The 55,752-nt window shown below is 71.8% G+C and carries 54 protein-coding genes, 1 tRNA gene and 1 pseudogene (1 of these 56 running past the window's edge); 29 read left to right on the plus strand and 27 right to left on the minus strand.

Features of this window, described 5'->3' with window-relative positions; all coding sequences use genetic code 11:
* Positions 1-1,669, minus strand: partial view of a WD40 repeat domain-containing protein gene (locus ACFZAX_RS28530; RefSeq protein ID WP_390965161.1) — the 5' end (the start) only. It extends 1,898 nt beyond the left edge of the window; the window shows 1,669 of its 3,567 coding nt (coding positions 1-1,669); the start codon lies at positions 1,667-1,669; the stop codon falls past the left edge of the window.
* 436 nt (positions 1,670-2,105) lie between these two features.
* Between ACFZAX_RS28530 and ACFZAX_RS28535 the strand changes: the two genes are divergently transcribed.
* Positions 2,106-2,450 carry a hypothetical protein gene (locus tag ACFZAX_RS28535; protein ID WP_390965162.1) on the plus strand — a complete coding sequence of 115 codons (345 nt, stop codon included), beginning with the start codon at positions 2,106-2,108 and terminating at the stop codon, positions 2,448-2,450.
* A 141-nt stretch (positions 2,451-2,591) separates the two neighbouring features.
* Here ACFZAX_RS28535 and ACFZAX_RS28540 read toward each other — a convergent pair whose 3' ends face one another.
* Positions 2,592-3,224 carry a TetR/AcrR family transcriptional regulator C-terminal domain-containing protein gene (locus ACFZAX_RS28540; protein WP_390965248.1) on the minus strand — a complete coding sequence of 211 codons (633 nt, stop codon included), beginning with the start codon at positions 3,222-3,224 and terminating at the stop codon, positions 2,592-2,594.
* A gap of 78 nt (positions 3,225-3,302) precedes the next feature.
* On the opposite strand from ACFZAX_RS28540, the gene ACFZAX_RS28545 reads away from it, so the two are divergent.
* Positions 3,303-4,553, plus strand: coding sequence for an FAD-dependent monooxygenase (locus tag ACFZAX_RS28545; protein WP_390965163.1), 1,251 nt, complete (start codon positions 3,303-3,305; stop codon positions 4,551-4,553).
* A gap of 86 nt (positions 4,554-4,639) precedes the next feature.
* On the opposite strand, the gene ACFZAX_RS28550 is transcribed toward ACFZAX_RS28545, so the two are convergent.
* From ACFZAX_RS28550 to ACFZAX_RS28560, 3 genes are all read right to left on the minus strand, one after another.
* Positions 4,640-5,455: a methyltransferase domain-containing protein gene (locus tag ACFZAX_RS28550; protein ID WP_390965164.1), complete on the minus strand. Its 816-nt coding sequence runs from the start codon at positions 5,453-5,455 to the stop codon at positions 4,640-4,642.
* A 425-nt stretch (positions 5,456-5,880) separates the two neighbouring features.
* Positions 5,881-6,696, minus strand: coding sequence for a serine hydrolase (locus tag ACFZAX_RS28555; RefSeq protein WP_390965165.1), 816 nt, complete (start codon positions 6,694-6,696; stop codon positions 5,881-5,883).
* A 2-nt stretch (positions 6,697-6,698) separates the two neighbouring features.
* Positions 6,699-7,547: a DUF4118 domain-containing protein gene (locus tag ACFZAX_RS28560; protein WP_390965166.1), complete on the minus strand. Its 849-nt coding sequence runs from the start codon at positions 7,545-7,547 to the stop codon at positions 6,699-6,701.
* A 204-nt stretch (positions 7,548-7,751) separates the two neighbouring features.
* Here ACFZAX_RS28560 and ACFZAX_RS28565 point away from each other — a divergent pair, with 204 nt between their 5' ends.
* Positions 7,752-8,198: a MerR family transcriptional regulator gene (locus tag ACFZAX_RS28565; RefSeq protein ID WP_390965167.1), complete on the plus strand. Its 447-nt coding sequence runs from the start codon at positions 7,752-7,754 to the stop codon at positions 8,196-8,198.
* Positions 8,198-9,214 carry an aldo/keto reductase gene (locus ACFZAX_RS28570; RefSeq protein WP_390965168.1) on the plus strand — a complete coding sequence of 339 codons (1,017 nt, stop codon included), beginning with the start codon at positions 8,198-8,200 and terminating at the stop codon, positions 9,212-9,214. Before ACFZAX_RS28565 ends, ACFZAX_RS28570 begins: the two co-directional genes overlap by 1 nt.
* A gap of 135 nt (positions 9,215-9,349) precedes the next feature.
* On the opposite strand, the gene ACFZAX_RS28575 is transcribed toward ACFZAX_RS28570, so the two are convergent.
* The 3 genes from ACFZAX_RS28575 to cpt all read right to left on the minus strand — a co-directional run bounded on the left by ACFZAX_RS28575 (position 9,350) and on the right by cpt (position 12,457).
* A complete protein-coding gene (locus tag ACFZAX_RS28575) occupies positions 9,350-10,564 on the minus strand; it encodes an acyltransferase family protein (protein WP_390965169.1) in 1,215 nt (404 codons plus the stop codon).
* Complete coding sequence (locus ACFZAX_RS28580; RefSeq protein WP_390965170.1) at positions 10,561-11,688, minus strand: alpha/beta hydrolase; 1,128 nt, start codon at positions 11,686-11,688, stop codon at positions 10,561-10,563. Before ACFZAX_RS28580 ends, ACFZAX_RS28575 begins: the two co-directional genes overlap by 4 nt.
* 229 nt (positions 11,689-11,917) lie before the next feature.
* Positions 11,918-12,457 carry a chloramphenicol phosphotransferase CPT gene (gene cpt, locus ACFZAX_RS28585; RefSeq protein ID WP_390965171.1) on the minus strand — a complete coding sequence of 180 codons (540 nt, stop codon included), beginning with the start codon at positions 12,455-12,457 and terminating at the stop codon, positions 11,918-11,920.
* Positions 12,458-12,653: 196 nt separating this feature from the next.
* On the opposite strand from cpt, the gene ACFZAX_RS28590 reads away from it, so the two are divergent.
* Positions 12,654-12,896, plus strand: coding sequence for a hypothetical protein (locus tag ACFZAX_RS28590; RefSeq protein WP_390965172.1), 243 nt, complete (start codon positions 12,654-12,656; stop codon positions 12,894-12,896).
* Between the two features lie 63 nt (positions 12,897-12,959).
* Here ACFZAX_RS28590 and ACFZAX_RS28595 read toward each other — a convergent pair whose 3' ends face one another.
* The 4 genes from ACFZAX_RS28595 to ACFZAX_RS28610 all read right to left on the minus strand — a co-directional run bounded on the left by ACFZAX_RS28595 (position 12,960) and on the right by ACFZAX_RS28610 (position 16,501).
* Complete coding sequence (locus ACFZAX_RS28595; protein WP_390965173.1) at positions 12,960-13,679, minus strand: hypothetical protein; 720 nt, start codon at positions 13,677-13,679, stop codon at positions 12,960-12,962.
* Between the two features lie 108 nt (positions 13,680-13,787).
* Positions 13,788-14,324, minus strand: coding sequence for a hypothetical protein (locus tag ACFZAX_RS28600; RefSeq protein WP_390965174.1), 537 nt, complete (start codon positions 14,322-14,324; stop codon positions 13,788-13,790).
* An 87-nt stretch (positions 14,325-14,411) separates the two neighbouring features.
* Positions 14,412-15,092, minus strand: coding sequence for a response regulator (locus ACFZAX_RS28605; protein ID WP_390965175.1), 681 nt, complete (start codon positions 15,090-15,092; stop codon positions 14,412-14,414).
* Positions 15,089-16,501, minus strand: coding sequence for a histidine kinase (locus ACFZAX_RS28610; RefSeq protein ID WP_390965176.1), 1,413 nt, complete (start codon positions 16,499-16,501; stop codon positions 15,089-15,091). The genes ACFZAX_RS28605 and ACFZAX_RS28610 overlap by 4 nt, the downstream gene beginning before the upstream one ends.
* Positions 16,502-16,680: 179 nt before the next feature.
* Here ACFZAX_RS28610 and ACFZAX_RS28615 point away from each other — a divergent pair, with 179 nt between their 5' ends.
* Positions 16,681-18,060 (plus strand): SMI1/KNR4 family protein, encoded by a 1,380-nt coding sequence (locus tag ACFZAX_RS28615; RefSeq protein ID WP_390965177.1) that lies wholly within the window; start codon positions 16,681-16,683, stop codon positions 18,058-18,060.
* Between the two features lie 21 nt (positions 18,061-18,081).
* Here the strand turns inward: ACFZAX_RS28615 and ACFZAX_RS28620 are convergent, their stop codons facing one another.
* The 3 genes and pseudogenes from ACFZAX_RS28620 to ACFZAX_RS28630 all read right to left on the minus strand — a co-directional run.
* Entirely contained in the window at positions 18,082-19,035 is a 954-nt protein-coding gene (locus ACFZAX_RS28620; protein ID WP_390965178.1) for a DUF4429 domain-containing protein, read from the minus strand.
* Between the two features lie 85 nt (positions 19,036-19,120).
* Positions 19,121-20,332 carry an alpha/beta hydrolase gene (locus ACFZAX_RS28625; RefSeq protein WP_390965179.1) on the minus strand — a complete coding sequence of 404 codons (1,212 nt, stop codon included), beginning with the start codon at positions 20,330-20,332 and terminating at the stop codon, positions 19,121-19,123.
* Between the two features lie 391 nt (positions 20,333-20,723).
* Positions 20,724-21,365, minus strand: a pseudogene (locus tag ACFZAX_RS28630) (TetR family transcriptional regulator); the annotation flags it as partial.
* A 214-nt stretch (positions 21,366-21,579) separates the two neighbouring features.
* On the opposite strand from ACFZAX_RS28630, the gene ACFZAX_RS28635 reads away from it, so the two are divergent.
* From ACFZAX_RS28635 to ACFZAX_RS28650, 4 genes are all read left to right on the plus strand, one after another.
* Positions 21,580-23,190, plus strand: a complete 1,611-nt coding sequence (locus tag ACFZAX_RS28635) for a DHA2 family efflux MFS transporter permease subunit (protein WP_390965180.1) — start codon at positions 21,580-21,582, stop codon at positions 23,188-23,190.
* A gap of 209 nt (positions 23,191-23,399) precedes the next feature.
* Positions 23,400-23,864, plus strand: a complete 465-nt coding sequence (locus tag ACFZAX_RS28640; RefSeq protein ID WP_390965181.1) for a peptidase inhibitor family I36 protein — start codon at positions 23,400-23,402, stop codon at positions 23,862-23,864.
* A 252-nt stretch (positions 23,865-24,116) separates the two neighbouring features.
* Positions 24,117-24,797, plus strand: a complete 681-nt coding sequence (locus ACFZAX_RS28645; protein WP_390965182.1) for an FCD domain-containing protein — start codon at positions 24,117-24,119, stop codon at positions 24,795-24,797.
* 78 nt (positions 24,798-24,875) lie between these two features.
* A complete protein-coding gene (locus ACFZAX_RS28650; RefSeq protein ID WP_390965183.1) occupies positions 24,876-26,231 on the plus strand; it encodes an extracellular solute-binding protein in 1,356 nt (451 codons plus the stop codon).
* Between the two features lie 106 nt (positions 26,232-26,337).
* Here the strand turns inward: ACFZAX_RS28650 and aceE are convergent, their stop codons facing one another.
* Positions 26,338-29,070, minus strand: a complete 2,733-nt coding sequence (gene aceE, locus ACFZAX_RS28655) for a pyruvate dehydrogenase (acetyl-transferring), homodimeric type (RefSeq protein ID WP_390965184.1) — start codon at positions 29,068-29,070, stop codon at positions 26,338-26,340.
* Between the two features lie 502 nt (positions 29,071-29,572).
* Between aceE and ACFZAX_RS28660 the strand changes: the two genes are divergently transcribed.
* From ACFZAX_RS28660 to ACFZAX_RS28685, 6 genes are all read left to right on the plus strand, one after another.
* Entirely contained in the window at positions 29,573-30,010 is a 438-nt protein-coding gene (locus ACFZAX_RS28660; RefSeq protein ID WP_390965185.1) for a DUF3052 family protein, read from the plus strand.
* Positions 30,011-30,164: 154 nt separating this feature from the next.
* Entirely contained in the window at positions 30,165-30,623 is a 459-nt protein-coding gene (locus ACFZAX_RS28665) for a redoxin domain-containing protein (protein WP_390965186.1), read from the plus strand.
* A 201-nt stretch (positions 30,624-30,824) separates the two neighbouring features.
* Positions 30,825-31,400 carry a TerD family protein gene (locus ACFZAX_RS28670; protein WP_390965187.1) on the plus strand — a complete coding sequence of 192 codons (576 nt, stop codon included), beginning with the start codon at positions 30,825-30,827 and terminating at the stop codon, positions 31,398-31,400.
* A gap of 236 nt (positions 31,401-31,636) precedes the next feature.
* Positions 31,637-32,212 carry a TerD family protein gene (locus ACFZAX_RS28675; RefSeq protein WP_390965188.1) on the plus strand — a complete coding sequence of 192 codons (576 nt, stop codon included), beginning with the start codon at positions 31,637-31,639 and terminating at the stop codon, positions 32,210-32,212.
* Positions 32,213-32,280: 68 nt separating this feature from the next.
* Entirely contained in the window at positions 32,281-33,426 is a 1,146-nt protein-coding gene (locus tag ACFZAX_RS28680; RefSeq protein ID WP_390965189.1) for a DUF475 domain-containing protein, read from the plus strand.
* A gap of 206 nt (positions 33,427-33,632) precedes the next feature.
* Complete coding sequence (locus ACFZAX_RS28685) at positions 33,633-34,367, plus strand: Tellurium resistance (RefSeq protein WP_390965190.1); 735 nt, start codon at positions 33,633-33,635, stop codon at positions 34,365-34,367.
* A gap of 7 nt (positions 34,368-34,374) precedes the next feature.
* Here the strand turns inward: ACFZAX_RS28685 and ACFZAX_RS28690 are convergent, their stop codons facing one another.
* A complete protein-coding gene (locus tag ACFZAX_RS28690) occupies positions 34,375-35,364 on the minus strand; it encodes a TerD family protein (RefSeq protein ID WP_390965191.1) in 990 nt (329 codons plus the stop codon).
* A gap of 210 nt (positions 35,365-35,574) precedes the next feature.
* Between ACFZAX_RS28690 and ACFZAX_RS28695 the strand changes: the two genes are divergently transcribed.
* The 4 genes from ACFZAX_RS28695 to ACFZAX_RS28710 all read left to right on the plus strand — a co-directional run bounded on the left by ACFZAX_RS28695 (position 35,575) and on the right by ACFZAX_RS28710 (position 40,882).
* The gene (locus tag ACFZAX_RS28695) at positions 35,575-36,738 is read left to right on the plus strand and encodes an HpcH/HpaI aldolase/citrate lyase family protein (protein WP_390965192.1); all 1,164 of its coding nucleotides are present in this window, start codon (positions 35,575-35,577) and stop codon (positions 36,736-36,738) included.
* A 10-nt stretch (positions 36,739-36,748) separates the two neighbouring features.
* Positions 36,749-39,304: a phosphoribosyltransferase domain-containing protein gene (locus tag ACFZAX_RS28700; protein ID WP_390965193.1), complete on the plus strand. Its 2,556-nt coding sequence runs from the start codon at positions 36,749-36,751 to the stop codon at positions 39,302-39,304.
* 26 nt (positions 39,305-39,330) lie between these two features.
* On the plus strand, positions 39,331-40,128 hold the full coding sequence (locus ACFZAX_RS28705) for an HAD family hydrolase (protein ID WP_390965249.1): 798 nt from the start codon (positions 39,331-39,333) through the stop codon (positions 40,126-40,128).
* 94 nt (positions 40,129-40,222) lie between these two features.
* Positions 40,223-40,882 (plus strand): class I SAM-dependent methyltransferase, encoded by a 660-nt coding sequence (locus ACFZAX_RS28710; RefSeq protein WP_390965194.1) that lies wholly within the window; start codon positions 40,223-40,225, stop codon positions 40,880-40,882.
* A gap of 120 nt (positions 40,883-41,002) precedes the next feature.
* On the opposite strand, the gene ACFZAX_RS28715 is transcribed toward ACFZAX_RS28710, so the two are convergent.
* From ACFZAX_RS28715 to ACFZAX_RS28730, 4 genes are all read right to left on the minus strand, one after another.
* The gene (locus tag ACFZAX_RS28715; RefSeq protein WP_390965195.1) at positions 41,003-41,221 is read right to left on the minus strand and encodes an FmdB family zinc ribbon protein; all 219 of its coding nucleotides are present in this window, start codon (positions 41,219-41,221) and stop codon (positions 41,003-41,005) included.
* 58 nt (positions 41,222-41,279) lie between these two features.
* Positions 41,280-41,924: a DUF4383 domain-containing protein gene (locus ACFZAX_RS28720; RefSeq protein WP_390965196.1), complete on the minus strand. Its 645-nt coding sequence runs from the start codon at positions 41,922-41,924 to the stop codon at positions 41,280-41,282.
* Between the two features lie 218 nt (positions 41,925-42,142).
* On the minus strand, positions 42,143-43,450 hold the full coding sequence (locus ACFZAX_RS28725) for a hypothetical protein (protein ID WP_390965250.1): 1,308 nt from the start codon (positions 43,448-43,450) through the stop codon (positions 42,143-42,145).
* A 187-nt stretch (positions 43,451-43,637) separates the two neighbouring features.
* A complete protein-coding gene (locus ACFZAX_RS28730) occupies positions 43,638-44,348 on the minus strand; it encodes a DUF4097 family beta strand repeat-containing protein (protein ID WP_390965251.1) in 711 nt (236 codons plus the stop codon).
* 448 nt (positions 44,349-44,796) lie between these two features.
* Here ACFZAX_RS28730 and ACFZAX_RS28735 point away from each other — a divergent pair.
* The 3 genes from ACFZAX_RS28735 to ACFZAX_RS28745 all read left to right on the plus strand — a co-directional run bounded on the left by ACFZAX_RS28735 (position 44,797) and on the right by ACFZAX_RS28745 (position 46,084).
* Positions 44,797-44,871, plus strand: a tRNA-Val gene (locus ACFZAX_RS28735).
* A gap of 237 nt (positions 44,872-45,108) precedes the next feature.
* Positions 45,109-45,657, plus strand: a complete 549-nt coding sequence (locus ACFZAX_RS28740) for a flavoprotein (RefSeq protein ID WP_390965197.1) — start codon at positions 45,109-45,111, stop codon at positions 45,655-45,657.
* A 112-nt stretch (positions 45,658-45,769) separates the two neighbouring features.
* Entirely contained in the window at positions 45,770-46,084 is a 315-nt protein-coding gene (locus ACFZAX_RS28745) for a DUF6980 family protein (RefSeq protein ID WP_390965198.1), read from the plus strand.
* Positions 46,085-47,027: 943 nt separating this feature from the next.
* On the opposite strand, the gene ACFZAX_RS28750 is transcribed toward ACFZAX_RS28745, so the two are convergent.
* Both ACFZAX_RS28750 and ACFZAX_RS28755 read right to left on the minus strand, forming a co-directional pair.
* Positions 47,028-47,249 (minus strand): hypothetical protein, encoded by a 222-nt coding sequence (locus ACFZAX_RS28750; protein ID WP_390965199.1) that lies wholly within the window; start codon positions 47,247-47,249, stop codon positions 47,028-47,030.
* Between the two features lie 163 nt (positions 47,250-47,412).
* Positions 47,413-48,597 carry a helix-turn-helix domain-containing protein gene (locus tag ACFZAX_RS28755; RefSeq protein ID WP_390965200.1) on the minus strand — a complete coding sequence of 395 codons (1,185 nt, stop codon included), beginning with the start codon at positions 48,595-48,597 and terminating at the stop codon, positions 47,413-47,415.
* A 123-nt stretch (positions 48,598-48,720) separates the two neighbouring features.
* On the opposite strand from ACFZAX_RS28755, the gene ACFZAX_RS28760 reads away from it, so the two are divergent.
* The 6 genes from ACFZAX_RS28760 (at position 48,721) to ACFZAX_RS28785 (ending at position 50,916) form a co-directional block, all read left to right on the plus strand.
* Positions 48,721-49,272, plus strand: a complete 552-nt coding sequence (locus tag ACFZAX_RS28760) for a flavoprotein (RefSeq protein ID WP_390965201.1) — start codon at positions 48,721-48,723, stop codon at positions 49,270-49,272.
* 9 nt (positions 49,273-49,281) lie between these two features.
* A complete protein-coding gene (locus tag ACFZAX_RS28765; RefSeq protein ID WP_390965202.1) occupies positions 49,282-49,461 on the plus strand; it encodes a hypothetical protein in 180 nt (59 codons plus the stop codon).
* A 203-nt stretch (positions 49,462-49,664) separates the two neighbouring features.
* Complete coding sequence (locus ACFZAX_RS28770) at positions 49,665-49,880, plus strand: hypothetical protein (protein ID WP_390965203.1); 216 nt, start codon at positions 49,665-49,667, stop codon at positions 49,878-49,880.
* Between the two features lie 4 nt (positions 49,881-49,884).
* The gene (locus ACFZAX_RS28775) at positions 49,885-50,232 is read left to right on the plus strand and encodes a hypothetical protein (RefSeq protein WP_390965204.1); all 348 of its coding nucleotides are present in this window, start codon (positions 49,885-49,887) and stop codon (positions 50,230-50,232) included.
* Positions 50,233-50,396: 164 nt separating this feature from the next.
* On the plus strand, positions 50,397-50,597 hold the full coding sequence (locus tag ACFZAX_RS28780; RefSeq protein ID WP_390965206.1) for a hypothetical protein: 201 nt from the start codon (positions 50,397-50,399) through the stop codon (positions 50,595-50,597).
* 88 nt (positions 50,598-50,685) lie between these two features.
* Positions 50,686-50,916 carry a DUF2277 domain-containing protein gene (locus ACFZAX_RS28785; RefSeq protein WP_327175540.1) on the plus strand — a complete coding sequence of 77 codons (231 nt, stop codon included), beginning with the start codon at positions 50,686-50,688 and terminating at the stop codon, positions 50,914-50,916.
* 97 nt (positions 50,917-51,013) lie between these two features.
* Here ACFZAX_RS28785 and ACFZAX_RS28790 read toward each other — a convergent pair whose 3' ends face one another.
* From ACFZAX_RS28790 to ACFZAX_RS28805, 4 genes are all read right to left on the minus strand, one after another.
* Positions 51,014-51,706, minus strand: coding sequence for a VTT domain-containing protein (locus ACFZAX_RS28790; protein WP_390965207.1), 693 nt, complete (start codon positions 51,704-51,706; stop codon positions 51,014-51,016).
* Positions 51,707-52,021: 315 nt separating this feature from the next.
* The gene (locus ACFZAX_RS28795) at positions 52,022-53,770 is read right to left on the minus strand and encodes an alkaline phosphatase D family protein (protein WP_390965208.1); all 1,749 of its coding nucleotides are present in this window, start codon (positions 53,768-53,770) and stop codon (positions 52,022-52,024) included.
* A gap of 186 nt (positions 53,771-53,956) precedes the next feature.
* On the minus strand, positions 53,957-54,601 hold the full coding sequence (locus ACFZAX_RS28800; protein ID WP_390965209.1) for a DUF1524 domain-containing protein: 645 nt from the start codon (positions 54,599-54,601) through the stop codon (positions 53,957-53,959).
* A 347-nt stretch (positions 54,602-54,948) separates the two neighbouring features.
* Positions 54,949-55,614, minus strand: coding sequence for an HAD-IA family hydrolase (locus tag ACFZAX_RS28805; protein ID WP_390965210.1), 666 nt, complete (start codon positions 55,612-55,614; stop codon positions 54,949-54,951).
* Positions 55,615-55,752: the final 138 nt, after the last annotated feature.

Here is a 55,752-nt window from a genome sequence, read left to right on the forward strand (position 1 = left end):
GACGGGCCGCAGGCGTTGGCGTGCACTCGTCGAGCGCCGCCAGGGAGAGAAGTATCGCCTGTTCGGGATGGCTGTCCGCGGTGCCGAGCGCGTGCCGGCCGATGTTCTCGGAGAGCCGGCCGAGGTAGGCGAGGTCACGCCGCTGGGAGTGCTGGACCAGCGTGCGGACAGGCTGAGAGGCTTGGCCCGCCTCGTCGAGCACCACCAGGCGCCGCTGGGCGAGCGTGAGCCGCTCGCCCGTGAGGAGGTAGTCGTCGCTGCGACCGGACTGCTCCCAGTCCTGGGCCCACCGTTCGAGCTCCACGCGTTCCCGCAACTGCTCGATACGAGACTCGACCTCCTGCCGCAGGGGAGCCCACTGGCGGAACAGCGCTTCGTGCGTCACCTGCGCGTAGGGAAGTTGACCGGAAAGCACGTCACCCTGCGCGGCGGAGACAAGGAGCCGCGCATCGATGAAGGCATCCACCACACGCCGCTCACGGGTGGTGAGATCGGCCAGCTCGACCCGCTCACGGGCCACGTCCTGGCCTTGGACAGTGACGAACCGCAGGAGTACGCGAAGAACGAAGTCGATACCGTCGTCCGGGCCCAGAGCGGCAACCGTCTGGTCCGCCTGTCGCGCGAGAGCACCGGCGACCCCACCGAGGCTGCGGTGGAGCTCCGGGGTGACGGTCTCTCCCGGGCCGGAGGCGAAGTACAACTCCTGCAGGAGATAGGCGAGAAGGGGCAGAGCATCGTCCGTCGCGGCCTCTTCCACGATGGTGTCCACCACGCCCGGAGCGAAGGTGAGACCCACCAGCGCACCTGGTCGCTCCACCACCTGGGCGAACTGGCTTCGGGCCAATGCGCCCAGGGCGATCGGATGCTGAAAGAGATCGGCGTGCCGGGTGGCGAGGATCCGGCCCAGGAAGTCCACCCGGACGGTGACCAGCACATGGACCCCGGGGTCTTGGTCCAGACACGAGCGGAGAAGGTCGAGGAAGTGGGTCTGTTCCCGTTCGCCGGCGAGGGTGAGGATCTCCTCGAACTGGTCGACCACGAGAAGGAGGCGCCGGAACCGGCCGACGCGCAGCCGGGCCAGCTCACTCCTCAGCGCGTCCGGCCCCTGTCGCAGGCGCCGTAGGACCATGCTTGCCGGTTCCTGGTCGCCGTTCGCGGCAGCCAAGGCGGAGGCGAGCGAGCCGAGCGGATTCGGGCCGGGGGAGAACGCGGGCACGAGGGTCCACCGCCGCCCGTGCAGCCGCGGAATCACCCCCGCCCTGACCAACGAGGATTTGCCGCTCCCGGAAGCACCGACGAGTGTCAGGAAGCGATCGGCCGGCCGCTCCGACGAAGCGTGCAGGGTGCGTGCCAGATCGGCTGCCAGAGCCTCACGTCCGAAGAAGACGGCCGCCTCCTCCTCCACGAAGGAATCCAGCCCGGGGTAAGGAACCCGGTCACGTGGCCAATCGACCGATGGAGGGGGAGGGTTCTCCAGCCGGTACACGATGACCTGGCCGACGACCATGGCGACGAGCAGGACGCCGATGGCCGGCACGGACGCGTGCTGGATGACCTTCAGCAGCCAGGGGCTGTCCTCGACATTGGTGGCGTAGTTGGTGACGATGCCGAACAGGCTCGCGACCAGAACCAGCACGATTTGCAGCGCGAGCTGTAAGCGATGCCTCATGCCGCAACGACCGGTGGCAGGTCGGATTTACGCACCATCGCTTGTCCTCCGCTCGGGGCCGCAACCGGCATCATCGAGCCTTGGCTGGTCGGGATCAACAAGGCATGCCGAATCAGGCCAGCGGGCCCCTACGCAGCCGACGAACAAGCCGGCACGACCGGGCTGTGCGGGACCTTGCTGTCGCGGACGGGGATGGAGGAGCAGATGTCGGCCACTTTCGAGGCAGCCGCCGCCCGTATTTCCGCTGTAACTGGAACTGGGCGGACATCATGGCAAAGCTCAAGTCGGCTCTGTGGAAGACCCCTTACGGCCCGCTGCCCTTCTCCTCCAAGATCGGCGACCAGGACCTGGCCAGCCCCTTCGTCAGCGGGTTCGAACTCCCGGCGCGCCTGGCGGCAGGCGACACCGCGAACGCGGAGGAGCTCCTGCACGACGTGTGGGGCCACATGATCGCCCCCCGGCCCCGACCGGACCGGGACCATGTGGGAGAACATCTCCGGCAGCTACGGCACCCCCGGCCTGGGGGGCGGGGGCGAGCCTGTCCCACGGGTGGTCCACGGCCCCGACGTCCGCGCTTCTGACCATCGACGTCCCCAAGGGCACCAGCGGCACCATCGCCGTCCCGGTCGCCGGCCGGGACAGCACCGTCACCGTCAACGGCAATGTGGTGTGGCGCCACGGCACCTTCACCGCAGCGGCCGGGGTCACCGGCGCCGTCTTCGCCTCCAATCACGTCCACCTGAAGGTGAAGCAGCACGGCAGCTACGAGGTCGCCGCGTGAGGTCGCGGCACCCGGGCCGGGGCCGGTCCGGGTGCCGCGACCGCGACCGCGACCGCGCCCTCGGCCGACCGTGGTCCGGGGCGACCGGCGCATCGGCCGCCCGAGGAACTGACCGCCCCGGGGTGCACCGTCCGCCCGTCGTCAGCGGTCGTTCGACGACCGGGGCGCCCCGCGTTCCGGTGCGGTGCGCTGTTTCAGGCCGCCCAGGATCAGGGCGAGACCCGCCTCGAACGCGGACTCGTGACTGATCACCGGCACGTCCGCTTCAGGTGCGTCGGCCCCCGGCACCTCCGCCGCCGTCTCCGCCCCCGATCCGGCTGTGCCCGAGCCGGGGTCCGCCTGCTCCTCCAGGACACTGCCGACCGTGAAGCGGCCGGCGGCCAGCATCGCCATCTGTGCGTCGCGCTCGGGCACGCCGGAGGCGAGGAGGAACTCCATCTTCCGGCGGATCCGGTCGAGATCGCCGGCCGGGGTGGTCCCCGCGTGAAGCCGTGCGCCGTCCCGGCGCATCAGCAGGGTGCGCCGGAAGCTGCGGGTGTTCTCCAGGAACCAGTCGCGCCAGTCGTCCCCGGGTGCCGGCAGCGGCTGCGCGGCGTGGGGCGCCATGGCCGCCTCCGCCATGGCGGCCAGGAGGTCCTTCTTGGTGCGGAAATGCCAGTAGAGCGAAGGCTGCTCGACGCCCAGGCGCTTCGCCAGCCGCCTCGTGCTGACGGCGTCCAGCCCGACTTCGTCGAGCAGACCGAGCGCCTCGGTGATGACGGTCTCGCGGTTCATCTTGGTCACGTTGACAATCTATCGCTGATAGATGACGCTGAAAAGAAACCATTCACTGATAGATTTTGGGGTGAGGCCATGATCACGCGGTCGGGAACACCGTCCTTGCGCGTCCTCGTCGCCGGAGGCGGGGTCGCGGGCCAGGCCGTCGCGTTCTGGCTCACGCGGGGCGGCCACCGGGTGACCGTCGCCGAGCGCTTCCCGGCGCTGCGCGCCACCGGGGCCCAGGTGGACCTGCGGGGGCAGGGCATCGAGGCCGTGGACCGGATGGGCCTCCTCGACGCCGTGCGCGACGCGCTCGTGGACGAGGCAGGTGTCGCCTTCGTCGACGCCCGCGGCAGGGCCAGGGCGACGATCATGGCCAACACGTCCGGAAGAGGCCGGCAGACCCTCACGTCCGCGTACGAGATCATGCGCGGTGACCTGGTGCGCATCCTCCACGACGCGACCAAGGACGATACCGAGTACGTCTTCGGCACGAGCGTGGACGGCTTCGAGCAGGACGAGCACAAGGTCGTCGCCCACTTCTCCGACGGCTCGTCCGGAGAGTTCGACCTTCTGATCGGCGCGGACGGGCAAGGATCACGCATCCGGCGGACACTCCTGCCGCAGGGCTTCGACCCGTACTGGCGCGTCGGCATCCACATGGCCTACTGGTTCGTCCCGCGCATCGCCTCCGACAGCAACATCCGGGACACCTACATGGTCCCGGGAGGCCGCCAGATCATGCGCCGCAGCCACAACGCGACCGAGACCCAGGTGTACTTCGTGCTGCGGGAGGAGTCCGAGGAAGCCTCCGCGGTCCACCGCGCACCCGTCGAGCGCCAACAGGAGTTCTGGGCCGACCGGTTCCGCGACGCGGGCTGGCAGACCGGGCGCTTCGTCGAGTCCATGAGCACCAGCCCGTTCTTCTACTCCCAGGAGATCGCCCAGGTACGTACCGACACCTGGTCCGGGGGCCGCGTGGTGCTGGCCGGGGATGCCGCCCACTGCGCCTCCCCCTACAGCGGCATGGGCGTCTCCGGCGGTCTGGTCGGCGCCCACGTCCTGGCCGGCGAGATCAACCGCCACCCCGGCGACCTGCCGACCGCCTTGGCGGACTACGACAGGACGCTGCGCCCCTTCGTCGACGAGATCCAGGCCGAGGTCAACCCGCGTCTGCTGCGCCTGGGTCTGCCGATGAGCCGGGGTGCGATCGAGGCCTTCCAGGCCACCACCGCACTCGCCTGCTTCCTCCGCGTCCCGGAACTCGCCGCGCGCCTCTCGAACGAAGACCGCGGCGGCGACTGGCGGCTCCCCGCCGACCCGGCACCGGTCGGCGCCGCGTGAAACCCGGCGACCGAAATCCGGCGGCACGAAACCTCGCCGCGTGTATCCCGCAGGGCGGCCGAGCCCGGGGAGTCCCCACCGGGCCACTACGCGGGCTTCCACCCCCACGCCGTGAGCATCCCGGCCGACAGCGCGGCGCACTCGTCGGAGACCAGGTAGCGGACCGCCGCGTCGACGGCCGCGTCGTCCACCAGTCCGGTGGCGAGCATCGCGGGCCTGCTCCGCTCCCACGTGTCGGCCCAGAAGCGGCTGATGGGGCTCCCCGGCCGGAGCGGCGGTACGTGGATTTCGGCGGCGACGGGCTCAAGTCCCGCCCCGCGCAACAGGTGCGGGTACGACGGCACCCAGGAGACGTCGGTGCCGATCGAGTCCCGGAGCCCTTGCCACATCGCCCGCATCGCCGTGGTGTACGGGGTTCCGGGCGTACGGTCGCTCGTCAGGTCCACCGCGTCGCTGAGCACCAACACGCCTCCCGGTGCGACGAGTTCGGTCAACGCGGTGATCAGGTTCTCGTGCTCGGCCAGGTGCATCAGGACGAAGCGCGCGTGGACGAGGTCGTACGTGCCGGAGACGAACCCGCGGGCGGTGATGTCGGCCTCCACGAGGTCGAGCCCGGGGACCGGCCGCTCGCCGAGGAACCGTACGTCGCGGTCGACGGCGAGCACGCTCTCCACCCCGGCCTCGCCCAGCAGTCGGCGGGAGACCGTGCCCGTGCCCGCACCCACGTCGAGGCAGCGCCACCCCGGACCGGCGCCGAGCGCCCGCAGCCGCGCCAGGGTGATGTCGTCGTAGGCGAGGGCTCCGAAGTCGATGCGCTCCCCCTCGCCCGCCTGCTCGGGGCGGAAATACGCCTCGCCGTAACGGCCGCCCTCCGAGGCGCCCCCGATCGGCGCGGCGCTCACGCCGTCACCGGCGTCGGGCAGGGGGCCCCGGGACCGTAGGGACCGACGGGTTCCGGAGACGGACGGCGGGCGGGGGGAGGGGACGACAGGGTGACGGCAAGGTGGGGCATGACCGGGCCTTTCCACGCGGTGGAGGGTGGGGGCGGCCCGTCATCAGGACCACGACTCCGCCCCACCGAATCCTCCACAGGCGCCCGCCCACCCGGCCGAGGCGCGCCGGACCCGAGAGCCTGTCGGGTGACCACGACCGGGCGGCAGCCCTGCCGGTGGGCCCCTGCCCGGCCCCTGCCTCCTGCCCGGCCCCTGCCTCCGGCTGGTCCTGCCTCCGGCCGGTCCTGCCTCCGGCTGGTCCTGCCTCGTGCCGGCCCCTGCCTCCTGCCGGCCCCTGCCTCCGGCCGGTCCTGCCTCCCGCCGGCCCTGCCTCCCTACCGGCCGACCTCGGCCAGCACCGCGTCCGTGAACGGCGTCCACACCTCGGCGGCCCACGGGCCGAAGGCTCGGTCGGTCAGGGCGACGCAGGCGACGCCCGCGACCGGGTCGATCCAGAGGAACGTGCCGGACTGGCCGAAGTGACCGAAGGTCGCCGGGGACGAGGTGGCGCCCGTCCAGTGCGGGGACTTGGAGTCGCGGATCTCGAAGCCGAGGCCCCAGTCGTTGGGGTTCTGGTGGCCGTACCCGGGGAGCACGCCCTTGAGCCCGGGATGCACGACGGTCTGCGCCTCCAGCACCGTGCGCGGGTCGAGCAGCCGGGGCGCCTGCACCTCGGCGACGAAGCGGACCAGGTCGGCCACGGTCGAGACGCCGTCCTTGGCGGGCGAGCCGTCGAGGGCGGTCGACGCCATTCCCAGCGGTTCGAGGACGGCCTCGCGGGCGTAGTCGGCGAAGGGGATGCCGGACGCCTTAGCGATGTGCTCGCCGAGGACCTCGAACCCCGCGTTGGAGTAGAGCCGCCGGGTACCGGCCGGGGCCGTCACCCGGTGCTCGTCGAAGGCGAGGCCGCTGGTGTGGGCGAGCAGATGGCGGACGGTCGAGCCCTCGGGACCGGCCGGTTCGTCCAGCTCCACGGCGCCTTCCTCGTACGCCACGAGCGCCGCGTACGCCGCCAGCGTCTTCGTCACGGAGGCGAGGGGGAAGCGGTGCGCGGTGTCGCCGCGCGTACCGAGGACGGTGCCGTCCGCGCGTACGACGGCGGCTGCCGCGGTGGGGACGGGCCAGTTCTCGATCAACGCCAGGCTCTGCATGGTTACGAGGGTAGAGGCAGCGGACCCGCGTCCCGGAGCGGGGTCGGCGGCGCCGCGGCGGCCTGGGCGGCCAGGCCGACGGCGACGAGGCGCGCCTCCAGGGGCGGCGGTACGGCACCCGGCGGGGGCGTCAGGACGAACCGCCCCAGGCAGCGGTCGAGCACCGTGACCCGGAGCTCGACCTCGCCGTCCGGCCAGCCCTGCCGGTCCACGTCCCAGGGAGAGCCCGGCACCCGCACGCTCCCGTCCGGGGCGAGGACCGACGGCTGACCCACGGGTTCGGTGTGCACGAAATCGTGCGCGAAGTCGTGCGGGAGACCGTGCGCCAGGCCGTGCGCGACCTCGCGTTCGACGGGGCGCTCGGCGCCGTACTCGAAGCGGCACTCGCGCAGCTCCAGGACGTCCACCAGCTCCTGCCGGACGCGGTCCATCACGGCGTCGGCGGACGCGCCGGTCCTGCCCGGCCCCGTCGTACGGTGCCGCCGGTCCAGGTGGGAGGCGCCCGTGAAGGCGAACCGGCGCAGGACGAGGGTCCGCGCGGCACGCCGCGACACGACCGGCCCGACCACCAGGAGCAGCACGGCCGTCCCGATGCCGGCACCGGCGTCGATGCCGAGGCTCTCGAACGGCTCGGCGTGGAAGAAGTCGAACCACGCGGCGGACGACAGCGCGGCCACGGCACCCGCGAGGCGGCTCCCGAGCGCCGCCACGGCCCCGACCACGACGCCGAGGAGCAGCGCCCCGTTCGTGCTGGTGATGTCGGCACGGACGGGGATGAGGACCAGCGCCAGGAGCAGCGGGGCGAACACCCCGGACAGCACGGCGACCACGTCCCGCAGGCCGGACCTCATGACGTGCCTCGCAGAACTCGAAGGAACCCGTGGTCCCGGCTTCGGCCCCGTGCGGCGGGTACGGCATGCGCCGGCGGGGAACGTGACGGACCACTGATACAGCGCTGACGCGGCATCGCCACGGCGGCGCGGCCGGAGCCCGCCGGACGTCACCCGCGGGTTCCACTTGCTTCGAGTGCACTCCAACGTTCTAACGTGGAGGTCATGACGGTGACGCAGAGCACGCCGGTACGGCTCGTACCCCAGCAGGTCTCCCCGCCGGGCCGGACGGCCCGGTACACGATCAGTGAAGTGGCGGCCCGCACCGGGCTGACCGCGCACACCCTGCGCTGGTACGAGCGGATCGGCCTGATGCCGCACGTCGACCGGTCGCAGACCGGTCAGCGGCGGTTCACCGACAAGGACCTCGACTGGCTGGCCTTCGTCGGCAAGCTCCGGCTGACCGGGATGCCGGTGGCCGACATGGTCCGGTACGCGGAACTGCTGCGCGAGGGCGAGCACACCTTCGACCAGAGGCAGGAGCTGCTGGAGGCGACCCGCCGCGACGTACGGGCGCGGATCGCGGAGCTCCACGACACGCTCACCGTGCTCGACTACAAGATCGACTTCTACGCGAGCGCCCGACGGGCGCCGGAAAGGCCGTGTGGCTGATGACGGAGAACACCCTTCCCACCGTGCAGCTCGGGGCGGACGGACCGCAGGTCGGCGTGCAGGGCCTCGGATGCATGGGCATGAGCGAGTTCTACGGCGAGACCGACGAGATGGCCGCCCACGACACCCTGCACACCGCCCTGGACGCGGGCGTCACCCTCTTCGACACCGCCGACATCTACGGACGCGGCGCCAACGAGGAGTTCCTCGCCTCGTTCGTGGGGACCAACCGCGACCGGATCACGCTGGCCACCAAGTTCGCCATCGAGCGGAGCGACGACCCGGAGTACCGGGCCGTGCGCAACGACGCGGCCTACATCAAGCAGGCGGTGGAGGCGAGCCTGCGCCGCCTCGGCACGGACGTGATCGACCTCTACTACATGCACCGCTACGACCCGCGGGTCCCGTTCGCCGAGTCCGTCGGCGCGATGGCCGAGCTGATCAAGGAGGGCAAGGTCAAGCAGCTCGGGCTGAGCGAGGTGACCGGGCCGGAGCTGCGCGAGGCGCACGCGGTGCACCCGATCGCCGCGCTCCAGTCGGAGTGGTCGCTCTTCAGTCGGGACCTGGAGCGCAGCGCGGTGCCGGCCGCGGCCGAGCTGGGCGTCACGCTGGTGCCGTACTCGCCGCTCGGTCGGGGCTTCCTGACCGGGGCGTTCGCGGACGCCGGCAAGGAGCTGGGGAAGGACGACTTCCGGCAGTACCAGCCCCGCTTCACCGGCGACAACGCGAAGAACAACGCGGCCCTGCTGGAGCCGGTCCGCCGGATCGCCGAGGCGCACGGGGCGACCCCCGCGCAGGTGGCGCTCGCCTGGGTGCACCAGCGCGCCCAGGTGCACGGCCTCACCGTCGTGCCGATCCCCGGCACCCGCAAGCCCACCCGGCTGCTGGAGAACGTCGGCGCGGCCCGGATCGTCCTCACCTCCGAGGAGCTGGCCGAGCTGGAGCCGATCGCCGGCAAGGTGGCGGGCGACCGCTACCCGGACATGAGCAGCACGGCGGCGGCGCGGGAGAAGTAGCCCCGCACGTCACGGGCGCCCATACCCCTTCCACAGCAGCCGGGTGCGGGCGCCCGTATCCCTCGCACAGCAGCCGGGTGCGGGCGCCCGTACCCCTTCCACAGCAGCGGGGTACGGGCGCCCGGCCCGCTCGTCTCACGCCGGCCCCAGCGCGAACACCAGGAACCCCGCCGCGAGCACCCCCACCACGGCGTTGCGCGCCCGGGTGGCGCGGGTGCCCCGGCGCCACGGGGCCTCGAAACGGCGGGTGCGGCGGGCGATCAGCACCAGCAGGGCGGCGCACACCGGCAGCCAGAGCACCCGCGCGACGATCCAGCCGACACTGTCGGGAGCCGTGGTCAGGCCCGGTACGACCCCGCCTCCCACCAGGGACGCCGGAACGGCGGCGGCCAGCAGCGCGGTCTGGTGCCAGCACAGGATCGTCATCGCCGACAGGTTGACGACCACCACCGGCGCCCAGAGCGCGGGGCGGCGCAGCAACCGGCCGATCCGGTCGCGCAGCAGGATCGCCGCGCCGCTCTGCGCGGCGGCCAGCGCCAACACCAGCAGCGACGGCGGATGCGAGTTGGTGCGCGCCACGCCCGGCACGCCGACCATCGACGCCGGGTAGTGCCAGACCAGCAGCAGCGTGGCGAACAGCACCGCGCCGCCCACCAGCAGGAACCGTGCGCCGCGCCGCCCGATCCGGCCCACGCCCCAGCTCGCCCCGAGCTGGTACGCGAAGAGCCAGCCCGGCACGATGTTCAGCAGGCTCAGCCAGGACGGCACGGTGTCCGCGTACGGTCCGTACCGCAGGAAGTCCACGACGGCGACCGCCCCCAACAGTGGCGCGGCGGCCCATCCGCCGAGCCGTTCGGCCAGCCGCACGCAGACCGGGGTCAGCGCGGTGACCACCAGGTAGACCCCGACGAACCAGAGCGGCTGGACCACCAGCGTCGCTCCGGTCCGCAGGGTGGTCCACGGCACCCCGAGGAGACGCAGCGCCGGAGCGAGCACCGCCCACACGGCGGTCACCCCGAGGACGGGACGGCCCAGCCGGGCGAGCCGCCCGGCCAGCCAGTCGGGGGCAGTGGACGTGCGGCGCCGGTAGGAGAGGGCGGAGACGTACCCGCCGACCAGGAAGAACACCCCGAGCATCTGGAGCACCCAGCTCGCCGGGGCGAGCGCCCCGAAGGTGGAGAGCGGGCTCGCGTTGTGCAGGGCGCCGTCGCCGTCGCGGGTGAACCCGCCGAGCAGCCAGTGCCCGGTCGGCACGGCGAGCAGCGCGAGCGCCCGCATCCCGTCGATCGCGCGGTCGCGGTGGGCCGGAGTGCGGGACTCGATCCGGGCGGCGAGGGTGGCGAGACTCATCGGAGCGCCCCCTCCGCGGTGGCGGAGCCGGTCGTGTCCGCGGTGGCGAAGTCGGTCGTGTCCGCGGTGGCGAAGTCGCCCGTGGCGAAGTTGCCCGTGGCGATGGCGGCGAAGGCAGTGAGCGAGTCGGTTCCGGGGGCGAAGTAGCCGGTATGGCCCACCGCCCGCCGGGCCGGCACCCGGCGGGCGCCGAACCCCGGGTCGGTCGGGTCGGTGCCGTGGCCGACTCCCGCGAACTCGATGTTCGGCACGTCGTCGATCCAGTCGGTGGGGTCCTTCGCCGCCCACACCCGGGCGGAGGTGCGCAGCCCGGCCACGCTGTCGGCGCGCATCCCGGGGGAGCCGAGCACCACCAGGTCGCCGACGTGCAGCCGGTGCGCGGCGAGCCCGCAGACGACCGAGCCGTAGCTGTGGCAGAACACGGCGGGCGCCGGCAGGCCGTCCGCCGCCAGCCCGGCCGTGAACCGGGCCAGCCGATCGGCGCCGACCTCGGCCAGATCCCCGGTGGCCGCGTCCCACCCGACCCCGACCGGGGTGGTGTACCCGGCCCAGGCGATCACGGCGGTGCCGGGCCCCGTCGCGTCCCGGAGCGACCGGGCCATCCCTGCCGGAGCGCCGTACGGGTCGCTGTCCCGGTCGTACGTCCCCGCGTCGATGTCCGATCCGGGCACCACGACCGCCACGTGCCGGGCCGCCCGCAGATCGCCGAACACCTCGGCCACCAGACCGCGGCCGCGTGGGTCGAACGCGAGGATCCGACGCCCCTGTTCGGCGAGCAGCCGGTACCGGGGGTCGGTACTCGCCTTCAAAGCAAGGGAGTTGGCCCGGTAGCGCAGTTCCAGCGGAACGCCGTCGAGGTTTCCGACGACGGACGGGTGCCGCACCGCCAGAGCTTGGCGCTGCGCGGGGCTCAACGCGGCGAAGAAAGAAGCCACTTGGGCGGGGGAGGCGCTTTCGGGATCGGGCAGCGCGTGTCCCCGTACCTCATCGGCGCGCCAGGACGCGCTTCCCGGCGGCGGCCCGCTCACGGCCCGCTGCGTACTCCCCGACGCCCAGCCGGCGGTCCCCGCCGCCACGGTGGCCGCCAGCGCGACCGCCACCAGGGTCCTCGCGTACCGACGCATCCGCCCCTCCTTCCGCTCCGTCGCCCCGGACGGCGCGACGGAGCAGAAGGTAGGAAGGGGACACCCCGGCGGGCGTCACCCCGGAGAGCCACGTGCGGGGTGCTACCGGGGTAGGGGGTGTACGAGGATCAGGGCCGTCCGGTGCGGGGATCAGGCCGCCCGGTACGGGGAGCAGCGCCGCCCGGTACGGGGAGCAGGCGCCCGGGACCGGGGCCGTCGGTCGCCGGGCTCAGGCCCGTTCCGCGCGGGCGGCGATGGTCCGGGCGCACTCCAGCGACTCCGTACGCGTGGTGTCCACCTCCAGGTCGTACACCACGCCCTCGTGGACCGAATCCGCCTGTGCCGCCGCCATTCCCCGGGTGCGGTCACCACGCGCGATCTCCCGCCCCGAGGCGACCTCGCTCGCGCACCGGACCCCGACCCACAGCACGTCCAGCCCCGCCAAAGCCTTCTGCCAGTGCGCCTGGGACTCCGCGCCCCCGAGGAACACGTCGTCCACGATCACCCGGGCGCCCGCACGGGCCGTCGCGGCGACCCCCTCCATCCAGGCCGCCTCCAGCCGCCGGAACTCCGCACCCACGTTCACCCCGCCGTCCGCGGTGAACTCGATCCCGCCGTCGGCGGTCCGGAGCGACGCGGGCATCGAGTCCACCAGGGTGTCGATGGCGGCGGCGAGCCATGGCTCCGGCAGCACGGCCTGGAGGCACCGGACGATCCCGGACTTGCCGGAGCTGGACCCGCCGTTCAACACGATCACCTGAGTCGTCATCCGGCCACCGTAGAGGGGATCGGCGCGACGGCCACGGTATTTTCCGGGGGCTCGACGGCCGGACCCGAGGCCGTCGCCGGGGGCGGGGGCGCGCACGGAGGGAGTCCTGCGGAGGGTGGTCCAGGAGGGGCCGGAGGGACGCTTTCCCCTGCCCCCGCCGGGCTTCGGTGTCCGCCGACGGGGGCATCGTCCGGAGGTGAGCTTCCACGGATGGTTCGTCCTGGTCATGTCCGCCATGCTGATATGGATACCGGCGGCCCTGTACCTCGCCGTGAAGTGCCTGGACGGCGGGACCAAGGGGGCCGTTGCTCTCCGGACCGCCGCCGCCCTCGTCGTCCTCGGCGCGCTGGCGCTGGGGCTGTGGGAACTGGCCTCCCTGGTGCCGTCGAGCCGCTGCGATCACAGCACGGCCCAGGAATGCGAACTCCATACGCCCTGAGCCCGAGCCCGAAGCCGCCCCGTCCCGCGGCGCCCCGGGCCGAAGCCGCCCCGGCCCGGGGCCTCAGGGCGTCAGCGCGGCCGACACCCGGGCCATCCGGTCGGGCGGCAGCGCGAAGGGGTTGGCGGGGTTGCGGCAGGAGTGCGTGCCGTCGTCGACCCGGACGCCCTCACGGATACTCCAGTTCACCGGGCCGGTCGGCCCCTGGTCGTCCAGGAGCGCCACCGCGAGCGCCTCGGGATCGTCCACCCCGGTGCGGGCCCGCAGGGCCGTCGCCAGCCGGCCGGCGGCGTCCTCGGGTACGTCCTCGTCACCCCACGCGGGCAGCAGGAGTAGCAGTCGGGCGTGCGGGTCGGTGGTGCTGCCGCCGGGCAGCCCGTTGTCGGCCGCCGCCACCAGCTCCGGCCAGGACAGGCCCGGACCCATGAAGTGCCCCTCGTCCGAGGCCAGATGCTCCACGTGCTCCCAGCCCGGGTGGTGGAGGAGGTAGTCGACTCCGGGATCGTCGGCGAAGGTGCGGTGGACGACGTGGATGCGGTGACCGGAGGTGAGCGGGACGGTGAACGTCGGCCAGTCGGCGTACCTCCACAGCTGCTCGGCGTAGGCGCTCGCCGCGTCGTGGTCCGCGCCGAACAGCAACTCCTCCGTCTCCTCGCTCTGCGGACAGGCGTGCAGATGTCCCAGCCAGAACAGGGCGTCGTCGAGGAGGCCGGTGGGATGGGTGAGCGCGTCGCTCTCGTACCCGGGTATCTGGGTGGGACGCGGGTCGTCGGTGCTCGTCACGGGGGCATTCTGCCGCCCGCGCACCGGAGCTCCGAGCGTTGGCGCCCTGCGCGCTCCGGCCCGGTGGGCCGCATCGCGTCGTGGGCCCTCGGCTCACGGTGCCACGGATCAGGACGACCAGCGCGGGGCCTCGTCGTCCGGGACGTGCGGGCTCGCGAAGTGGAAGGGTACGGAGAGGTGCGCGGCCAGGGCTCCGCCGAACCGTTCCGCGGCGGCTGCCGAGGGCTGGGCGTGCCCCTCCCCCAGGAGCCGTACCGCCGCGGGGCGGTGGATGGTGGCCAGCCCGTGGTCACCGGCGGGGTCGGTGGTGATGGCCCGGAGCTCCACGAACCAGCCGTGGACGGTGTCGCCGTTCCACAGGGCCTCGATCGCCACGATCCGCCCGCCGTACCCGGCGGCCAGGGCGGCCAGGGACTCCAGGTCGAGCGGGCTGTCGGGGGTGCGGGCGATACGGTCGCCGTGGTGCCGGAACCGGTCCGAGACCACCGCCCGGGCCTCGTCGAGCCCGAGCCCCCGGGCGCGACCGGACTGCCATACGGCGCGGACCGCTGGCATCGAGGAATCCTGCAGGACGTATCCGTGGACCTGTTCGCGGACACCCGCCGGGAGCAGGTCCCACCACTCGGCCGCCGATCTCCCGGACATGCATGCCTCCCCGCCCCCTGTGCCCGGCCGCCGCCGCGCGACCGGGTACGCCGGACGCCTCACGCCCCGCCCGCACGACGACCCGCCTCAACCGCCCGGCGTCACCAGTCCCGACTCGTACGCGAAGATCACGGCCTGCGCGCGGTCCCGCAGGTCCAGCTTGGCGAGGACCCGCCCGATGTGGGTCTTCACGGTCTGCTCGGCGAGCACCAGCCGGCCCGCGATCTCCTGGTTGGAGAGTCCGCGCGCGATCAGCTCCAGGACCTCGGTCTCCCGGGGCGTCAGCCCGTTCAGCCGGAGTGCCTGGCCGCTGCGGGCGGCGCCGGACGGGCGCTGGGCGGCGAAGTCCGCGATCAGCCGCCGGGTCACCGACGGCGCGAGCAGCGCGTCGCCGGCCGCCACCACCCGCACCGCCGCGATCAGATCGGCCGGGGGCGCGTCCTTCAGGAGGAACCCGGACGCCCCGGCACGCAGCGCCTCGTACACGTAGTCGTCCACGTCGAACGTGGTGAGCATCAGCACCTTCGGCCGGTGCACCACACCGATCGGCGGGTCCAACAGGGCGCGGGCGGCGGCGAGTCCGTCCATCTCGGGCATCCGGACGTCCATCAGGACCACATCGGGACGCCGGCTGCGGCTCACCTCGATGCCCTGGCGGCCGTCCGGTGCCTCGCCCACCACGTCGATGTCGCTCTGCGCCGACAGCAGGGCCGCGAACCCGGCCCGCACCATGGCCTGGTCGTCGACGATGATCACGCGGATGGTCACGGGGAATCCTCCGGGGCGGTGGGCGACTTCGGGTCGGGGCGGACGGCAGGGGGAGGGGAGCCGGGAGGCGGCCCCAGCGGCAGCCGGGCCGCGACCCGGAAGCCGCCGTCCGGCAGCGGGCCGGTGTCCAGGGTGCCGCCCGTCAGCCGCACCCGCTCCCGCATCCCCACCAGTCCGTGTCCCGTGCCGGTCGTCTCCAGCGGCGAACCGGGTCGTGGGGAAAGGGAGTTGACGACGAGCACGGTCAGGTGGCCGCCGTCGGCCCGTACGGACACCCGGGTCGGGGCGCCCGGCGCGTGCCGCACCACGTTGGCCAGCGCCTCCTGCACGATCCGGTACGCGGACAGGTCCACGGCCGGCGGCACCTCGCCCAGGTCCGCCGCCAGCGCCAACTCCACCGGCAGGCCCGTGCGTACGGTCGCCTCCACCAGCTGCTGCAGCCGGTCCAGGCCGGGCTGCGGGGCCCGCTCGCCCGGCGTGCCGTCGCCGCGCAGCACCGTGAGCAGCCGCCGCATCTCCGCCAGCGACTCCCGGGCGCCCGCCGCGATCGAGGCGAACTCCTCGCGTGTCTCCTCCGAGAGACCGGCCACCCGGTACGGCGCGGAGTCCGCCTGCACGGTGATCACGGACATGTGGTGCGCGACCACGTCGTGCAACTCCCGGGCGATACGGGCGCGTTCCTCCAGCAGCGTGCGCCGGGCCCGCTCCTCCGCGCTGATGGTCTCCTGCTCGACCAGCCGCCGCTGCGCGACGCCCCGTTCGCGCACGGCCGCTCCGGCCATCAGCACCACCGCGCCGAGCACGAAGAGCAGCAACGCGCTCGCGTTCCCCCGGTCCGGCGCCAGCGAGTACAGCACCAGACCCGCCGCGCCCGTCGCCAGCCACACCGCCACCAGGGTCCGGCGGGTCTCCCGCAGTCCCAGCGCGAGCAGCACGAAGAGCTGGCCGACGATGACGGCCGGCGGCCACGGCCAGACGGTGTACGGGCCCGGGGGCTCGGACAACAGCGCCAGCGCCCCGGCGACCGAGGCGAGGAAGGTGACCCACCAGACCTGGAGGGGCCGGTGGGCGAGGAGCAGCAGCGGCAGCGTCTGGGCCACCGCGAGGGTGGCCGCCAACGCGCCCGGCAGTCCCCGGTCGTGGGCCAGCACGTTGACGGTGACCGGCAGGAGCGCCGCCGTCAGGGCGAGCACCACGGCGTACGGGATCATGCGCTGCCAGCGCCTCGGCGCGTCCGCCAGCAGCGGGGTGACCGGGTGCGAGGGCGCCGACAGCCGGTCGACGAGCACGCGCAGCCGGTTCCGGGCCGCACGCGACCGGCCCTCGGCGGGCGGCTTCCCGGCGGGCGGTGCCGGGGACGCGGACCCGGGGGAGCGGGGGGATTCGGGAGTTGCGGGGGTCTCGGACATGGCCCGGTCAGCGTAGGCAGCGGACCGCCCCGCAGGCGTCATACCGGGGTGTGGAGTACGCCGGGCCGTGTCGTACCGGGGTAGGGGGTGGAGCGCCCCGGGGCGGGGCCGCGCGGACGCCGACGCTATCGTCCTCGCCACGGGCGCGGAACCCGCGCCGGACGAATGGAGGCCAACGAGTGTCCCCGATACACGACTTCGCCACCTGGGTGCCGGTCCTGCGGCTGCTGTGGGAGAGCAACGCGGAGACCCTCGCCGAGGGCGGCCGGGTGGCCGGTCGGATCGGGAGCGGCAGCTGGAGCCTCCCCCTGCGGCGCCGGTCCCCGCGGACCGGCCGGCCGGCCCGGGCCGAGGACATGCGGGCGGAGTTCGACGCCGTGGACCGGGTACGGGACGCGCTCGCCGAATCCGGCGCGGACGGTGTCGCGTTCGCGTTGCGGGTCGACCCGGCCGGGCGGGCGACGCTCGACCTGTTCGGGCCCGGTGGAGCCGCCGAGCCCGGCATCGGCGGGCCCTACCCGGGCGACCTGCTCCTGGTGGAGGGCGCCCTGGCCGCACCCTGGCGCAAGCCGCCCGACCCGGTGCCGGACGCCGTACCCGCCCCGACCGCCGATCCCGGCCTCCTGGAGCGCACGCTCCGCGCGGCGCTGCCCGACACACCCGGCGCCACGGAGGAGGAGATCGCTGCGGCCGAGGCGCGTCTCGGGACCGTGCTGCCCGACGAACTCAAGGCGGTCTACCGGGTGACGCGGGCGTGCTGGGACGACTGGAAGGACGACCCCGAGACGGCTGACCGTGTCTTCGAAGCGGTCGACTGCGAGCTCCTCGCCCTGGACCACCTCTACCTGGCCGATGCGACGTCCCGCCCCGCCCGCTGGGAGTTCGCCGCCATGGAAGCGGCTGTCACCGGGCCCGACGACCGGGTCCAGGGCGTCGTGGGCTCGCCCGGCTGGATCGTGTTCGGCGACAACGGCGGCGGCGACCGGATCGCGGTGGACCTCACCCCCGGACCGCGCGGGTACGCCGGTCAGATCATCATGATCGGCCACGAGGAGAACATCGGGGCGGAGCTGCTCGCCGACTCCCTCACCGACTGGGTGGGCGGACGGCGCCGGGAGGAACGGCGCAACCGCCGCGACCGCGCGACACCGGCCGTCGCGTACGTCAACCGGTCCGCCCTCCCGGACGTCGAGACCGCCGCCGACCCCCTGCTGGAGGTCCTGAGCATCGGAGTGCGGGACGACGAGCCGGTCTCGCTCGCCCCCGTCGTCGGGCTGCCCCGGCTCCGGACCCTCAGCGCCTACGCCGGTACGCTCGCCGACCCGCTGGAGATCGCCGGGCTGACCGCACTGGAGTTCCTGGAGCTGGGACCGGAGGACTGGCGCACCCTGCTCGACGCCGGAGCCGTACCGCGCGGCCTCCTCGCCGCCGCGATCATGGTGCGGTACCAGCCGGACCTGCCGCCTGTCGTGGACCTGGCCAACGAGATCCTCGGCCTCTTCGGGCGGCCCCCGATCCCCCGGACCGTACGGGAGGGCGACCTCGGGGCGGAGGCGTGACCGCACCCCGAGGCTCCACCCCTACAACTCCGCCAGCAGCTCCGCCTTCTTGGCACTGAACTCCACGTCCGTCACCAGCCCGGCCTGATGCAGCTCGCCCAGGTGCCGGATGCGCTCCGCGATGTCCGCCGGATCGCTCCGCACCGCGCCGACCGGCACCAACGAGGTCGGTACGGGGACGGAGGGCCTGCGGCGCGCCCACTCCAGGACCGCCGCCGCGAACGGCAGCGACTCGTGCACCGGGCCGTACCCCAGGCCGAAGAGCACGGCCGCCGGGTCCTGGTCCGCCTGCGTGGGACGCCCCGGGACCGCGCCGCCGGGCACCACCTCGCCGATTCCGGCGCAGCCGGGGGAGGTGACGCACGGCTGTGCCGGGACGGCCGCCGCCGCGTCGGACGGACGCGTCAGCAGACGCAGATAGCCCTCGAAGGCCTCCGGGGAACGCCATTCCACCCCGGCCACCCGCTCCACCGGGAACGTCTGGTCCCCCGCCCGCCACTTGGCGCTGGACGCACCCGTCCACGACCAGCGGAAAGAGACCCGCTCCCCGTCGAAGCTGGCCCGCCCGTCGTACGCCTTGAACTGCAGCGGCCCCTGGGGCGCCGCGACCAGGAAGCGGTCCGCCGGCTCCCCGGCGTCGGGGCCGAGCAGGGCACGCATCTCGTCCCGGTAGTACTCCGCGAGGGTCTCCCGGTCGGCGGGCAGGACCAGGCGGTACGGATCGCAGCCGTCCTTCAACTGCCCGGCCGCCGCCTCCATCAACGGGTCGGCCCCCGGTCTCGGCGAGGCGTGCAGAACCACCGTGCCCCGCTTGCCCGGAGACAGACCGACCGCCGACAGCGCCGCATACGGAATGCGTCGCTCCCGCAGGCTCTGGAAGAGCCTCGGCGTACGGATGCCCCGTTCGAAGCGGATGAGCACGGAGTCGGTGTCGAACTCCCAGGTGGCATGAATTCCGGCCAGCACATCACCCATGCGCCTCATCGTATGCGGCCCTCGCCCGTACGTCGCCCCTTTGTGTCAGCCCCGGTTCACCGAGCTTCCGCATGATCTACGCGCGTCAGACATCTGTTCCACCGGAAATACCGCTGAGACAGGCGCGATCCGCCGATGCGCAGCCGACCGTCGTATATGAGCCGACTCCGATCGCCGCGAAGTTGCGCAGACTCTCCGTACCCGGCTCGAAGTAGCCGCTGTGGCCCACCGCGTCGCCCGCCGAGACGATCCGCGCCCCGAACTCCGGGTCCACCGGATCGGCACCGTGTCCCAACCCGCCGACCTCCAGGTTCGGCACGTCCGCGATCCAGTCGTCCTCGTCGCGCATCGCCCACACCCGGGCCCGCGTGCCCAGCGCCGCCGCGCTCGCGGACCGCATACCGGGACTCCCGGCCACGGCGATGTCGGTGACCCGGGACGGCAGACGGCGCGCCGCGACCCCGCACACCACGGAACCGTAGCTGTGGCAGACCAGCGAGACGGTCGCCTTCCCCGGCAGGGCGCTCACCAGCGCGTTCAGCCGCAGCGCGCCCTGGGTGGCGAGCCCGCCGAGGACGGCGTCCATGCCGATCCCTGCCGGGGCGGTGTAGTCGGCCCAGGCGATGACCGCCGTACGCGCGCCGGGCCGGGCGTCCCGCTCCGCGGCGTACAGGGACTTGGCCATACCGACGGGCGCGCTGTTCGGACGGTTCTCCCTCTCCAGCGTGAGCAGCTGGGTGTCCACGCCCGGGACCACGACGGAGACCCGCCCGGCCCGGTCGAGATCGCCGAAGACCTCGGCCGCCCGGCCCCGCCCCGAGGGGTCGAAGGAGAGGATCTGCCGGTCGCCGGAGAGCATCGCGCGGAAGCGTTCCAGCCGCAGCCGCGCTTCGGTGCGCCCGTCGAAGGAGAGCCCGGGATCGTGTGTCCGGCGCTGCTCCACCGCCTCGGCGTCCCGCAGCGCGTGCCGGTTCGCCTGGTAACGCAGAGCGACCGGTACGCCGTTGAGATTGCCGACCACCAGGGGATGGTGATCGGCCAGCGAGAGCTGGTCCGCGGCGGTCAGCGACGCGAAGAAACGGGCGATCACCGCCACCGGCGCGTCCAGCGCCGGAACCGGCCGCCCCCGTGCCCGGGCATGCGCCCAGGCGGCCAGCGCCCGCTCGCGTGGCTCGTCGGAGGGCTGATGGCGTACGGCGGTCCACCCGGTGGTCGCCAGCATCACGAACACGACGGCTATGGCGAGCAGCGCGCGCCATGCGGTCAGAGTGGGGGAGGTGTCGAAGGAGGGATTCACTGCGGGACACCCTAGGAGACGGGTACCGGGCAGCGGAGCCCGGGTGACATACCTCACCCGAGGGAGGGGTTTGTCGGCCGAATTCCTTACGTTCCGTAGTCACGGAGGGCGCGCAGCGTGGACCGGGCGCCGGGGTCGTGCGCCCGGGTGGCATGCCGGATCGGTGCGCGCGGTGGTGCGCCCCGGTGGTGCGCCCGGTGGTGCGCGGGGGTGGGTTCTGCCGGGCAGTCGTCCGGCGGGGAGGTCCGTGTCACCGGCCGCCCACGCGCCGCCCCGGCGAGGTCGCACCGGCGCCCGCGAGGGGAACCTGGGTCGCGAGTCTCTCAAGGGGCACGGGGGGTACGGGAGTGGCGGGCGGACCGGCGGGCGGGCTGCCGGCCCCCGGACCTGGCTCGCGCCAGCCGGCGGCGAGCGTCGGACCGAGCATGTCCAGATGGCGTTCGGCCAGGGCGCGCAGCGAGGCCAGGGTGCCGTCGCCGGAGCGGCCCCACAGCTGCCCGGTGACCCGCATCGTCCCGGAGAACGCGGCGACCGCCACCCGGGGGCGCGGGTCGGCGTCGACGTCCAGGCACTCCCGTCCGGCGATCACCGCGGCGACCTCCTCCTCCATGGCGATGCACCGGCGCATGTGCGTGGCCAGCAGCGTCGGCTGGGACTCGATCATCCGGAACGTGCGCACGTGCAGCTCCACCGTGGCCTCGGGCGGGTCGGACCGCTCCAGCGCGTCCCAGGCGCGGAACACGGCCTGCCGCATCGCTTCGAGTGGCGGCTCCTGGGCCGGACGCTGCCGCAACTCCGCGAGGAAGCGCGCCTCCACCAGGTCCTGGGTGGCGAAGACGACGTCCTCCTTGCTCGCGAAGTACCGGAAGAACGTGCGCTGGGAGACCTTGACCGCCTCCACGATCCCGTCCACCGTGGTCCGTTCGTACCCCTGGGTGGTGAAGAGTTCGAGGGCGGCGTGGAGCAGCGCGTCCCGGGTGCGCTGCTTCTTGCGCTCCCGCAACCCGACCGCGCACTCCGGGCGCCGGAGCAACCCCGCCGCCCTGCTGAGCTGTTCGCGCGCGACCGCCGTGGGCTGCGCGTTCCCGCGCGGCGCCCCGACCCGTCGGCGCTTCGCCGGACCTTCTGTCACGTGCTGTCCCTCTCCCGTGGCCCCGCGCGTACCGGCTCCGTTGTGAGCCACCTGACAGTTACCGGTTGGTGAATTGGTTGGTCAACTGTCAGTCGCTGTCACTATTCTGCCGGGCATGACTAGTCAGACCTCCGTCGAGAAGGCTTCGCGGGAGCCCGCGGACATATCAGTTCCCGCGCCCACCAAGGGACTTCGTGGCCATCCATGGCTGACGCTGTTCGCCGTGGCCATCGGGGTGATGATGGTCGCGCTCGACGGCACGATCGTCGCCATCGCCAACCCCGCCATCCAGAAGGACCTCAACGCCTCCCTCGCGGACGTCCAGTGGATCACGAACGGCTACATGCTGGCGCTCGCGGTCTCGCTGATCACCGCGGGCAAGCTCGGTGACCGCTTCGGCCACCGTCAGACGTTCCTCATCGGCGTCGTCGGCTTCGCCGCCGCCTCCGGGGCCATCGGCCTCTCCTCCAGCGTCACGTTCGTGATCGTCTTCCGGGTGCTCCAGGGCCTCTTCGGCGCCCTGCTGATGCCCGCGGCGCTCGGCCTGCTGCGCGCCACCTTCCCCGCCGAGAAGCTCAACATGGCCATCGGTATCTGGGGCATGGTCATCGGCGCCTCCACCGCGGGCGGCCCGATCCTCGGCGGCGTGCTCGTCGAGCACGTCAGCTGGCAGTCCGTCTTCTTCATCAACGTGCCGGTCGGCGTGATCGCCCTCGTGCTCGGCGTGGTGATCCTCAAGGACCACCGTGCGGAGAACGCGCCCCGCTCCTTCGACATCGGCGGCATCGTCCTGCTCTCGCTGGCGATGTTCAGTCTCATCTGGGCGCTCATCAAGGGTGCCGCGTGGGGCTGGGGCGACGTCAGGACGATCGGCTTCCTCGTGGCGGCGGTCGTCCTCTTCGTGGCCTTCGCGCTCGTCCAGACGCGCGTCCGCGAGCCGCTGATCCCGCTCGCGATGTTCAGGTCCATCCCGCTGTCGGCGGGCGCGATCCTGATGGTGCTGATGGCCTTCGCCTTCATGGGCGGCCTGTTCTTCGTCACGTTCTACCTCCAGAACGTGCACGGCATGAGCCCCGTCGACAGCGGTCTCCACCTGCTCCCGCTGACCGCCATGATGATCGTCGCCTCGCCGCTCGCCGGCGCCCTGATCACCAAGTTCGGCCCGCGGGTCCCGCTGGTCGGCGGCATGGTGTGCACCGCCGTCGCCTGTTTCGGAATGTCGCAGCTGACCATCGGTACGGGCACGCTGACCATGTCGATCTGGTTCGCGCTGCTCGGCCTCGGACTCGCCCCCGTCATGGTGGGCGCCACCGAGGTCATCGTCGGCAACGCCCCGATGGAGCTGTCCGGAGTCGCCGGTGGCCTCCAGCAGGCGGGCATGCAGGTCGGCGGCAGCCTCGGCACGGCCGTCCTCGGCGCCGTGATGGCGGCCAGGGTCGACTCCCTGCTGCCGGGCAACTGGGCGGACGCCGGTCTCCCGAAGACCTCCGCGGAGCAGCTTTCGCAGGCGTCGTCGGCCATCGAGGTCGGTATGCCGCCCATCGCCCCGAACACCCCGCCGGAGATCGCCGCGAAGATCACCGCGGTCGCGCATGACACCTTCGTGTCAGGCATGAGCACCGCGTTCCTGGTGGCCGGCTGCGTCGCGGTGGTCGCCGCGGTGGTCGCCCTCTTCACCAAGCGCGGCGACAACGCCGAAGCCGGTGCCGGAGTCGGCCACATCTGACCCCGCCCGCCCCCGGAGAAACCGCGTCAACCCGCGTCCACGCAGCCCCGTCGGTCCGAACCGGCGGGGCTGTCGCGCAGGTGGTGTCCGGCGGATCACGGCCGGACACCACCTATCCGGGTGGTCCCGCTCCGAACCCCTTCCCCGGGCAGGTTGCGGCAGGTCAAGGTCAGGCCAAGAGAACCGCACGACCACGGGGTTGATCCACCATGCGCAAGACCGTCATCGCGGCCGTCCTGGCCGCCACCGCTGTCGTTCCCGCCGCCTCGGCCGTCGCTCCGGCCGCCACACCCGCCGCGTCCAGGGGTACGTACACCACCGTGACGGCCACCGGCGTCGCCGCGACCACCAGGACCGTCGCGGTCGCGCCCGGCCGGGCCTCGGGCGTCCGGCTCGGGGAGTGTGCGGCCGGCCAGCTCTGCCTCTGGAAGAAGCCGGACTTCACCGGCGGGCGGCTGAACCGGGACCTGTCCGCCGTCGACATCGAGAGCTGCGTCCCGCTGCCCGCCGGAAGCGACGCGCAGTCCTTCGCCAACCGCACCGGCCGCAACGTCACCCTCTACCAGTCGGCCGAATGCGGTGAGACAGGGGAGTTCGAGACCTACCCCGGACCGGGCACCTGGGTCCCGCGCTCCCCCTACCAGGTGCGGGCGTTCAAGATCTGGGAGGGCTGACCGCGCGGGGCGGTCGCCCGGCCGGAGGGTGGGGGCACACGCTGCCGCCGCCCTCCGGAGCCCGTGCGTGACGTACGGTCACCAGGGCCGGGGCTCCGCCCGAGGCCCCGGCGATCCGCCCGTCGGCCCGGTAGCTCTGCGAAGTTGTTCTGTCAGATGCGTTGACGAAATCTTCGGCATACATCTAGCTTCATCGCGTCGTACTTCGTACGTCATATATGAGACGCGATACGCGAGATGCGAGAGCCCTTCATGACGTTTGCGCCCACCCCGATCCCGTCCAGAACGCAGTTCGTGCTGGAAGCGATCAAACACGCGATCCTGACGGCCCGGTTGCGGCCGGGGCAGGCGCTCGTCGAGACCGAACTCGCCGCACAGTTCGGGGTGTCGAAGACGCCGGTACGCGAAGCCCTGAAAACCCTCGCCGGTACCGGGCTCGTCGTGATGAGCCAGTACAAGGGCGCCACCGTCCGGCTCGTGGACGCCGGGATGGCGCGCGAGGTCTACGACGTACGGCTGCTCCTGGAGCCGGAGGCGCTGCGCCGGACGATCACCTGCCGGGCCTCCCTGGGCGCGGCCCAGGAGGCCCTGGAGCGAGCCGACTCGGCGCCCGACAAGGCCGAACGCTCGCTGGCCAACCGGGACTTCCACCGCGCCCTCTACCTCTCCTGCGGCAACCCGCTGCTGGGCCGGCTGCTCGACGAGGTGCGCGACCAGGCGGCGCTCGTCTCCACCGTGGCCTGGGCGGCCGACCCGTCCTGGGAGCGCGAGGCGGCCGAGCACCGGGAGATCCTGCGGCTCGCGCTGGCCGCCGACGCGGCCGGGGCCGCCGCGGCCCTCCACGACCACATCGCGTCCTTCGTCCGCCGTGCCTTCCCGGCGGACGAACCCGCCGACACCCACACCGTCCCGAGCCCCGTGACCACGGGCTGACCCCCTTTCCTGATTTTCCAGCCTTCTCCGCACGCCCAGCCACACCGCTACCGAAGTACCGAGAGAGTGGAGCCGACGATGAAGATCTCGAAGACGCACCGGGCACGCGCGGCGGCCGCGACGTCCCTCACGGCCGTCCTCGCCCTGACCGTCACCGGCTGCGGTGACGACGGCAGCGGCTTCGCCGGCGGCGGGGGCGCCGAGGGCGACGGCAAGGGAAAAATCGTCTTCTGGGACAACAACGGCGGCGTGCGCACGGACATATGGAAGGCGATCATCGCCGACTTCGAGAAGGAGAACCCGGGCATCCAGGTCCAGTACGTCGGGGTGGCGGCCACCGAGATCCAGACCAAGTACGACAACGCCATCCAGGGCGGAGGACTGCCGGACGTCGGCGGGGTCGGCGCGGCGATGCTCGCCGGGCTCGCCGCCCAGGGCTCGCTGGAGCCCCTGGAAGGCCGGAGCGCGGACTCCTCGCTGGACGGCGAGCTCAACCCGGGCATGGTCGAGGCGATGAAGGCGGCAGGCGGCTCGGAGCAGCACACCTACAACGTCCCGATCTCCGCCAACAACGGAGTGCTCTACTACCGCACCGACCTCTTCAAGAAAGCCGGCCTGGCCGCCCCGGTCACCTGGGACGACTTCTACACGGCGGCCGAGAAGCTGAGCGACCCCAAGAAGAATCGTTTCGGCTACACCATCCGCGGCGGCGCCGGCTCCATCGCCCAGGCCATGGACGCCATGTACGGGCAGTCCGGCATCACGTCCTTCTGGGACGCCAAGGGCGAGAAGACCACCCTCAACGACCCCCGGAACGTGGCCGCCCTGGAGAAGTACGCGGCCCTCTACAAGAAGGTCACGCCCTCCGCCGACCTCAACAACGACTTCATCAAGATGGTCGCCCAGTACGACTCCGGCACCATCGGCATGGTCAACCACAACCTCGGCTCGTACCAGGACCACGTGACCGCCCTCGGCACGGACAAGTTCCGGGGCATCCCGCAGCCGATCGGCGCGGGCGGCAAGCGGGTCCAGGTCTCCAACCCCGTCGACGGACTCGGCCTCTTCAAGACCTCCGAACACAAGGCCGCCGCGTGGAAGTTCATCGAGTACGCCGCCTCCCACGCGGCCAACTCGAAGTTCAACGAGCAGGCGGGACTGATCCCGGCCAACAACGAGGCCGCCGAGGACCCCTGGGTCTCCCGCGCCGAGCCCACCGCGCTCGCGGCCAAGGCCCTCTCCGACGGCTCGACCGTCACCGTGCAGCTGCCGTACTACCTGCCGGACTGGAACGGCATCAGCAAGGCCGACAACGAGCCCGAACTGCAGAAGGTCCTGCTCGGCCGGACCTCCGCCAAGGCGTTCCTCGACAAGATGGCCGGTGAGCTGAACGACGCCCAGGCGGAGTGGAAGGAGCAGCAGCCCGCCGTCTGAGCGGCCGGCCCGGAAGACACCAGGGCCTGCGGGCCCGACCCCGCGAACACCGCCGGCCGGCCCCGGGCGAACCCGGGACCGGCCGGCACAGGGGTGCGGAGCCGCCTCAGGCGTCGCCGCCCGCCGCGCCCGGGTCGGCCGCCGCCACGTCCAGCAACTCGTACCGGTCGACCGCCGTCTTCAGCGCCGAACGGTCGATCCGCCCCTCCTTCGCCAGCTCCGTGAGGACCGCCAGCACGATCGACTGCGCGTCGATGTGGAAGAACCGGCGGGCGGCCCCCCGGGTGTCCGCGAAACCGAAACCGTCCGCGCCCAGCGACTGGTACGCGCCCGGCACCCAGCGGGAAATCTGATCCGGAACCGATCGCATCCAGTCCGAAACAGCGACGAACGGTCCCTCGGAACCGGAGAGCTTCCGCGTCACGTACGGGACGCGCTGTTCCTCCTCCGGGTGGAGCAGGTTGTACCGCTCCGTCTCCACGGCCTCGCGGCGCAGCTCGTTCCAGCTGGTCGCCGACCAGACGTCCGCCCGGACGTTCCACTCCTCGGCGAGGACGCGCTGCGCCTCCAGCGCCCACGGGACCGCCACACCGGACGCCAGGATCTGCGCCGGGATCTGCCCCTGCTCACCGCGCCGGAAGCGGTGGACACCCGCGAGGATGCCCTCCACGTCCACGTCGGCGGGCTCGGCCGGGTGCTGGATCGGCTCGTTGTAGACGGTGAGGTAGTAGAAGACGTCCTCGCTGTTCTCGCCGTACATCCGGCGCAGCCCGTCCCTGACGATGTGGGCGATCTCGAACCCGTACGCCGGGTCGTAGGCCACGCACGCCGGGTTGGTCGAGGCGAGCAGCTGCGAGTGGCCGTCCGCGTGCTGGAGCCCCTCGCCGGTCAGGGTCGTGCGCCCTGCGGTCGCACCCAGGACGAAACCGCGCGCGAGCTGGTCGGCCATCTGCCAGAACTGGTCACCGGTGCGCTGGAACCCGAACATCGAGTAGAAGACGTAGACCGGGATCAGCGGCTCGCCGTGCGTGGCGTAGGACGAGCCCGCCGCGATCAGCGAGGCCGTGCAGCCCGCCTCGGAGATGCCGTCGTGCAGCATCTGCCCGGTCGGCGACTCCTTGTACGCGAGCAGGAGTTCACGGTCCACCGCCTCGTACTGCTGCCCCAGCGGGTTGTAGATCTTCGCGCTCGGGAAGAACGCGTCCATGCCGAAGGTGCGGTACTCGTCGGGCGCGATCAGCACGAAACGCCTGCCGATCTCCTTGTCCCGCATGAGGTCCTTCAGGATGCGGACGAACGCCATCGTGGTGGCGATCGACTGCTGGCCCGAGCCCTTCTTCGCAGCCGCGTAGGTCTTCTCCTCCGGCAGGGCCAACGGCTTGGCGCGGACCACCCGGGTCGGCACGTACCCGCCCAGGCTCTCCCGCCGGTCGTGCATGTACTGGATCTCCTCGGAGTCCCGGCCCGGGTGGTAGTAGGGCGGGTACCCCTCGTCCAGCTGCTTGTCCGTGATCGGGATGTGCAGCCGGTCGCGGAACCGCTTCAGGTCCTCGGTGGTGAGCTTCTTCATCTGGTGGGTCGCGTTGCGGCCCTCGAAGTTCGGCCCCAGCGTCCAGCCCTTGACCGTCTGCGCCAGGATCACCGTCGGCTGGCCCTGGTGCGCCTTGGCCGCCGCGTACGCCGCGTAGACCTTCCGGTGGTCGTGTCCGCCGCGCCCCAGGTGCAGGATCTGTTCGTCGGACATGTCCTTGACCATGTCCCGCAGACGCTGGTCGCCGCCGAAGAAGTGCTCGCGGATGTACGCGCCCGTCTCGGTGGCGTACGTCTGGAACTGGCCGTCCGGCGTGGTGTTCAGCTTGTTGACCAGGATGCCCGTGCGGTCCTGCGCGAGCAGCGGGTCCCAGGTGCGGTCCCAGACCAGCTTGATCACGTTCCAGCCGGCCCCCCGGAACTGGGACTCCAGCTCCTGGATGATCTTGCCGTTGCCGCGCACCGGGCCGTCGAGCCGCTGCAGGTTGCAGTTGACGACGAAGGTGAGGTTGTCCAGACCCTCGCGGGCGGCGATGGAGAGCTGGCCGAGCGACTCCGGCTCGTCCATCTCGCCGTCGCCGAGATACGCCCAGACGTGCGACTTCGAGGTGTCGGCGATGCCGCGCGCCTCCAGGTAGCGGTTCATCCGCGCCTGGTAGATCGCGCCGAGCGGGCCGAGCCCCATCGACACCGTCGGGAACTCCCAGAAGTCCGGCATGAGCCGCGGGTGCGGGTAGCTGGAGAGCCCGTTCGGCGCCTTCGACTTCTCCTGGCGGAACCCGTCCAGCTGCGCCTCGCTCAGCCGGTCCAGCAGGAACGCGCGGGCGTAGATGCCCGGTGAGGCGTGCCCCTGGAAGAAGATCTGGTCGCCGCCGTCGCCTTCGTCCTTGCCCCGGAAGAAGTGGTTGAAGCCCACGTCGTAGAGCGAGGCGGAGGAGGCGAACGTGGCGATGTGACCACCGACACCGATCCCGGGGCGCTGGGCCCGCGAGACCATCACGGCCGCGTTCCAGCGGGTCGCGTTGAGAACCTTGCGCTCGATCTCCTCGTCGCCGGGGAAGAAGGGTTCGTCCTTCGTGGCGATCGTGTTGACGTAGTCGGTACTGCGCATCTCCGGAACGGCCACACGCTTCTCGCGTGCCCGTTCGATGAGGCGGAGCATCAGATAGCGGGCCCGCTCATGGCCGCGCTCGTCCACGGCGGCGTCGAGCGAGTCCAGCCACTCCTGGGTCTCCTCGGGATCGAAATCCGGGACCTGGCTGGGAAGGCCGCCAATGATGATCGGGTTGCGATCGGATCCGGAAGCCACACTGTTCCTTCGCTGTTCGGTGCTGCTACGGGGTCTGCTGCGAGGCCGATCCGTCGGGGCGCGCAACCTCGCGGCGTCTCCGACGTCCGCGGAATCGCCACCCTCCATCGTGTACCGCCGGGACCCGTACGTCACCTCTACCGCACGGTAACCAGCGGGTTACCGGACACCCGTCCGGGGCAGTAGCCGTAAGGCGGAACAAGGGCGCCGGACCAAATCGCAACCATACGCCCAAGCCGTCCAAGCGTTCCCAAACGCTGTACGGCGGCGAATGCCGGAGCGAAACGGCATAAGCTGAGGAAGGACGTACACGGACCGGTGCTCGCGGCACCCCGGCGCGGACCGGCCGGAAGTTGCGGCGACGTGGCAGGGAACGTCACCGTTTAGGCGGTCCGGAGCGCCGGGTACTTGCGCGATTCGCCGAGCCCGTGTGGACTACGGCCAGCGCCGCGCGTACGCGCGTGGCTGAAGCATTTTCCGAAACATGATCAGGAGGCAACCCGTGAGCGCGACCGCGGACCACGCGGAGGAGCGGACCAACCTGGCTGAACGGCTGGGGTTCGAACCCGGTCAGGTGGTCCAGGAGATCGGCTACGACGACGACGTCGAGCTGGAGCTCCGTAAGGGTATTGAGGCCACCATCGGTGGGGAACTCGTCGACGAGGACTACGACGACGTCGCAGACGTCGTCGTGCTGTGGTTCCGTGACGAGGACGGCGACCTTACGGACGCGCTGGTGGATGCCATCGGCCTGATCGAGGACGGCGGTACGGTCTGGCTGATGACGCCGAAGACCGGCCGTGACGGATACGTCGAACCCAGCGACATCAGTGATGCCGCTCAGACCGCCGGTCTCTCCCAGACCAAGAGCATCAGCGCGGGCAAGGACTGGACGGGCAGCCGTCTCGTCTCGCCCAAGGCCGCCAAGGCCAAGCGCTGAGATCCTCCCGCACCACCCCGTAGCACCCTGAAGGCCCCCGACGGCATCGCGCCGCCGGGGGCCTTCGTACGTCCTGCGCGGGGTGCTGCGTAGGCTGGGCCACGGCCCCCGGCGGACCGGTCCGGGGGCGGTGACGCAAGCGAAGGGACACCCCATGGCGATCGAGGTCGGCTCCCAGGCCCCCGCGTTCGAGCTCAAGGACAACCACGGCCGGACGGTCACGCTGTCCGAGTTCCGCGGCGAGAAGAACGTGGTGCTGCTCTTCTACCCGTTCGCCTTCACCGGCGTCTGCACCGGCGAGCTCTGCGCGCTCCGCGACGAGCTGCCGCGCTTCGAGAACGCCGACACCCAGCTCCTCGCCGTCTCCAACGACTCCATCCACACCCTGCGGGTCTTCGCCGAGCAGGAGGGGCTGGAGTACCCGCTGCTCTCCGACTTCTGGCCGCACGGCGAGGTCTCGCGCGCGTACGGCGTCTTCGACGAGGACAAGGGCTGCGCGGTGCGCGGCACCTTCATCATCGACAAGGAGGGCGTGGTGCGCTGGAGCGTCGTCAACGGGCTGCCCGACGCGCGGGACCTGAAGGAGTACGTCAAGGCGCTCGAAGCCCTCTGAGCCCCTGCCGGAGGGCGGCGCGGCCGGGCTCCCGGCCCCGGCCGCCCTCCGGCCGTCCTCCGCTTGCGGAGAACTCCCGCCCCACCCGCCCAAAAGCCTTCTTTGGCCGGGAACCGGTCACTAGGATCCGTTCGTTGATCCGGTACGTGCACGACGGGGAAGCTGGTGTCTGCCGGCCCCTACATACCTATGGGAGGACTCGTGGGAGTCAGCCTCAGCAAGGGCGGCAACGTCTCGCTGACCAAGGCCGCGCCCAACCTGACCGCTGTCATCGTCGGCCTGGGCTGGGACGCCCGGACGACCACCGGCGGCGACTTCGACCTCGACGCCAGCGCGCTGCTGGCGAACACCGAGGGCAAGGTCGGCAGTGACGGCAATTTCGTCTTCTTCAACAACCTCAAGAGCCCCGACGGCTCCGTCGAGCACACCGGTGACAACCTCACCGGTGAGGGCGAGGGCGACGACGAGGTCATCAAGGTCAACCTCGCCGCCGTCCCGGCCGATGTCGACAAGATCGTCTTCCCGGTCTCGATCTACGAGGCCGAGAGCCGGCAGCAGAGCTTCGGCCAGGTCCGCAACGCGTACATCCGCGTGGTCAACCAGGCCGACAACTCCGAGCTGGCCCGCTACGACCTCAGCGAGGACGCCTCCACCGAGACCGCCATGGTCTTCGGCGAGCTCTACCGCAACGGCGGCGAGTGGAAGTTCCGCGCCATCGGCCAGGGGTACGCCTCCGGTCTGCGGGGCATCGCGCAGGACTTCGGCGTCAACGTCTGACGTCAACCCCCGACGTCAACGTCCCAAGCCGACGCGCGACCCCGCGGAGGCCGGCCGGAGGCGTCCGGACCAGCAGCAGAGCGCCCGGCGCCGCACCTCTCGTGCGGCGCCGGGCGTGCTTCGCCCACCGCACGGCCGAGCCCGGGCCGCGTACGGGCACGGCCCGCACCGGACGGTTCGTACCGCACGGACGGGACAGAATCCGCACACGCATCACGAATCGGGGAGGACACATCATGGGCGTCACGCTCGCCAAGGGAGGCAATGTCTCCCTCTCCAAGGCCGCACCCAACCTCACCCAGGTGCTCGTCGGCCTCGGCTGGGACGCGCGGTCCACCACCGGCGCCGACTTCGACCTGGACGCCAGCGCGCTGCTCTGCCAGTCCGGCCGGGTGCTCGGGGACGACTGGTTCATCTTCTACAACAACCTCACCAGCCCCGACGGCTCGGTCGAACACACCGGGGACAACCTCACCGGCGCGGGTGACGGTGACGACGAGTCCGTCATCGTCCACCTGGACCAGGTGCCGGCGCACTGCGACAAGATCGTCTTTCCCGTCTCGATTCATGAAGCGGACAATCGTGGGCAGGCTTTCGGCCAGGTCAGCAATGCGTTCATCCGGGTCGTGAACCAGGCCGACGGCCAGGAGCTCGCCCGCTACGACCTCAGCGAGGACGCCTCGTCCGAGACGGCGATGATCTTCGGTGAGCTCTACCGCTACAACGGTGAATGGAAGTTCCGCGCTGTGGGACAGGGGTACGCGTCAGGACTGCGCGGCATCGCTCTAGACTTCGGGGTCAACGTTTCGTAAAGCCGCGCTCGGCGCGGGGGAGCCCCGTACTACGGGGGAGACCCGTTACTTACACGATGGGGTAGCCAGTGCTTCTGAAAACCTTCGGCTGGTCGTTCGCGATTACCGCGCTCGGCCTGGTCGCAGCGGTGTTCTACGGGGGGTGGCAGGCTCTCGGCGTCGTCGCGATCCTGACGGTCCTGGAGATCTCGCTGTCCTTCGACAACGCGGTGATCAACGCCGGAATCCTCAAGAAGATGAACGCCTTCTGGCAGAAGATCTTCCTCACGGTCGGCGTGCTCATCGCGGTATTCGGTATGCGGCTGGTCTTCCCCGTCGTGATCGTGGCGATCAGCGCCAAACTCGGGCCCATCGAGGCCATCGACCTCTCGTTCAACGACCCGGACCGGTACCAGCAGCTGGTCACCGACGCGCACCCGTCGATCGCGGCCTTCGGTGGCATGTTCCTGCTCATGATCTTCCTCGACTTCATCTTCGAGGACCGGGACATCCAGTGGCTCCGGTGGATCGAGCGCCCTCTCGCCAAGCTCGGCAAGGTCGACATGCTGTCGGTCTGCGTCGCACTGATCGTCCTGCTCGTCTCCGCCCTGACCTTCGCGACCCACGCCCACCAGCACGGCGGTGCGCACGCGGACAAGACGTCCACCGTGCTGCTCGCCGGTGTCGCGGGCCTGATCACCTACCTCGTCGTCGGCGGGCTCTCGGGCTTCTTCGAGAACAAGCTCGAAGAGGAGGAGGAGCGCGAGCACGAGGCCGAGGAAGAGGCCAAGAGGAGCGGCAAGGCCGTCGCGCCGGTCGTGCTGGCCGGCAAGGCCGCCTTCTTCATGTTCCTCTACCTGGAGGTCCTGGACGCGTCCTTCTCGTTCGACGGTGTCATCGGCGCCTTCGCCATCACCAACGAGATCGTGCTGATGGCCCTCGGCCTCGGTATCGGCGCCATGTACGTCCGTTCGCTCACGGTCTACCTGGTCCGCCAGGGCACCCTGGACGACTACGTCTACCTGGAGCACGGCGCCCACTACGCCATCGGCGCCCTCTCCGTCATCCTCCTCGTGACCATCCAGTACCAGATCAACGAGATCATCACCGGCCTGGTCGGCGTGGTTCTGATCGCCTGGTCGTTCTGGTCGTCGGTCCGGCGGAACAAGGCCCTCGCCGAGGCGGGCGACGGCGGCAGCACGCTGGTCGACGCGGGCGACGGCGGAATCCGCTGAAGTTCTGGCCAGAAGTCTCCTCCGCCGGGTGTGTGACCCGGTAAGCAAAGAGGGAACGCTCTCAGCGGGGCGGTCCGCGCGGTACGGCTCCGGATGGACCCCGGGCCGGTCCGCCGGCCGCCCCGCACTGGTGTGCGGGACGCGCGAGAGCGGGCCGGAACCCCGGTCCCGCGAGGGCGCGCAGACAGATTGGGTGGGGTGGGGGGATGGGCTTCTTCGACGGCCTGTGGCCGGCACGTGCGGCACAGTTCGAGTCGGGCAACGCGGCGTCGAACTCGATTCAGCTCTCACGGCGGAACGCGACGGTCTCGCTGACCAAACAGGGAGCGCTCACCGGGAATCTCCGGGTCAACCTCTCCTGGCGGATGCGGAGCTCCGACATAGAGGGCCGATCGTCGCAGGGCAGCCTGCTCCGGAACCCGCTGAAGCTCTTCCAGCCCGAGGTCGTGCAGGCCCACACCCAGGGCATGGTCAACGTCGACCTCGACCTCGGGTGCATGTACGAGCTCATGGACGGCACCAAGGGCGTGGTGCAGCCCCTCGGCAACCTCATCGGGGACCTGAACGAACCGCCGTACATCCGCCTCAGCGGCGACGACCGCTTCGGTGCCCCCTCGGGGGAGACGGTCTACGTCAACATGGACCATCGCGACAAGATCAAACGACTGCTCTTCTTCGTCTACATCTACGACCAGACGCCGGCGTTCGACCGCACGCACGCCATGGTCACGCTGTACCCGGGCAACGGCCCGCGGATCGAGATCGAGCTGGACGAGCGCGCACCCGAAGCCCGCTCCTGCGCCGTGTTCACCGTGGAGAACGTCAAGGAGGAGCTCATCGTGCGCCGAGAGGTCAAGTTCGTCTACGGGTTCCAGTCCGAGCTCGACCGGCTCTACGGCTTCGGCATGCAGTGGGGCCGCGGCTACAAGTCGCGTGCCTGAGCGCTCGTCACCGGACGAACTGCGGGCCCTGCGGAGGCAGGACGAAATGCGGATCCGGCGCGGGCGCGGCGGCTGCGGCGGGCTGCGGATACCCGTACGCGGGCGCGCTGGTCTCGGGCTGCGGGTAGCCGTAGGCGGGTGGGGCCGCGGCGGGCTGCGGGTAGCCGTACGCGGGCACGGTGGTGGCGGGCTGGGGATAGCCGTACGCCGGTGCGGTGGTGGCGGGCTGCGGGTAGCCGTACCCGCCCTCCGGTACCGGAGGGGCGGCGGGCGGCTGCGGGTAGCCGTACCCGGACTGCGGCTGGGGGATGGTGAGGTCCCAGGCGTGGTCCGGCGCGGGACCGCCGGGCGCGGGTGCCTGGGCGCTTGCCGGCTTACCGTCGGTCCCGGACTGTTCGGACAGCGCCTCGGGCAGCTCTTCGGAAGACGGCCCGGGCGGCTGCTCCCCGTCGTCCACCGAGATGCCGAAGGCCGTCGCGAGCCCGATCAGCCCGGTCGGATAGCCCTGGCCGACCGCACGGAACTTCCAGCCGTCGCCGCGCCGGTAGAGCTCGCCGCAGATGATGGCGGTCTCCTCACCGGTCTCGGGCCGGACCTCGAACACGGCCAGCGGGGCGCCGTCCGGGGCCGCCGCGTCGTACAGCGATATCCGCAGGTCGTGGACGCTCCCGAAGCTCGCACCGTCGGAGGAGGCGGCGATCACCACCTGGTCCACCGAGGAGTCGAGCGCCGCCAGGTCCGCCTCGACCGTGTCCGTCAGCCCGTCGCCGGCGCTCCGCTTCGGCAGCCGGCGCACATGGCCGGAGGGATGCCGGGGCTGGTTGTAGAAGACGAAGTCCTCGTCGAAGCGCACCCGGCCCGAGGAACCGAGCAGCAGGGCGGAGGCGTCCACGTCCGGGACGCCCGTCCCAGGAGTCCAGCGCAGCACGGCCCTTACGGCCGTGGCGTCGAGGGGGACGTTCGAACCCTTCAGCATCCCTTGCGTCATGCCCGTCATCCTGCCTGTTGTCGGCTTCCCCGGACAACGCGGGGGCCTTGAACCGGTATCCGGGGGTAGAGCTGAGCTGCAGCACCTTACCGTGCCGGGGTCCTCGGACACGGGCGAGTTACCCGAAGTTCACATATGCGGGGAACTGCGGACACCTGTCCATACGTACTATTACCGGCCATGCGTTGTTCGATCGATCAGGCGGTACGGGGGAAAATCATGCGTCATTTCGGGCACATCTCGCCTGCTGCCCGGCAGGGACTGTTCTTCCAGGAACCATGCGAATTCGACGCGAACGCTCCTGCCCGCGTGCTCTCGGCCGCGCTGGGCGCCACGCTCTACGCTCCGGCCACCCGTCCCCGGCTCGCGGACGACGTCGTCAAGCAGGCCGGGCGCGGCGTCGTCTCCATGGTCCTCTGCCTGGAGGACTCGATCGCCGACGCCGAGGTGGAAGGCGCCGAGAAGAACCTGGTCAAACAGTTCGCGGACCTCGCCGCACGCGAAGCGGCGACTCCGCTCCTCTTCATCCGGGTGCGTGAGCCCGGGCAGATCACCGACCTGGTCGACCGCCTCGGCGCCACGGTCCGGCTGCTCTCCGGCTTCGTCCTGCCGAAATTCACCGAACAGCGCGGAGAGCTTTTCCTGGCGGCCCTGAACCGTGCGGAATCCGCCTGCGGACACCGGCTGTTCGCCATGCCGGTGCTCGAATCGCCGGAACTCCTCCACCTGGAAACCCGGACCGAAACGCTTCAGGGGATCGCGCGTGTCGTCGCGATCCACCGCGAGCACATTCTCGCGCTGCGGCTCGGCGTCACCGACTTCTGCTCCGCCTACGGGCTGCGGAGATCCTCCGACATGACCGCGTACGACGTGCAGATCGTCAGCGCCGTCATCGCCGACGTCGTCAACGTCCTCGGCCGCGCCGACGGCACCGGATTCACGATCACCGGCCCCGTCTGGGAGTACTTCCGCAACCAGGAACGCATGTTCAAGCCGCAGCTGCGCCGCAGCCCCTTCCAGGAGGGACGGGCGGAGAAACTGCGCACCGCGCTCATCGAGCACGACCTGGACGGGCTGCTCCGCGAGATCGAACTCGACCGGGCCAACGGTCTCCTCGGGAAGACCTGCATCCACCCCTCGCACGTGGACCCCGTGCACGCGCTGTCCGTCGTCAGCCACGAGGAATTCAGCGACGCTCAGGACATCCTGCGCCCCGAGCGCGGCGGTGGCGGAGTGCTGCGCTCCGCGTATACCAACAAGATGAATGAAGTGAAACCGCACCGGGCGTGGGCCGAACGGACCCTCCTGCGTGCCGAGGTCTTCGGCGTCGCGCGCGAGGACATCGGCTTCGTGGACCTGCTGGCCGCAGCCGGAGCGGAATGAGCGCGTACCGATGAGCGGGCGGGCGACGGAGAAAGAGACGGTGGACGTGGTGTGGTCGGGCAGCTGGGTGGCCGAGCGGCTGGGAGTCGCTCTCGCCGGTGACCAGGAGGTCAGGGACATGCTGGGGCTCGCCCTGCGGCGCAACCCCCGGCGGGCCCATCTGCTGGTCTCCCACGTCCTCGGCAAGCACGTGCCCCAGCTCCCCTCCGTCGTCCACGGCGCCGGGGTCGACCTCGGCCGCGCGGTTCGCGACCTGCTCGGGCCCGAGGCCGACCGGGCGATCGTCCTGGGATACGCCGAGACCGCCACCGGACTCGGCCACTCGGTCGCCGACGGCATCGGCTCGGCGCCCTACCTCCACTCCACCCGCCGCCCGGTCCCCGGGGTGGTCCGCGCCGGCGGCTTCGAGGAATCCCACTCCCACGCCACCTCCCACCTGCTGCTCCCCGAGGACCCGGCCCTGCTCGCCCGCCCCGGGACGCTGGTCCTCGTCGACGACGAGTTCTCCACGGGCAACACCGTCCTCAACACCATCCGCGCGCTGCACGACCTCTACCCCCGCGAGCGGTACGTCATCGTGGCCCTGGCCGACATGCGGTCGGCCGAGGACCGGGGCCGCCTCACCGGGTTCGCCGCCGAGATCGGCGCCCGCGTCGACCTGGTCGCCCGCGGCACCGGCACGGTCGTCCTGCCCGAAGGGGTACTGGAACGGGGACAGGCCCTCGTGGCCGAGCAGGAGGCCGCCGAGGCCGCGAAGGCCGCCGAGGCCGCAGAAGCCGCCGGGGCCGCAGAAGCTTCCGGGGCCGCAGAGCCCGATGTGGCCGGCGCGGTCGCCGCTCAGGCCGTCCGGGTCGACCTCGGCTGGCCCGAGGGGCTGCCCGACGGTGGCCGGCACGGCTTCACCCCCGCCCACCGCGCCACTCTGGAACGCGCCCTCCCCGCCATGGCCGCCCGGATCGCGGCGGCCCTCCAGGGCCCGTACGGCGGTACCGCCTCCGGCTCCGGCGACCCCGGAAGCGGTGCCGGCCCCCGCCGTGTTCTCGTCCTCGGCTTCGAGGAACTCATGTACGCCCCGCTGCGCCTCGGCACCGCCCTGGAACAGCTCCACGACGTGACGGACACCGAGGTCCGCTACTCCACCACCACCCGTTCACCCGTCCTCGCCGTCGACGACCCCGGCTACGCGATACGCAGCCGACTGGCCTTCCCGGCCCACGACGCCCCGGCGGACGGCCCCGGCGACCGGTACACGTACAACGTCGCCGGAGCCGGCTTCGACGCCGTCGTCGTGGTGGTCGACTCGCACGCCGACACACCCGAACTCCATGCCCCCGAAGGGCTGCTGGCCCGCCTCGCCGCCCACACCGGCCGGGTGCTCCTCGCGGTCATTCCCTCGTACACCCCCGAACGGCAGGAATTCACGATGCTGCCCGAGCCACTCAGAGGCCCCGCATTCTCCTCGTACGCCGCCGAGGACGTCGGCTGGCTGCTCCAGGACCTCTCGGACACCGAGCTGGAGGCTCCCACGGAGGAACGCGAGGAGGCGATACAGAGCGGTGGCGCGCACTACGCCGAATCGCTCCCCGTGGAGTACCAGCCCAGCCCCGCCTACCAGGCACTCTTCCAGGCAGCCCTGGAGACCTCGGCCGCCCGCATCGCCCGCGCCGTCGGGACCGTCACCGAGACGGTCCTCGAAGAGCGCGGACCCCGGCCCGTACTGGTCTCGCTCGCCCGCGCCGGAACCCCCGTCGGCGTCCTGATGCGCCGCTGGGCCCAGCACCGCCACGGACTCGACCTGCCGCACTACGCCGTCTCCATCGTGCGCGGCCGGGGCATCGACGCCAACGCCCTGCGCTGGCTGGCCGCCCACCACGACCCCGCCGACGTCGTGTTCGTCGACGGCTGGACCGGCAAGGGCGCCATCACCCGCGAACTCGCGGTCGCCCTGGAGGAGTTCGAAGGGTTCAACCCCGAGATCGCGGTCCTGGCCGACCCCGGCGGCTGCGTCCGCACCTACGGCACCCGCGAGGACTTCCTCATCCCCTCCGCCTGCCTCAACTCCACCGTGTCCGGGCTGATCTCCCGCACCGTGCTCCGCGCCGACCTGGTCGGCCCGGACGACTTCCACGGCGCCAAGTTCTACCGGGAGCTGGCCGGTTCGGACGTCTCCCTCGACTTCCTGGAGACCGTCGCCGCCCGCTTCGACGAGGTCGCCGACGAGGTGGACGAGGAGGCCAAGGCACTGCTCGCCGCCGACCGCGCCCCCACCTGGGAGGGCTGGGCCGCCGTCGAGCGCATCAGCGAGGAGTACGGCATCCACGACGTCAACCTCGTGAAGCCCGGCGTCGGCGAGACCACCCGCGTGCTGCTCCGCCGCGTCCCCTGGAAGATCCTCGCCGACCGCGGCGCCGGCGCCGACCTCGACCACGTACGGCTCCTCGCGGAGCAACGCGGGGTGCCCGTCGAGGAGGTCGACGGACTCCCGTACAGCTGTGTCGGACTGATCCACCCGAAGTACACCCGGGGCGCGACCGGTGCCGACGGCAAGGCGGTGACGGAACAGTGACCGCACCGGGGACGAACCCCGTGGCGCTGGTCGCCAGCGACCTCGACCGCACCCTCATCTACTCGACCGGCGCCCTCCAGCTCGCCATGCCGGACGCCGACGCACCCCGGCTGCTCTGCGTCGAGGTGTACGGCAACAAGCCGCTCTCCTACGTCACCGAGACGGCCGCCGGACTGCTGGACGAGCTGGGCCGCACCACGGTCTTCGTACCGACCACGACCCGCACCCGCGAGCAGTACCACCGCATCAGCCTCCCCGGCCCGGCACCCGCCTACGCCGTCGTCGCCAACGGCGGGCACATCCTCGTGGACGGGGAGTCCGACCCCGACTGGCACGCGGGGGTCCTGGACCGCATCGCCGGCGAGTGCGCCCCGCTCGCCGAGGTCCGCGCCCACCTCTCCGCCGTCTCCGACCCCGCCTGGCTGCTGAAGGACCGGGTCGCCGAGGACCTCTTCGCCTACCTCGTCGTCGAACGCTCCCAGCTCCCCGACGGCTGGGTGAAGGAGCTCGTCGACTGGGCCGACCCGCGCGGCTGGACCGTCTCCCTCCAGGGCCGCAAGATCTACGCCGTACCCCGGCCGCTCACCAAGAGCGCGGCCGTCCGCGAGGTCGCCCGCCGCGCCGGGGCCGCACTCACCCTCTCCGCGGGCGACTCCCTCCTCGACGCCGACCTGCTGCTCAGCACCGACCTCGCCTGGCGCCCCGGCCACGGCGAACTCGCCGACACCGGCTGGCACACCGGCGGCGTCGTCGCCCTCCACGAGCAGGGCGTCCTCGCCGGGGAGGAGATCCTGCGCAGGTTCCTGGCAGCGACGCGCGGCTGACGAGAAGGGTCGTGGGCAACCAGGAGGCCATTGGGCAGGCTGGGTCCGAACGGCACACCGCCGCACCACCGACCAGCCCCAGGAGTTGCGCACGATGACCAAGGGCAACGAAACCCGTATGACGGACGAGCTGTACGCGTACGTACTCGCGCACAACCCGCCGCTCGACCCCGTCCAACGGGAGCTCGTCGCGACCACGTACGCCGAACTCCCGGACCGCGCGGGCATGCAGTCGGCCCGGGAACAGGGCCCGCTGCTCGCCTTCCTGGTCCGGCTGACCGAAGCCCGGCTCGTGGTGGAGGTCGGCACCTTCACCGGCTTCGGGGCGCTGTCGATGGCGCAGGCGCTGGCGCCGGGCGGGCGGCTGATCGCCTGCGACGTCTCGGAGGAGTGGACGGCGTACGGCAGGGCCGCCTGGGAGAAGGCGGGGGTCGCGGACCGCATCGACCTGCGCATCGCACCCGCGCTCGACACCCTTCGTACCCTGCCCGAGGAGCCGCACATCGACTTCGCCTACCTGGACGCGGACAAGGGCGGCTACGTCGCGTACTGGGAGGAGCTGGTCCCCCGGTTGCGGCCCGGCGGCCTGATCGCCACCGACAACACCCTCTTCCACGGCGGGGTCGTGGACCCGCACGCCACCGGGGGAGCGGCGTCCATCAGGGAGTTCAACGACCACGTGCTCGCCGACGACCGCATGGACAGTGTGCTGCTGACGGTCGCGGACGGGCTGACGCTGTCGCGCAAACGGTGAACGGGAGCGGGACCGGAGCAGCCGCCCCGGCCGCTCCGGTCGCTCCGGTTCCGCGAGGCCCGGCCGGTTCCGCGAGGGGGTTCCGCGAGGCCCGGCCGGTTCTGCGAGGCCCGACCGGCCTCAGCCGCAGCAGCCCCCGCCGCAGCAGCCGCCCCCGCCCCCGCCCGCCGGTGCGGGCGCGGAGCCGGAGGAGGTACCGCCCACGGCGACGGCGGAGAGCAGCTTGACGGTGTCGTCGTGGCCGACGGGGCACGTGGCGGGATCGGAGGACTCGGCCATCGGGCGGCTGAGCTCGAAGGTGTCTCCGCAGGTGCGGCAGCGGTACTCGTAACGAGGCATGGACCAAGAGTAGGGCGCCTCGTCCGGCATCGGCCGGACAAGGCGCCGGTTCACCCCGTCACCCGTGCGGCTGGGGCCGGGTGCCCGGCATCATCGGGGGCCGGTTGGCCCGGGTGCGGTCCTCGCGGGCGGCCTCCTCGGGATGGCGGGCCCGCCAGTACGGGTTGTCGTGCGGAAGCCCGCCGCTGACCCGTCCGTACATCCCGAAGAACATCAGCATCAGCCCGACGATGAAGCTGAACAGCACGTTCGGCATTTCGAACGCGAGGAAGTTTAGCCCGGTGTCGAGCAGGGCCAGGTTCACGAACCCGCTGGCGATGAAGAGGACGCCGACCGTCATGTTCAGCGTGGACGCCTTGTTGCCGCCCACCACCATGCCGCCGAAGAGCAGCACCCCCACACAGATGGAGAGGATGCTGAGCGCGCCGTTGGTGTTGAGGCCGGCGACGGTGTCGCCACCGGTGTCGAAGATGCCGATCTTGTCGATCAGACCGAGGATGCCGAAGACCAGGAGCACCAGCCCCATCAGCCCGGCGCCGACCCGGTAGACCTGACTGAGCCGGTGGTCGACGGGCAACTCCTCGTTGAGACGGGCGTGCAAGGGCTTGGCCTGCACGGCCTCGGCCCGGTCGGGCGCGGCCTTCACCGGATCCGCCTGCTCGTACCCGGTCTTCACGGGTTCGGCCTTGCCTGGCTTCTTCATGGCGACCTCCTCGGAGGTACGTACCGGCGCGCGGGCCTCCACGGAGGTACCGGTCCCCCTCCCTGGCGGAGGTCCGCACCGGCGCACGGATCACCTCCAGCATCTGCCAGGTAGCGGGACGGGACAACCGGGGGCCGCTGGGCTACGGGACAGCCGGGGACCGCTGGGCTACGGGACAGCCGGGGACCGCTGGGCCACGGGACCGCGGGGCCGCTCGGCTAGGTGGCGGTCGAGCCCGTGCCGAGCCCCTCCCGGATGGCCGAGACGACCTGGGCCGCCGTCTGCCGGACGCCCTCCGCCTCGGTCAGGAAGTGCCAGTAGTCGGGGTGGCGGACGTCCAGGGCGGCGATCGCACGGTCCAGCCGCGCCACCGCGTTGTCCAGCGGACCGGCGTGACGAGGATCGGGCGTGTTGCGGCCGGCCATCGCGAGCCGCTGAGCGTCGCGGACGGCGAACCGGGTCCGCTCGATCTCCTTCTTCGGGTCCTTCGCCACCGCGTCCAGCAGGCGCAGCCGCTCCCCGGCCGCCGACACCGCCTCGTCCGCGTGGTTGAGCAGCGCGCGGACCGTGCCGAGCCGCGCGGTGGCGTCGGCCCAGCTCTGGTCCTTGCGGGCCGTGGCGGCCTCGGCGAGCTTCTCCTCGGCCCGGCGGACATCCTCGGCCGCCTGCTCCGGAACGTGCTGGAGGTCCTGCCAGCACTCCTCGGAGAACCGCCGCCGCAACTCGCTGAGGATCGGCTCCACCCCGCCCGCCCGGGTGGTCAGGGCCTGCGCGCGAGTACGCAGCGACACCAGCCTGCGGTCGATCTCGGCAGCCCGCTCCGGCAGCCGCTCGGCCTCGGTGCGTATGGCCTGCGCCTCGCGGAGCACCTGATCGGCGCGTTCCAGCGTCCCGGCGACACCGTGGCGCCCCGCGCCCTGGTTGAGCCTGGTCAGCTCGGGGGCGAGGGCGGCGAGCCGGGCCGCGAGGTCGTCGGCCTTCAAGCCGGAGGCGCGGACGCCGTCCAGCGCGCCGGTGGCCCCGATCAGCGCCTGCCGCGCCCGCTCCACAGCCGGTGCCAGCCGGGCGAGCTGCGTCTCGGCGCTGCCGAGGAGGGGCCCGAGCCCCTGCGCGTACCGGTCGAGCTCGCCCTTCACCCGTACCAGAGCGTCCTTCGCCTGAGTCAGCTCCGTCGTGGCACGCGCCGCGACGGACGGCTCAAGACCGTCCCGGTCCAAATCGTGCGCGTCGACCGCGGTGATGTAGGTGTGGCTGACCTCGTCGATACGGCGCCCCAGCGCGGCGAACTCCTCGACGGCCTGCCGGGCGCGCGGAGAACTGTCGACGGCCGTGATCGTCTCGATCGAGATCTCGAGATCGCGCTGCGCGCTGTCCAGCTCGTAGAAGGCTTCCGCGGCGGCGTCCTTCGCCGCCTGGGCGTCCGCCCGTCGGCTGCCCCCGTCCCGCCCGCCGAACCAGCGGCGCGTACCGCCCCCGGCGAAGGCGGCGGGCAGCGCGGCGGCGAGCAGCGGGAGCGGCAGCAGCACCAGTGCCACGACGTCCCGGAACGCCCGCGGAGCCCCGTTCGCCGACGACGGGACGGCGCCGGCAGGGCCCCCGGGGGCGTGCGCTCTCACCTGCGGCCGCGCGTCTGTCGCCGTCACATGCCTCTCCCGTGCCATTCGCTCCTGCCCGGTCCATTCTCCCACCAGACATGACGAACACCCGGGCCGGTTAGTTCGCGGTTCGGAGGCTGACTTCCCCGTTGTCGCTGCGGACCTTCACCACGTGCGGGCTGCCGTCGCTGCGCGGTACGTCCACGGAGACGTGCCCGTTGTCCGCCTTGGCGTCCACCGCGTACGCGGTCCCGTCCCCGGGCAGCTCGATGCGGGCACCGCCGTTGTCCGTGTCCACGTCCAGCAGGTCCGGCGCCGTGTCGAACCCGAGCCGGATCGTCCCGTTGTCCGAACCGACCACCACGGACGGGCCCGAGAGCCCCTTGGCGTCGATCGAACCGTTGTCGCTCGACAACGTGAGCTCGCCCCCGGCGTCCCGCACCACCACCCCGCCGTTGTCGGAGGACAGCTCCAGCCGGGTGTCGAACCCGGTCGCGGTCACCTTTCCGTTGCTCCCCGACGCCTTCACGGCGACCCCGCGCGGCACCTTCACCCGATGCCGGCCCGAGCAGTTGTTGACCACGCCCGTGCACTTCACCTTCAGCGTGAGAGTGCCGTCCTCCATCTTCCAGACCGGATCGGGCCCGGACCCGAAGACCACCCACCCGTCCGTCTGCCGCTCCACCTCCACCTGGTCCACGTCGGCCGGTACGAGCTCCAGCGAGGTGTTCGACGAGTCGATCGCCAACGTCTTCCCCTGGAGCGCGAACGACTTGTGCTCGACGGGCGCCCCATCCACGTCCGAGCCCGCGCAGCCGCTGACCGCCACCGCTACGAGGAGCGCCCCGGCGGAGGCGAGGAGGGCGGTGCGGGTGCTGCGGACGGTGTGGGCGGTACGGGTGGTGCCTGCACCGCCCCCGTCGCGTCGACGGGTGGTGCGGTCCGTGTGAGGGCGGGCGTGCGGCGTCTCGGTGCTGCCGGTGGTGCTGTCCACGGGATCGGTCCCCCAGAGGTGCGCGGTGCGGTGACATGCTCACCGGGGCAGTTCCCCCGGTCACCTTCACGTTATGCACTCGCGCCGTCACCCACGATGAGGCCGTCCACCCGCTCCGGGGTGGGGGTAACCCCCGTATCCGACGGCCTCGGACGGCCTTGGGCGGCGACCCGGGGTCGGCTCGGTCGCGGCGCGGTGACGGCTTCGAGGCCCGGACCTGCGGCTGAGGGCAATCGGAGTGTGAGCGGGGGCCCGACGCCATGTACGCTGTTCCTTCGTCCACGGGTGCGTAGCTCAGGGGTAGAGCGCTGCTCTTACAAAGCAGATGTCGGCGGTTCGAAACCGTCCGCGCCCACCAGCACGAAGGCCCCCGACCGATCATGGTCGGGGGCCTTCTCGCGTGCGCTGCCCACCACGAGTCCTCAATGGCCTCAATCGGGAAGGGCTGGTGCTGCGCGCCGGGAGAACAGCGCGATGTACAACGGCGTCGACACGGAAGAAGGAGGCCGGCGCAGGGTCGCTCGTTGCGGCCTCCCGGCTGGCGTCCTTCACCAGGGCCAGGGTGCTCGGCCTGCCCTTGATGAGGACTCCCTGCATGTCGGAGCAGGTTCTGTACCTCATTGCCTGCGCTGCCGGCCCCGCCGAGTTCGTCGACGAGGGGGTGCGGCAGGCGCAGGCCCGCGGCTGGGACGTGCGCTTGATCCTGAACCCGTCGGCGGCCCGCTGGTGGGAACCGCGCCTCGCCGAACTCGAAGCCCTGACCGGTCATTGGGTCCGATCGCAGCACAGACTTCCGGGCGAGAGAGATGCGTTGCCGAAGGCGAGCGCCATGCTCGTAGCTGCCCTGTCGTGTACCAGCCTCAACAAGTGGGGGGCGGGCATCGCCGACACCGTCGCTTTGGGCCTGGTCTCCGAGGGCGTGCACCTTGGCGTGCCGGTTGCCGCGATGCCGTACTTCAACCGCGCGCAGGGGGCCCGGCCGGCTGGTGCCCGGAACGTTGCGGATCTCCGCGCCCAGGGCGTGGTCTTCCTCGACGGCCCCGACGGGTACGAGTCGCACCCGCCGAAGCAGGGAGCTCCGGCGTCGTTCCCGTGGCACCGGGCCCTGGACGTGGTCGGCGACCTTGTCAGCCCCACCCCGTGATTCCCCACAGCCGTAGACTCGCACCCATGTCCCCTTTGTCACCTGGTCTCGCGCGCTTGCGCGTGCTCCGCTTCTGCCTCGCGTGCCAACTCGTCGAGGTCGAACGGGCGTCATGACCCACCACTGCTGCGAGGAGATGGACCGCCGCGCGAACGCGCGTTGCGATCAGCACGACGACCGTTACGCCTGTCCGGACGCGCTGGTCGAATTCCGCGCCGAGTTCCAGGAGTACGGGCTGATCATTCATGACGGCGGCACGTCGAGCGTCACCATCGACTTCTGCCCCTGGTGCGGACGGCGTCTCCCCGCGTCACAGCGGGACCGCTGGTTCGACGAACTGGAACGCCGGGGGATCGACCCGGGGGAGGACGACGTCCCTGCCGAGTTCCAGGACGGCCGCTGGCTCACCCCGTCGTCCCGGGACTGACGGGCCGACCGCCTCCGTGCGAGCCCGCGACGCGATGGTCAACGCGCCCAGCGGACAGATCACATGGTCGGCGACGACCATCACCGTGCGCCGGTGAGGCGTACGGGTCTGGCGCCCGCCAACTGGTGGGAGCCGGAGGGGAGTTCCTCGTACAGTGCGGCGTGCAGGCCGTGACCGTGCGCCTCCTAGGTCTGGGTATGGACGCCCTCGTGCCCGTTGCGGGCTGCGTCGCCGAACGTCGCACGCGCCCGCGTACTCGCCGAACCCACCAGGTATCCCCACTCTGTCGAGCGCCGGAGCGCCGGGGAGTAACACGTGAACCGTGCGCGGTCCGGGCGAGGCACACAGGATGACAGCAGCGCACGGCGGGGCGCACGCCCTCGACGCCACTCGGAGAGCGGTGCGGCTGCCGCCGTACCGAGCCACGCCACTCGGGGGCGCGTACTCCGCATCCCGCCCGCGCACCCCACTGCGCCCCCGGTGCACCGGGAGTGAGCGGGCGCGCCTCTGCCGGTGGCATGTGCGCCTGCCGTCGGGCAGTTGCCTCGGGCACCGTTGGGGGCGCGGGGAGCCCGAGCCTGGGGCGGCAAGGAGTGCGACGGCAAGCGGGGGTGACGGTGATCGTGGGACGACGAAAGGGTGGATACGGATGGCGCGGATCAGATGCGGGGCCCTGACGCAGCGCAGGACCCGGTGTGCGAAGGAAGCGATGACAGGGACCTCGCGGTGTCACCTGCACCAGGGGGCCTGGTCGCCGTACGGGGTGGCGCGGCGCAAGCAGGCTGAGGCGAGGGCGGCGTTGCGGAGGTTGCGCAAGCAGAGGTGAGGGGCGGATCGCGGGGAGGCGACGGTACGAGGGGGAGGGTCTGGCCGAGGGAGGCGAGGGCCGGCCCGAGGGGGAGGGCCGGGGCGAGGGGGGCGTCCCGGCCCGTGCGGGGGCCGCTCAGCGGCGGTCGCCGGTGACCTCGCGTTTCGCGCAGGCGCGGGCGTCGGGGCAGGCGCGGGGGAACCACCAGTACGGCGAGCCGAAGGCGGGTTCGTGGCGCTGTTCGCCGAGGTTGATGGCGGTCCCCGTCGACAAGGGGGCCGCGCACCAGACGCACGACCAGCCCCGCTGTTGTTGTTCGGTCAGTTCGGATACCGGCGGCAGGTTCCTCACAGTCATGGCATCCCCGTGTCGTCATGGATCAGGTGTCGTCAGCATGCCGGGGCGCGGGGGCCGCAACGCTCACAGTTCTGTGAGCGTGCACATACGAGCAGTGACCATCAAGGTGGACCAGCAAGGCGGAGACCGGAGGGAGCCGGGGCCGCAAGGCCCCGGCGGGCGCTCAGAGGCCGATCCAGGTGGCCATGTGGCCCAGGGAATCAGGGGTGCGGCGCGAGAGGTGCACCAGCCCCTTGATCGTCTCACGGGCACCCGGGTGGTACCGGGTCTGCTCCGGGGCGGCGTGCCGGGCATCGGCGAGGGAGCCGAGGGCCGCCTCGGTGTGGCCGGTCTCCATCTCGCAGCGCGCACGGTCGATGAGGAAGTGCGCGCGCCGCGAAGTGGCGAGCCCGGCCGGCAGCTTGATGCCCTGGGCCTGGACCAGGGCGTCGTCGTACTGCCGCATCTCGATCGCCGCCGACATGCGGTGCATCGACACGTTGGTCGGGCCGAAGGAGAGCCAGTGGATCCGGGTCGCCTCGCCCGTGACCTCCGCGCAGCGGGTGGCCTCCGCGATGTGGTCGTCCACCAGGGTCTGTTGCTCCGCGCGCGCGGCGATCACCGAGGCGCCGAGGTGGAGTTGGCCGCGTACGGCCAGGGCCTCCCGGTCCTCCCCGGCGGCGGACACGATCTCGTGGCCCGAGGTGATGAGCCGCTGCCCGATCCGGTACTCGCCCTCCCGGAAGTACACCAGCGCCCGCATGTACTGGCGGATCGCCGACAGGCACGGGTCCGAGGCGCGCCGGGCCGCCCAGTCCATCCGGTCCAGTGCCACCGCGGACAGGTCGTAGTAGCCGAGCTTCACACTCACGTCGTGCGCCGTACGGTAGGTGGAGGCGAGCGCCCGCCACAGTTCCGATGAGCCCGAACGCCAGGCCGCGGTGGTCAGTTCGGTGATGACGGACGGCAGCATCCGTGCCGCGTTGCGCAGATGCGTGGCCCGCACCAGTACGCAGAGGTGCTGCGCGGCCTCGACCAGCTGCCCGGGGGAACGTTCCGGAATCGTGTCGTCGCCGCCCAGGTCGTACAGGTCGAGCGCCTCGCGGATGGGCCTTATCAATTCGGTCAGCCGGTCCTGCTGGAGCTCGGTGACGTACGGCTGCCCCGTCAGTACCGACACGTCGATCCGCAACACCTGTGCCACCGCCGCCACGAAGTCGAGGTTCGCCGGTTTGGCACCGCACTCGACCTGGTTCAGCAGGCTGTACGAGTAGGGCAGGCGGGCAGCTAGTTGACGTTGTGTCAATCTGGCCAGCCTGCGCTGTTCCTTGATGCGGGTGCCGGTGTGCTCGCCGACCTGGCTGGGCATGCGTTCTCCGTTTCTACACGAGTCACCGGGAAGGTACCCGCGCTCACTGGGGGCGCGGGCGCCATCGGTAGCGATACCACCCGTTCCGGGGGCGGTTGCATCCGGGGAGGAGCGCGGGGTGGTATGGCCTGCATGACGACTCTGTACGTGTTCTGTTCTGCGGCCCCTCCGGTGTTCGACGTATTACGTGTAGTGAGAGATGCGCAGGCGCGCGGCTGGGACGTCTGTCTGGGCCTCACGCCGACGGCCGCGCGGTGGCTGGCGCCCCAACTGCCCGCGCTGGAGGAGGCGACCGGCCACCCGGTGCGATCCGAGTACAAGATGCCCGGTGATCCGGACGTCTGGCCCCCGGCGGATGTGATTCTCGTCGCGCCGGCCACCTTCAACACGCTCAACCAATGGGCGCTCGGCATCACTTCGACCTTCGTCGTCGGCGTGGTCGCCGAGGGCACCGGCAAGGACATACCGATCGTGGCCATGCCCTGCGCAAACGCCGCCTACGTGCGACATCCGCAGTTCAGAAGGTCTTTGGAGACACTCCGCGAGGCGGGCGTGAACGTGCTCTTCGGGCCCGGCGGATTCGAGCCCAACCGGCCGGGCGAGGGGAGACCCGAGGAGTTTCCGTGGACATTGGCGCTCGATGCCGTGGACACCGTTGTCAGTTCGGCGCCGTAATCTGTACGCATGTCCACTTTTCCTCCGGCGCCTGCTCCCGTGCGCTCACCTGACGCGGTGAACGCGGAAATCCGCGCACTGTGGCAGTGTTCGGGCGGACGACTGTCGCCGGAGGGCGAAGCGACGTATCAGCGTCTGCTGGTCGAATGGGCGTCCGCGATGCACACCGACATGGCGGAGGCGGCCTGACCGACGGTGCCCCGCCGTCCCGGTGCCGCCGCCTCCGCGCCGAAGATTGCTGTCGGCGGTGCTGTCGGCGTCGGGGTCGCCACCGCACCGCCACCGTCCGCCGGCCGTGACCGACCCGGCGGACGGACGGACGAGTTCGACGCGTTCCGCGCGTCCGTCGCCCCCGGGATGCGCGCTCGGCGCGCGCGGGGCACCGTGGACGCATGGCTGTACACCCGCCCGTGATCGTCTTCCCGCCGTCGTCGAACGGCGCGCGGAGAGTGACGGTCCACGGGCGGATCGTGGGGCTGGCCCACGGTCGGGGAGAGGTGGCCACCCTTCTCCGTACGGCAGGACTCGTACCGGACGGGGAAGGCGCCGACCTCGACCAGCCCGACCTGATCGAGTGGCGAGGCGGAGACCTCGACACCTGGAGGTGAGCCCGTGAAGTTCCACCGCACTCCACGGGCGAGGGCGTCGATCGAACCGCCGCCCGGCTACTACACCCCGCATGCCGCCCCGCCGGACGACACCCAGCGCAGCCTCATCCTCGACTGGGCCGTCGCCCAGCGGATCGCCGATGGATGGCGGGTGGAATCCCGGTCGGGCGCGCAGGCCGTCCTCGTGCACGGGCAGCCGGTCAACCACGTACTGCACGCCTTTCTGACGGTGTTCACCTGTTTCCTCTGGGGCCCGGTATGGCTGGTCCTGGCCCTGGTCGGCAAGGTCGAACGGGCCGTACTGACCGTGGACGCGCAGGGGCACGTCGTCACTGTCGTGGCCGCGCCCTGACCGGGGCGTCACGGGTCCCGGCCGCCCGGTCGGCCCGCTCGCCGATGCCGTACCGCGTGCACCGTCCGTACCGCGTGCACCGTCCGTACCGCGAATGCGGCTTCCGTGCCGCGTAGGGCTTCCCGCTTCCACCCCGATCCTGCCGGATCCACCTGGTCCTCGGAGTGATCCTCGTCGTCGGCGGCTGGAGCATTCTCACGGGCGCCGGCGGGGCGCGCGGAGCGGGTGTGGCGCTCGCCGCCGTCAACCTGATCGCGAACTTCCTCCGGCCGTCCTACGCGCCGATCACCGCCGTCATCTCCATCGGCATCGACGCGGTGGTCGTCCGGGCCCCGTGCACGGACCGCCGGGGCGCGGTGATGTGAGGGGCGCATGCCCGGCGGCGTCGTCGCGGTACCGGTGCGCGGTGCCCGGTCCGGGCCGGTTGTCAGTGGTGGGGGTCACACTGGACTCATGTGCCGCAGTATCAAGACGCTCCGACCGCCGGCCCTCCCCGAGGAGGCCACCGAAGAGGACATGAGAGCCGCCGCCCTGCAGTTCGTCCGCAAGGTGTCCGGCTTCCGTGCCCCCGCCGCGCACAACCAGGAGGTGTTCGACCGTGCCGTGGAAGAGATCACGGCAGCCACGCACCGGCTTCTCGACGGCTTGGAGGTGCGGGGCGCCCACACGGCCGCCCACGGCTGAGGGTGCGTACGGCTGTGCCCGCGTACGGCTGTGCCCGCGTACGGCTGTGCGTGTACGTACGTCGGAGGAAGCGCCGATCGAGCGGTGTGCGGGGCGCTCAGGGGGACGGGGTGAGACCGGCCGGAGCCGGTGCGGCCGAGGCAGCCGCCTCGGCCAGTGCCTGCTGGGCCGCAGCCGCCGGGCGGCGCATCACGAACGCCGCCAGGCCGCCCGCGACGAAGAGCGCGAGTACGGAAATGGCCGTGCCGAACCAGGTCGCGCCCAGCCACTGGCCGCCGAAGTAGCCCAGCCCGACGCTGTAACCGGCCCAGGCGACACCCGCCACGGCCGACCAGGGCAGGAACTCCTTCACCTTGCGGTGAGCCGCGCCCGCGCCCAGCGAGACCACGGACCGGCCCGCCGGGGCGAACCGCGCGATCACGACGAGCGCGCCGCCGCCGCGGTTGAGCGCCGCGCCCAGGCGCTCCTGCGCCGAGGTGAGGCGCCGGGACCGGGCGATGGCGCGGTCCAGCCGTTCGCCGCCGCGCCAGGCGAGGCGGTACGCGACGAGGTCGCCGAGGACCGAGGCGGCCGCAGCGCTCAACGCGAGGAAGAGCAGGGACGGCGCCGCGTGGGCCGCCGCACCGGGAGCACCCGCAACCGTGGTCGAACCCGCGGCGGCGGCGGTGGCCGCGGTGATCACCAGCACACCGCTGGGGAGGACGGGGAGGAACACGTCCAGGAGCACCGAGAGGCCCACCACGAGGTAGACCCATGGGCTGCTTGTCAGCGCACCCACACTCTCAAACACGTCCTACTCCCCGGTTCGTATCAACGCCGCGACGTCGCAGGGGAGCGGCAGGAGCGGCAGGGCCAGCTGTACAGCGTACGCCTGTGGTTCACCCGTACGTAGTCGGGGGGAGCGCGGTGTTGTACAGCTCACGTGCACCGTCGGGAGGGTAGCGGCCGGGCGCCGGGCGGGCCCCCCGCGCGGGGGCCCGGGACACGGGGGACACGGCGGACCCGGGCCCGGGGGCGGTCCGGAAGGGTGCCCGGTCAGGGGGGTACGGCGGTGGACCGGCCGCCGGGCTCCGGAGCAGGAGATCCCGAGGACGACGAAAAGGGGTCACAACTCCTCGGTGAGCGAGCGTTCCATGATCGTGTCCAGTCGGACGCCGTCGGTGGGGGGTCCGGATTTCCTCGATCGCCCGGCCTTCCCCGCCTTCCTCGCCCGCACCAGATCCAGCCGCGCGCTCCGGCCGGTCAGGGTGAGCGTCATCAGCTGGTTCCCGAACCAGGGGCCGCCGGTCCGCCGCCACCGCACCGGCGGCTCGGCGGTGCGCCCGTGGCGGGCCAGCAGCGAACCCAGCCACGTCCCGGCCCGGCTCCAGCCGAACCGGAAGCCCACTCTCATCAGGGCAGGAATCGAGTTGTGGACGGGCGAGCAGGTCAGCTGGAACACCCTGGCCTCCGGCCCACCCGTGGCCCACCGGGGCTCGGCGACGTACGCATGGTGGACATCGCCGGAGAGCACACACACGGTTGCCGGGCCCCCCGGACCGCCGCCCGCCTCCCGCACCAGGTCCGCCAGCTCCCGGAACGAATCGGGGAACGCCGCCCAGTGCTCCAGGTCGGCCGCGCGGCGCAGCTTCTCGCCGAACCGGGCCCAGCGGCCGTCCGGCCCACCCCGCACGCCCCGGCAGAGCGCCGCGTCCCACGCCTCCGCGTCGTGGATCAGCGGCGGGAGCAGCCACGGCAGCGAGGTCCCTATCAGGAGGTGGTCGTACGAACCCGGCGCGTCCAGCGCCGCTTCGCGCACCCATCGCGCCTCCCCGGGGTCGAGCATCGCCCTCTGCTGCTCGCCGAGGACCCGGGCGGCGCGGCTGTCCACCACGAGGACGCGCACCCGGCCGAAGTCGCGCCGATAGCTCCAGCGCACCCCGGAGGGGTCCGCGTCGGCAGCCGCCGCGAACCGGCGCAGCGCCTCGGTGCCGTCCGCGGCGGAACGTATCTCCGCGTACAGGGGGTCGGCCTCCAGCTCGGCGGGGGAGAGGTTTCCGAGGTGCTGGTACACCCAGTACGACATCAGCCCGCTGACGATCCGCTCGTGCCACCAGGAAGTGGCCCGCATGTCCGTCTGCCACGATTCGCTGGTGTTCCAATCGTCGACGACGTCATGGTCGTCGAAGATCATGCAGCTGGGGACGGTGGAGAGCAGCCAGCGCACCTCGGGGTCCCGCCAGGACTCGTCGTAGAGGTGGGTGTACTCCTCGTAGTCCGCGACCTCGGGCCCCGGGGGCTCCCGCAGGTCGCGCCGCCGTGCGATCCACCGCTGGGTGGCCCCGGAGGTCTCGTCCGCGTAGACCTGGTCGCCGAGGAGCAGCAGGACGTCCGGGCGTGCGGCGGTGGGGTCGGACGCCAGCCGGGTGGCGAGGGCGTCGAGCGCGTCCGGGCCGACGGGGTCGTCGCCCGGCGGGCGCAGCGGGGAACCCGGTGAGAAGGGGCTGCCGCCACCGGGCGGAGCCGCCCACCGGCAGGAGCCGAAGGCGACGCGCAACGGTGCCCTCGGGGCCCCGTCGGCGGTCGCCGGGGCGGTGATCGTACTGGGTGGGAACGGTGAGTCGGCCGGCGGCCACACGCTCCGGTCGCCGATCAGTACCTCGTACGGGGTGGTCGTGCCCGGGGTCAGCCCGCCCACGACCACGAGGGCGTAGTGGTGGCCGGCCACGGCGAAGGTCGGTGAGGTCCCGGACGCCCCGTCCTGGCAGCGCACCGCGACCGTGCACGGCCGGTCGGCCTCCACCCAGATCGTGGCGGTGGTCCCGGACGAGTGGTCCACGTACCGAAGCAGTGGTCCCAGGCGGAGCCCGGTCATCTGTGCCCTCCTCGCTCCGTGGCCGTCGTGTACGGATCTTCTCCGTACCGTACGGAACGGAGTGCCGGTACGGAACGGGGCGGCGGTACGGAACGGGGCTGCGGTCGGGAACGGGGCGGCACGGAACGGGGCGGCGCGGAACGGGCGTGGGCCGACCGGTCCGGGGTGGCGGCCGGCCCGCGGGGGTCAGCAGCCGTTGAGGGTCGTCGTCAGCGCGGTCTTCTCCGCGGAGTCGACGGTCAGGTTGTAGTAGTGCTTCACCTGCACCCAGGCGCGCACGTAGGTGCAGACGTAAGCGGCGCGGGACGGGAGCCAGCCGGCGGGGTCCTTGTCGCCCTTGGACTGGTTGACGTTGTCCGTCACGGCGATCAGCTGAGGGCGCGTCAGGTCGTTGGCGAACGCCTGGCGCTGGGCGGTCGTCCAGGCGCTGGCGCCCGAACGCCAGGCCTCGGCCAGCGGGACCATGTGGTCGATGTCGAGGTCGGAGGCGGCGGTCCAGGTCGCGCCGTCGTACTGCGAGTACCAACTGCCGCTCGTGGCCGAGCAGCTGGTGTTGGTGACGACTCCGCTTCCGTCGCGCTTCAGCACGGTCTCGCGGGTGTCGCAGGCGCCGGACTGGGTGATCCAGTGCGGGAACAGGTCGCGGCTGTAACCGCTCGTGGAGCCCGCCGCCGCGACCGTCAACTGGCCCAGATACGTACGGGCGGTGGCGGCGCTGACCGGAGTCGGCATCGCGGCCTGGGCGGACGGAGCGGTGAGCAGCCCGGTGGTGGCGGCGAGCGCGGCGGAGGCGGCGACGACGGCTATGCGACGCGCGTAGAACCTTGACATGCGAACTCCTCTGATGTGGGGGTGCGTTGACCGGGCTGCTTGGGGTGGAGCCCGGTCATCGTCGCGGTGCCAGGTTTCTGTGGGGTGGGCACCAGGTAACAGCGTGACGACATGAGCACGTCACATCAAGGGGTCGAACAAGGGGCTCTGGCGTTCGATCGGACGCTCGTGAGGGTGAGTTGGTCCGGGGTGGTGGGCTGATGGGCCTTCGTCCGGGTGGGTCCGTCCGTCCGGACATGCCGAAGCCCGCCGGAGGCCATGGGCGCCCCGGCGGGCTTCGGACGTGTCGTGCGGCTGGGGCGTACGTGCCCCCGTGGGCGGTGGCCTTCGGGGCGTACCCCGGCGGGTCAGTGGCCTTCGCGGATGTGCAGCTTCAACGAGCCGTCGGCCAGGGCCTCCACGCGAACCTGGGTCAGGTCGTCGACGTGGGCGTCCGGGGAGAGGGCCGCCGCGCGCGGGCCCACGCCCACGACGCGCATGCCGGCCGCGCGGCCGGCGGCGACGCCCGCCTCGGAGTCCTCGAACACGACGCAGTCGGCGGGGGCGAAGCCGAGCTCGGCCGCACCCTTGAGGAAGCCCTCCGGGTCCGGCTTGCTGGCGCCGACGCACTCGGCGGTCACCCGGACCACGGGCATCGGCAGTGCGGCCGCCGCCATCCGGGTTCCGGCGAGAGCCGCGTCGGCCGAGGTCACCAGGGCGTGCGGCAGGTCCGCGAGCGCGGCCATGAACGCCGGGGCCCCGCCGACCGGCACGACGCCGTCGGTGTCGGCGGTCTCCTCGGCCAGCATCACGCGGTTGTCCGCGTGGTTCTGGTCCATGGGGCGGTCCGGGAGGAGGATCGCCATCGTGGCGTACCCCTGCCGTCCGTGCACCACCTTGAGCGCGGCCTCCGGATCCAGCCCGTGCTCCACGGCCCAGCGGCGCCAGCAGCGCTCCACGACCGCGTCGGAGTTGACCAGGGTTCCGTCCATGTCGAGGAGGACGGCGTGGGCTGCGAGGACGGTGGCCGGCATGGGCGAGCTCCAGAGCACGAAGTGCGTAGGGGACGCGTGCGCCACGGGCGCGAAGACGTGCGGCGCACGAAGAACAAGAGCAGCCCCGCCCGCCGGTCAGGGAGTGCGGGCGAAGCCACTTTGTTCCATCACGATACA

It is taken from the genome of Streptomyces sp. NPDC008125, from assembly GCF_042957125.1.
Lineage (GTDB): Bacteria > Actinomycetota > Actinomycetes > Streptomycetales > Streptomycetaceae > Streptomyces.

Bases quoted from the DNA above. Each gene is read 5' to 3' on its own strand.
- ACFZAX_RS28570 (WP_390965168.1), top strand. From the start codon at position 8,198: ATGACGGAGAACACCCTTCCCACCGTGCAGCTCGGGGCGGACGGACCG.
- ACFZAX_RS28645 (WP_390965182.1), top strand. From the start codon at position 24,117: ATGACGTTTGCGCCCACCCCGATCCCGTCCAGAACGCAGTTCGTGCTG.
- ACFZAX_RS28640 (WP_390965181.1), top strand. From the start codon at position 23,400: ATGCGCAAGACCGTCATCGCGGCCGTCCTGGCCGCCACCGCTGTCGTT.
- ACFZAX_RS28635 (WP_390965180.1), top strand. From the start codon at position 21,580: ATGACTAGTCAGACCTCCGTCGAGAAGGCTTCGCGGGAGCCCGCGGAC.
- ACFZAX_RS28610 (WP_390965176.1), bottom strand. From the start codon at position 16,501: ATGTCCGAGACCCCCGCAACTCCCGAATCCCCCCGCTCCCCCGGGTCC.
- ACFZAX_RS28580 (WP_390965170.1), bottom strand. From the start codon at position 11,688: ATGCGTCGGTACGCGAGGACCCTGGTGGCGGTCGCGCTGGCGGCCACC.
- ACFZAX_RS28565 (WP_390965167.1), top strand. From the start codon at position 7,752: ATGACGGTGACGCAGAGCACGCCGGTACGGCTCGTACCCCAGCAGGTC.
- ACFZAX_RS28540 (WP_390965248.1), bottom strand. From the start codon at position 3,224: ATGAACCGCGAGACCGTCATCACCGAGGCGCTCGGTCTGCTCGACGAA.
- ACFZAX_RS28555 (WP_390965165.1), bottom strand. From the start codon at position 6,696: ATGCAGAGCCTGGCGTTGATCGAGAACTGGCCCGTCCCCACCGCGGCA.
- ACFZAX_RS28675 (WP_390965188.1), top strand. From the start codon at position 31,637: ATGGGCGTCACGCTCGCCAAGGGAGGCAATGTCTCCCTCTCCAAGGCC.
- ACFZAX_RS28690 (WP_390965191.1), bottom strand. From the start codon at position 35,364: ATGACGGGCATGACGCAAGGGATGCTGAAGGGTTCGAACGTCCCCCTC.
- ACFZAX_RS28575 (WP_390965169.1), bottom strand. From the start codon at position 10,564: ATGAGTCTCGCCACCCTCGCCGCCCGGATCGAGTCCCGCACTCCGGCC.
- ACFZAX_RS28665 (WP_390965186.1), top strand. From the start codon at position 30,165: ATGGCGATCGAGGTCGGCTCCCAGGCCCCCGCGTTCGAGCTCAAGGAC.
- ACFZAX_RS28755 (WP_390965200.1), bottom strand. From the start codon at position 48,597: ATGCCCAGCCAGGTCGGCGAGCACACCGGCACCCGCATCAAGGAACAG.
- ACFZAX_RS28795 (WP_390965208.1), bottom strand. From the start codon at position 53,770: ATGACCGGGCTCCGCCTGGGACCACTGCTTCGGTACGTGGACCACTCG.
- ACFZAX_RS28695 (WP_390965192.1), top strand. From the start codon at position 35,575: ATGCGTCATTTCGGGCACATCTCGCCTGCTGCCCGGCAGGGACTGTTC.
- ACFZAX_RS28765 (WP_390965202.1), top strand. From the start codon at position 49,282: ATGTCCACTTTTCCTCCGGCGCCTGCTCCCGTGCGCTCACCTGACGCG.
- ACFZAX_RS28650 (WP_390965183.1), top strand. From the start codon at position 24,876: ATGAAGATCTCGAAGACGCACCGGGCACGCGCGGCGGCCGCGACGTCC.
- ACFZAX_RS28805 (WP_390965210.1), bottom strand. From the start codon at position 55,614: ATGCCGGCCACCGTCCTCGCAGCCCACGCCGTCCTCCTCGACATGGAC.
- ACFZAX_RS28740 (WP_390965197.1), top strand. From the start codon at position 45,109: ATGTCGGAGCAGGTTCTGTACCTCATTGCCTGCGCTGCCGGCCCCGCC.
- cpt (WP_390965171.1), bottom strand. From the start codon at position 12,457: ATGACGACTCAGGTGATCGTGTTGAACGGCGGGTCCAGCTCCGGCAAG.
- ACFZAX_RS28600 (WP_390965174.1), bottom strand. From the start codon at position 14,324: ATGTCCGGGAGATCGGCGGCCGAGTGGTGGGACCTGCTCCCGGCGGGT.
- ACFZAX_RS28715 (WP_390965195.1), bottom strand. From the start codon at position 41,221: ATGCCTCGTTACGAGTACCGCTGCCGCACCTGCGGAGACACCTTCGAG.
- ACFZAX_RS28770 (WP_390965203.1), top strand. From the start codon at position 49,665: ATGGCTGTACACCCGCCCGTGATCGTCTTCCCGCCGTCGTCGAACGGC.
- ACFZAX_RS28700 (WP_390965193.1), top strand. From the start codon at position 36,749: ATGAGCGGGCGGGCGACGGAGAAAGAGACGGTGGACGTGGTGTGGTCG.
- ACFZAX_RS28800 (WP_390965209.1), bottom strand. From the start codon at position 54,601: ATGTCAAGGTTCTACGCGCGTCGCATAGCCGTCGTCGCCGCCTCCGCC.
- ACFZAX_RS28620 (WP_390965178.1), bottom strand. From the start codon at position 19,035: ATGGGTGATGTGCTGGCCGGAATTCATGCCACCTGGGAGTTCGACACC.
- ACFZAX_RS28760 (WP_390965201.1), top strand. From the start codon at position 48,721: ATGGCCTGCATGACGACTCTGTACGTGTTCTGTTCTGCGGCCCCTCCG.
- ACFZAX_RS28545 (WP_390965163.1), top strand. From the start codon at position 3,303: ATGATCACGCGGTCGGGAACACCGTCCTTGCGCGTCCTCGTCGCCGGA.
- ACFZAX_RS28750 (WP_390965199.1), bottom strand. From the start codon at position 47,249: ATGACTGTGAGGAACCTGCCGCCGGTATCCGAACTGACCGAACAACAA.
- ACFZAX_RS28785 (WP_327175540.1), top strand. From the start codon at position 50,686: ATGTGCCGCAGTATCAAGACGCTCCGACCGCCGGCCCTCCCCGAGGAG.
- ACFZAX_RS28745 (WP_390965198.1), top strand. From the start codon at position 45,770: ATGACCCACCACTGCTGCGAGGAGATGGACCGCCGCGCGAACGCGCGT.
- ACFZAX_RS28720 (WP_390965196.1), bottom strand. From the start codon at position 41,924: ATGAAGAAGCCAGGCAAGGCCGAACCCGTGAAGACCGGGTACGAGCAG.
- ACFZAX_RS28710 (WP_390965194.1), top strand. From the start codon at position 40,223: ATGACCAAGGGCAACGAAACCCGTATGACGGACGAGCTGTACGCGTAC.
- ACFZAX_RS28685 (WP_390965190.1), top strand. From the start codon at position 33,633: ATGGGCTTCTTCGACGGCCTGTGGCCGGCACGTGCGGCACAGTTCGAG.
- ACFZAX_RS28560 (WP_390965166.1), bottom strand. From the start codon at position 7,547: ATGAGGTCCGGCCTGCGGGACGTGGTCGCCGTGCTGTCCGGGGTGTTC.